The sequence below is a fragment of the Mesorhizobium sophorae genome (assembly GCF_002270415.1).
Classification (GTDB): Bacteria; Pseudomonadota; Alphaproteobacteria; order Rhizobiales; family Rhizobiaceae; genus Mesorhizobium; species Mesorhizobium sophorae.
In genome coordinates, this window is sequence record NZ_NNRI01000022.1 from 618,158 (window position 1) to 674,104 (window position 55,947).

At 62.3% G+C, this 55,947-nt stretch carries 53 protein-coding genes and 2 pseudogenes (1 of these 55 running past the window's edge); 15 read left to right on the forward strand and 40 right to left on the reverse strand.

What is annotated here, in order from left to right; genetic code table 11:
- Window positions 1–11 carry the 3' portion of an FAD/NAD(P)-dependent oxidoreductase gene (locus CGZ66_RS34055; protein WP_095091037.1) on the forward strand. It extends 1,360 nt beyond the left edge of the window, so 11 of the gene's 1,371 nt are visible here — the last part of the coding sequence; its start codon lies off the left edge, out of view; its stop codon occupies window positions 9–11.
- Window positions 12–52: 41 nt separating this feature from the next.
- Here the strand turns inward: CGZ66_RS34055 and CGZ66_RS34060 are convergent, their stop codons facing one another.
- Window positions 53–1,378 carry an NAD(P)/FAD-dependent oxidoreductase gene (locus tag CGZ66_RS34060; protein ID WP_095091038.1) on the reverse strand — a complete coding sequence of 442 codons (1,326 nt, stop codon included), beginning with the start codon at window positions 1,376–1,378 and terminating at the stop codon, window positions 53–55.
- Window positions 1,379–1,604: 226 nt separating this feature from the next.
- On the opposite strand from CGZ66_RS34060, the gene CGZ66_RS34065 reads away from it, so the two are divergent.
- Window positions 1,605–2,081: an Lrp/AsnC family transcriptional regulator gene (locus CGZ66_RS34065; RefSeq protein ID WP_095091725.1), complete on the forward strand. Its 477-nt coding sequence runs from the start codon at window positions 1,605–1,607 to the stop codon at window positions 2,079–2,081.
- Window positions 2,082–2,122: 41 nt separating this feature from the next.
- On the opposite strand, the gene CGZ66_RS34070 is transcribed toward CGZ66_RS34065, so the two are convergent.
- The 8 genes from CGZ66_RS34070 to CGZ66_RS40170 all read right to left on the reverse strand — a co-directional run bounded on the left by CGZ66_RS34070 (window position 2,123) and on the right by CGZ66_RS40170 (window position 10,843).
- On the reverse strand, window positions 2,123–3,778 hold the full coding sequence (locus CGZ66_RS34070) for an ABC transporter ATP-binding protein (protein ID WP_095091039.1): 1,656 nt from the start codon (window positions 3,776–3,778) through the stop codon (window positions 2,123–2,125).
- Window positions 3,775–4,626, reverse strand: coding sequence for an ABC transporter permease (locus CGZ66_RS34075; protein ID WP_095091040.1), 852 nt, complete (start codon window positions 4,624–4,626; stop codon window positions 3,775–3,777). Before CGZ66_RS34075 ends, CGZ66_RS34070 begins: the two co-directional genes overlap by 4 nt.
- Window positions 4,623–5,573: an ABC transporter permease gene (locus tag CGZ66_RS34080; protein WP_095091041.1), complete on the reverse strand. Its 951-nt coding sequence runs from the start codon at window positions 5,571–5,573 to the stop codon at window positions 4,623–4,625. Before CGZ66_RS34080 ends, CGZ66_RS34075 begins: the two co-directional genes overlap by 4 nt.
- An 86-nt stretch (window positions 5,574–5,659) precedes the next feature.
- The gene (locus CGZ66_RS34085) at window positions 5,660–7,270 is read right to left on the reverse strand and encodes an ABC transporter substrate-binding protein (protein ID WP_095091042.1); all 1,611 of its coding nucleotides are present in this window, start codon (window positions 7,268–7,270) and stop codon (window positions 5,660–5,662) included.
- A gap of 64 nt (window positions 7,271–7,334) precedes the next feature.
- Window positions 7,335–8,027, reverse strand: coding sequence for an HAD-IA family hydrolase (locus tag CGZ66_RS34090; protein WP_425352341.1), 693 nt, complete (start codon window positions 8,025–8,027; stop codon window positions 7,335–7,337).
- A 267-nt stretch (window positions 8,028–8,294) separates the two neighbouring features.
- On the reverse strand, window positions 8,295–9,668 hold the full coding sequence (locus tag CGZ66_RS34095; RefSeq protein WP_095091044.1) for an aspartate aminotransferase family protein: 1,374 nt from the start codon (window positions 9,666–9,668) through the stop codon (window positions 8,295–8,297).
- A gap of 14 nt (window positions 9,669–9,682) precedes the next feature.
- Entirely contained in the window at window positions 9,683–10,522 is an 840-nt protein-coding gene (locus CGZ66_RS34100; protein ID WP_095091045.1) for a GNAT family N-acetyltransferase, read from the reverse strand.
- A 180-nt stretch (window positions 10,523–10,702) separates the two neighbouring features.
- Window positions 10,703–10,843, reverse strand: a complete 141-nt coding sequence (locus CGZ66_RS40170; protein ID WP_167392327.1) for a hypothetical protein — start codon at window positions 10,841–10,843, stop codon at window positions 10,703–10,705.
- Here CGZ66_RS40170 and CGZ66_RS34105 point away from each other — a divergent pair.
- Together CGZ66_RS34105 and CGZ66_RS34110 are read left to right on the forward strand one after the other, a co-directional pair.
- Window positions 10,842–11,510, forward strand: a complete 669-nt coding sequence (locus CGZ66_RS34105) for a haloacid dehalogenase type II (RefSeq protein ID WP_095091726.1) — start codon at window positions 10,842–10,844, stop codon at window positions 11,508–11,510. The two genes, CGZ66_RS40170 and CGZ66_RS34105, sit on opposite strands and share 2 nt — an antisense overlap.
- Window positions 11,511–11,526: 16 nt before the next feature.
- Window positions 11,527–12,801, forward strand: a complete 1,275-nt coding sequence (locus tag CGZ66_RS34110; protein ID WP_095091046.1) for an NAD(P)/FAD-dependent oxidoreductase — start codon at window positions 11,527–11,529, stop codon at window positions 12,799–12,801.
- A gap of 25 nt (window positions 12,802–12,826) precedes the next feature.
- Here the strand turns inward: CGZ66_RS34110 and CGZ66_RS34115 are convergent, their stop codons facing one another.
- The 6 genes from CGZ66_RS34115 to argE all read right to left on the reverse strand — a co-directional run bounded on the left by CGZ66_RS34115 (window position 12,827) and on the right by argE (window position 19,405).
- A complete protein-coding gene (locus tag CGZ66_RS34115; protein WP_095091047.1) occupies window positions 12,827–14,284 on the reverse strand; it encodes an NAD-dependent succinate-semialdehyde dehydrogenase in 1,458 nt (485 codons plus the stop codon).
- Between the two features lie 17 nt (window positions 14,285–14,301).
- Window positions 14,302–15,345, reverse strand: a complete 1,044-nt coding sequence (locus CGZ66_RS34120; RefSeq protein WP_095091727.1) for a tartrate dehydrogenase — start codon at window positions 15,343–15,345, stop codon at window positions 14,302–14,304.
- A 10-nt stretch (window positions 15,346–15,355) separates the two neighbouring features.
- Window positions 15,356–16,819 carry an aldehyde dehydrogenase family protein gene (locus CGZ66_RS34125; RefSeq protein ID WP_095091048.1) on the reverse strand — a complete coding sequence of 488 codons (1,464 nt, stop codon included), beginning with the start codon at window positions 16,817–16,819 and terminating at the stop codon, window positions 15,356–15,358.
- Window positions 16,820–16,967: 148 nt separating this feature from the next.
- Entirely contained in the window at window positions 16,968–17,321 is a 354-nt protein-coding gene (locus CGZ66_RS34130) for a cupin domain-containing protein (RefSeq protein ID WP_095091728.1), read from the reverse strand.
- 23 nt (window positions 17,322–17,344) lie between these two features.
- On the reverse strand, window positions 17,345–18,268 hold the full coding sequence (locus CGZ66_RS34135) for a 2-hydroxyacid dehydrogenase (protein WP_095091049.1): 924 nt from the start codon (window positions 18,266–18,268) through the stop codon (window positions 17,345–17,347).
- A gap of 12 nt (window positions 18,269–18,280) precedes the next feature.
- The gene (argE, locus tag CGZ66_RS34140) at window positions 18,281–19,405 is read right to left on the reverse strand and encodes an acetylornithine deacetylase (protein ID WP_095091050.1); all 1,125 of its coding nucleotides are present in this window, start codon (window positions 19,403–19,405) and stop codon (window positions 18,281–18,283) included.
- A gap of 242 nt (window positions 19,406–19,647) precedes the next feature.
- Here argE and CGZ66_RS34145 point away from each other — a divergent pair, with 242 nt between their 5' ends.
- The gene (locus CGZ66_RS34145) at window positions 19,648–20,550 is read left to right on the forward strand and encodes a GNAT family N-acetyltransferase (RefSeq protein ID WP_095091051.1); all 903 of its coding nucleotides are present in this window, start codon (window positions 19,648–19,650) and stop codon (window positions 20,548–20,550) included.
- Between the two features lie 498 nt (window positions 20,551–21,048).
- Here the strand turns inward: CGZ66_RS34145 and CGZ66_RS34150 are convergent, their stop codons facing one another.
- From CGZ66_RS34150 to tauA, 7 genes and pseudogenes are all read right to left on the reverse strand, one after another.
- Entirely contained in the window at window positions 21,049–22,197 is a 1,149-nt protein-coding gene (locus CGZ66_RS34150; RefSeq protein ID WP_095091052.1) for a porin, read from the reverse strand.
- A 212-nt stretch (window positions 22,198–22,409) separates the two neighbouring features.
- Window positions 22,410–22,627 (reverse strand): annotated as a pseudogene (locus CGZ66_RS34155) (IS5/IS1182 family transposase); the annotation flags it as partial.
- Between the two features lie 948 nt (window positions 22,628–23,575).
- Window positions 23,576–24,598 (reverse strand): aminopeptidase, encoded by a 1,023-nt coding sequence (locus tag CGZ66_RS34165; RefSeq protein ID WP_167392408.1) that lies wholly within the window; start codon window positions 24,596–24,598, stop codon window positions 23,576–23,578.
- Between the two features lie 351 nt (window positions 24,599–24,949).
- Window positions 24,950–26,101: an FMNH2-dependent alkanesulfonate monooxygenase gene (ssuD, locus tag CGZ66_RS34170; RefSeq protein WP_095091053.1), complete on the reverse strand. Its 1,152-nt coding sequence runs from the start codon at window positions 26,099–26,101 to the stop codon at window positions 24,950–24,952.
- A gap of 44 nt (window positions 26,102–26,145) precedes the next feature.
- On the reverse strand, window positions 26,146–26,994 hold the full coding sequence (locus CGZ66_RS34175; protein WP_095091054.1) for an ABC transporter permease subunit: 849 nt from the start codon (window positions 26,992–26,994) through the stop codon (window positions 26,146–26,148).
- Window positions 26,991–27,786 (reverse strand): annotated as a pseudogene (locus CGZ66_RS34180) (taurine ABC transporter ATP-binding protein). Before CGZ66_RS34180 ends, CGZ66_RS34175 begins: the two are co-directional and overlap by 4 nt.
- Window positions 27,787–27,852: 66 nt before the next feature.
- The gene (tauA, locus tag CGZ66_RS34185) at window positions 27,853–28,860 is read right to left on the reverse strand and encodes a taurine ABC transporter substrate-binding protein (RefSeq protein ID WP_095091055.1); all 1,008 of its coding nucleotides are present in this window, start codon (window positions 28,858–28,860) and stop codon (window positions 27,853–27,855) included.
- A 347-nt stretch (window positions 28,861–29,207) separates the two neighbouring features.
- Here tauA and CGZ66_RS34190 point away from each other — a divergent pair, with 347 nt between their 5' ends.
- Complete coding sequence (locus CGZ66_RS34190) at window positions 29,208–31,253, forward strand: sensor histidine kinase (RefSeq protein WP_245331346.1); 2,046 nt, start codon at window positions 29,208–29,210, stop codon at window positions 31,251–31,253.
- Window positions 31,254–31,322: 69 nt separating this feature from the next.
- Here CGZ66_RS34190 and CGZ66_RS34195 read toward each other — a convergent pair whose 3' ends face one another.
- The 3 genes from CGZ66_RS34195 to CGZ66_RS34210 form a co-directional block, all read right to left on the reverse strand.
- Entirely contained in the window at window positions 31,323–32,471 is a 1,149-nt protein-coding gene (locus CGZ66_RS34195) for an IS30 family transposase (RefSeq protein WP_095081806.1), read from the reverse strand.
- A 164-nt stretch (window positions 32,472–32,635) separates the two neighbouring features.
- Window positions 32,636–33,706: a YihY/virulence factor BrkB family protein gene (locus CGZ66_RS34205; protein ID WP_095091731.1), complete on the reverse strand. Its 1,071-nt coding sequence runs from the start codon at window positions 33,704–33,706 to the stop codon at window positions 32,636–32,638.
- 247 nt (window positions 33,707–33,953) lie between these two features.
- Window positions 33,954–34,157: a CsbD family protein gene (locus CGZ66_RS34210; RefSeq protein WP_095091057.1), complete on the reverse strand. Its 204-nt coding sequence runs from the start codon at window positions 34,155–34,157 to the stop codon at window positions 33,954–33,956.
- Window positions 34,158–34,341: 184 nt separating this feature from the next.
- Between CGZ66_RS34210 and CGZ66_RS40175 the strand changes: the two genes are divergently transcribed.
- Window positions 34,342–34,512 (forward strand): hypothetical protein, encoded by a 171-nt coding sequence (locus tag CGZ66_RS40175; protein WP_167392357.1) that lies wholly within the window; start codon window positions 34,342–34,344, stop codon window positions 34,510–34,512.
- Window positions 34,513–34,619: 107 nt separating this feature from the next.
- On the opposite strand, the gene CGZ66_RS34220 is transcribed toward CGZ66_RS40175, so the two are convergent.
- A complete protein-coding gene (locus CGZ66_RS34220) occupies window positions 34,620–34,883 on the reverse strand; it encodes a YMGG-like glycine zipper-containing protein (RefSeq protein ID WP_095091059.1) in 264 nt (87 codons plus the stop codon).
- Window positions 34,884–35,294: 411 nt separating this feature from the next.
- Here CGZ66_RS34220 and CGZ66_RS34225 point away from each other — a divergent pair, with 411 nt between their 5' ends.
- Complete coding sequence (locus tag CGZ66_RS34225; protein WP_095091060.1) at window positions 35,295–35,516, forward strand: hypothetical protein; 222 nt, start codon at window positions 35,295–35,297, stop codon at window positions 35,514–35,516.
- 95 nt (window positions 35,517–35,611) lie between these two features.
- Window positions 35,612–37,012: a phospholipase D family protein gene (locus CGZ66_RS34230; protein WP_095091061.1), complete on the forward strand. Its 1,401-nt coding sequence runs from the start codon at window positions 35,612–35,614 to the stop codon at window positions 37,010–37,012.
- 149 nt (window positions 37,013–37,161) lie between these two features.
- On the opposite strand, the gene CGZ66_RS34235 is transcribed toward CGZ66_RS34230, so the two are convergent.
- The 4 genes from CGZ66_RS34235 to CGZ66_RS34250 form a co-directional block, all read right to left on the reverse strand.
- Entirely contained in the window at window positions 37,162–37,644 is a 483-nt protein-coding gene (locus CGZ66_RS34235) for a pyridoxamine 5'-phosphate oxidase family protein (RefSeq protein WP_095091062.1), read from the reverse strand.
- Window positions 37,645–38,025: 381 nt separating this feature from the next.
- A complete protein-coding gene (locus CGZ66_RS34240; protein ID WP_095091063.1) occupies window positions 38,026–40,011 on the reverse strand; it encodes an oxidoreductase in 1,986 nt (661 codons plus the stop codon).
- Window positions 40,012–40,059: 48 nt separating this feature from the next.
- The gene (locus CGZ66_RS34245) at window positions 40,060–40,854 is read right to left on the reverse strand and encodes a pyrroline-5-carboxylate reductase family protein (RefSeq protein WP_095091064.1); all 795 of its coding nucleotides are present in this window, start codon (window positions 40,852–40,854) and stop codon (window positions 40,060–40,062) included.
- 15 nt (window positions 40,855–40,869) lie between these two features.
- Entirely contained in the window at window positions 40,870–41,499 is a 630-nt protein-coding gene (locus tag CGZ66_RS34250; protein WP_095091065.1) for a TetR/AcrR family transcriptional regulator, read from the reverse strand.
- Window positions 41,500–41,647: 148 nt separating this feature from the next.
- Here CGZ66_RS34250 and CGZ66_RS34255 point away from each other — a divergent pair, with 148 nt between their 5' ends.
- The 3 genes from CGZ66_RS34255 (at window position 41,648) to CGZ66_RS34265 (ending at window position 44,759) form a co-directional block, all read left to right on the forward strand.
- Window positions 41,648–43,684, forward strand: a complete 2,037-nt coding sequence (locus CGZ66_RS34255; protein ID WP_095091066.1) for an NADH:flavin oxidoreductase — start codon at window positions 41,648–41,650, stop codon at window positions 43,682–43,684.
- Between the two features lie 181 nt (window positions 43,685–43,865).
- The gene (locus CGZ66_RS34260; RefSeq protein WP_095091067.1) at window positions 43,866–44,093 is read left to right on the forward strand and encodes a hypothetical protein; all 228 of its coding nucleotides are present in this window, start codon (window positions 43,866–43,868) and stop codon (window positions 44,091–44,093) included.
- Between the two features lie 234 nt (window positions 44,094–44,327).
- Complete coding sequence (locus CGZ66_RS34265; protein ID WP_095091068.1) at window positions 44,328–44,759, forward strand: hypothetical protein; 432 nt, start codon at window positions 44,328–44,330, stop codon at window positions 44,757–44,759.
- Here the strand turns inward: CGZ66_RS34265 and CGZ66_RS41195 are convergent.
- Entirely contained in the window at window positions 44,654–44,962 is a 309-nt protein-coding gene (locus tag CGZ66_RS41195) for a KTSC domain-containing protein (RefSeq protein WP_245331348.1), read from the reverse strand. The two genes, CGZ66_RS34265 and CGZ66_RS41195, sit on opposite strands and share 106 nt — an antisense overlap.
- 125 nt (window positions 44,963–45,087) lie before the next feature.
- On the opposite strand from CGZ66_RS41195, the gene gspD reads away from it, so the two are divergent.
- Genes gspD through gspG form a run of 3 tightly spaced genes read left to right on the forward strand, consistent with a single transcriptional unit; the run spans window position 45,088 to window position 48,220 of the window.
- Window positions 45,088–47,211 carry a type II secretion system secretin GspD gene (gene gspD / locus CGZ66_RS34275; protein WP_095091069.1) on the forward strand — a complete coding sequence of 708 codons (2,124 nt, stop codon included), beginning with the start codon at window positions 45,088–45,090 and terminating at the stop codon, window positions 47,209–47,211.
- 2 nt (window positions 47,212–47,213) lie between these two features.
- Window positions 47,214–47,708, forward strand: coding sequence for a prepilin peptidase (locus CGZ66_RS34280; protein WP_095091070.1), 495 nt, complete (start codon window positions 47,214–47,216; stop codon window positions 47,706–47,708).
- Complete coding sequence (gspG, locus tag CGZ66_RS34285) at window positions 47,708–48,220, forward strand: type II secretion system major pseudopilin GspG (protein WP_095091071.1); 513 nt, start codon at window positions 47,708–47,710, stop codon at window positions 48,218–48,220. Before CGZ66_RS34280 ends, gspG begins: the two co-directional genes overlap by 1 nt.
- A gap of 11 nt (window positions 48,221–48,231) precedes the next feature.
- Here the strand turns inward: gspG and CGZ66_RS34290 are convergent, their stop codons facing one another.
- Genes CGZ66_RS34290 through CGZ66_RS34330 form a run of 9 tightly spaced genes read right to left on the reverse strand, consistent with a single transcriptional unit; the run spans window position 48,232 to window position 55,810 of the window.
- Window positions 48,232–48,957, reverse strand: coding sequence for a PulJ/GspJ family protein (locus tag CGZ66_RS34290; RefSeq protein ID WP_095091072.1), 726 nt, complete (start codon window positions 48,955–48,957; stop codon window positions 48,232–48,234).
- Window positions 48,954–49,328, reverse strand: coding sequence for a PulJ/GspJ family protein (locus tag CGZ66_RS34295; RefSeq protein WP_167392358.1), 375 nt, complete (start codon window positions 49,326–49,328; stop codon window positions 48,954–48,956). The genes CGZ66_RS34290 and CGZ66_RS34295 overlap by 4 nt, the downstream gene beginning before the upstream one ends.
- Window positions 49,310–49,783, reverse strand: a complete 474-nt coding sequence (locus CGZ66_RS34300; protein ID WP_095091073.1) for a GspH/FimT family pseudopilin — start codon at window positions 49,781–49,783, stop codon at window positions 49,310–49,312. Before CGZ66_RS34300 ends, CGZ66_RS34295 begins: the two co-directional genes overlap by 19 nt.
- Complete coding sequence (locus CGZ66_RS34305) at window positions 49,780–50,997, reverse strand: type II secretion system F family protein (RefSeq protein ID WP_095091074.1); 1,218 nt, start codon at window positions 50,995–50,997, stop codon at window positions 49,780–49,782. Before CGZ66_RS34305 ends, CGZ66_RS34300 begins: the two co-directional genes overlap by 4 nt.
- Window positions 50,997–52,664 carry a GspE/PulE family protein gene (locus CGZ66_RS34310; RefSeq protein WP_095091733.1) on the reverse strand — a complete coding sequence of 556 codons (1,668 nt, stop codon included), beginning with the start codon at window positions 52,662–52,664 and terminating at the stop codon, window positions 50,997–50,999. Before CGZ66_RS34310 ends, CGZ66_RS34305 begins: the two co-directional genes overlap by 1 nt.
- Entirely contained in the window at window positions 52,661–53,572 is a 912-nt protein-coding gene (locus CGZ66_RS34315; protein WP_095091075.1) for a hypothetical protein, read from the reverse strand. Before CGZ66_RS34315 ends, CGZ66_RS34310 begins: the two co-directional genes overlap by 4 nt.
- Entirely contained in the window at window positions 53,569–54,162 is a 594-nt protein-coding gene (locus tag CGZ66_RS34320; protein ID WP_095091076.1) for a hypothetical protein, read from the reverse strand. The genes CGZ66_RS34315 and CGZ66_RS34320 overlap by 4 nt, the downstream gene beginning before the upstream one ends.
- Window positions 54,159–54,758, reverse strand: a complete 600-nt coding sequence (gspM, locus tag CGZ66_RS34325; RefSeq protein ID WP_095091077.1) for a type II secretion system protein GspM — start codon at window positions 54,756–54,758, stop codon at window positions 54,159–54,161. The genes CGZ66_RS34320 and gspM overlap by 4 nt, the downstream gene beginning before the upstream one ends.
- 2 nt (window positions 54,759–54,760) lie before the next feature.
- Window positions 54,761–55,810 (reverse strand): PilN domain-containing protein, encoded by a 1,050-nt coding sequence (locus CGZ66_RS34330; protein ID WP_095091734.1) that lies wholly within the window; start codon window positions 55,808–55,810, stop codon window positions 54,761–54,763.
- Window positions 55,811–55,947 lie beyond the last annotated feature (137 nt).

The window sequence follows — 55,947 nt, forward strand, 5'->3', positions numbered from 1 at the left end:
GGGACGGCTGATGCAATTCCGGAGTCCACACCAGGAAGACATGGATCACGTCTCAGAAATCGGCGACCTTCCCCCAGGCTGAAGCGTCGAAGCGCCGGGGATCATAGGAATTCGGATCGACGATCGGTTCCGACCCGGTCACCAGATCGGCGACGAGGTGACCGGCGCCCGGGCCGATGCCGAAGCCGTGTCCCGAAAATCCGGCAGCCAGGAAGAAGCCCGGCACCGTTTGGATCTCGCCGATGGCGGGCACGCCGTCCGGCGTGCTGTCGATGTAACCGGCCCAGGCCGCGCTGATCCTGGTCTTTCTGAGGTCGGGCAGGAGTTCGAGCGCCCGGGCATGGGTCAGGCGGATGGTCGCCTGATCCGGGGCCGGATCGAGGATGCGCATCCGCTCCATCGGTGTCGGTTGGTCGAGCCGCCAGCAACCGAGCGTTTCGTGGCCCGAGCGCATGCCCTGCAGACCGCCGGGTGCGAGGCTGCGCCAGCGCTTCAAGAACATGGGCAGGAACTGCGGCGAGAAGCGCAACTGCTGCGGCGTCACGTCCACCCGGCCGCGGCCGCTTATGGCGAGTGTGTAGCCGCCGTCGCCGCGACGCGTGGCCGAGATCCTTGCCGTGTGCAGCGCATCCGGCAGACCTTCAGCACCCGGCGAGACGGACAGTATGGAGGAACGGATCGACGCCTGCGGAAAGCGGAAGCCGAACTGCCGGCAAAAAGAGGAGGCCCAGGCACCGCCGGCCAGGACGGCCAGCTTCGTCCGGATCGCTCCGCTTTCGGTGACCACGCCGCTCAGGCGACCGCCCTCGGTCTCGATACCGCGCGCGGCGCAGCTCTGGTGCACGGAGCCCCCCAGTTTGAAAATGGCACGGGCGACCGAGGGCGCGGCGCGCGACGGGTCGGCTGTGCCGTCGGTCGGCGAGAAGACACCGCCCTTCCAGGTCCGGCCCGTGGCGCGGCCCCGCTCGCTGGCCTCGGCGCCGCCAAGCATGTGCGTGGTGACGCCGGCCGTCCTGGCGAAGTCACGCCAGCGCGCCCAGCCGGCCAGTTCCGCCTCGTCGTCGCTGAGATAGAGCAGGCCGCAGCGGCGAAAGCCGGTGTCCTCGCCGGTTTCCGCAGCGAAGCAGTCCCACAGATCGAGGCTTCGGGTTGCCATCGGCAGTTCGCGGGCGTCACGATTCTGCTGGCGGCACCAGCCCCAGTTCCTGGAGGACTGCTCGGCGCCGATGCGTCCCTTTTCGACAAGCACGACCTTCATGCCGCGCCTGGCCAGATAGTAGGCCGCGAAGACACCTACGAGGCCGCCGCCGATCACCACCGCGTCCGCGGACTTGGGCAGTTCGCCGGATGTCTCGATTTGCTGCAGCGGCGCGCGCATGGTCCCTCTACGTTTGAAGTGCCAATCCTAGCGCGTTGCGCAGGCAGCCGCTGCCGCAGTTGAGGCCCAAGCAGAATTTTATTCCGGCAGCCCGGTTGAAATCGGGAGTCGCTGCGTTTCAAAGCGGCATCGCTTGGATGGACAGGCCAGCGGGCTGTGGTAGTGTCAATGGCTACTAGCAAGGCAGCATTTTGTGCTGTGGCGCGTGCGTTCTGCGGAGACGGCCGTGAAACTGGATCGGATCGATATCAAGATCCTCTACGAGTTGCAGAAGAACGGCCGCATCACCAATGTGGAATTGGCCGATCTGGTGCATCTGTCGCCAAGCCCGTGCCTGATGCGGGTCAAGAAGCTCCAGTCGGAAGGCTACATCGAAGGCTATTCCGCGCAGGTCAACATCGGCAAGCTCGGCCAGACGCTGACCGTGTTCACCGAAATCACCTTGAAGAACCACCGCCAGGTCGACTTCGCCCGCTTTCTCGCCGTGGTGGAGAAGATCGACCAGGTCATCGAATGCCATCTTGTGTCTGGCGGCTACGACTATTTGATGAAATTCGTGACCGCCGGCATCGGTGAGTACCAGACGATCATGGAGCGGCTGACCGACATGGACATCGGCATCGACAAGTATTTCAGCTTCGTGGTGCTCAAGTCTCCCATCGTCAAGGCGCACATGCCGCTGCCCAGCCTGTTTCCCAGATGAGGCGGCTGCTTCCTGAAACGGGGGCCCTTTTTTCGATGTAGTCAGCGGTGGCCGTACTGGCTGACGAGCTCGGGGTCGCGGACGAGGCCGTCCAGCCAGGTCGGGTCAAGCTTCGGCACCGAGGAGAACAGAAGCTTGGAATAGGGGTGGGTGGGAGCCGTCAGCTTGTCTGGCGTGATCTGCTCCACCCGTTCCCCGTTGTACATGACCATGATCTCGTCGCAGATGGCCTCGACGACGGAGAGGTCGTGGCTGATGAAGATGTAGGAGAGTCCCAGCTCGCGCTGCAGCTCCTTGAGCAGCTCGATCACGGCAGACGCCACCACCGTGTCGAGGGCCGAGGTGATTTCGTCGCAGATGATCAGCTTGGGGTTGGCCGCCAGCGCGCGTGCGAAATTCACGCGCTGCTTCTGGCCGCCAGAGAGCTCCGATGGGTGACGGTAGCGCAAGCCCCTTGGCAAGCGCACCATGTCGAGCAGCTCGTCGACGCGCTTCGCGCGCGCCTGCCTGTCGAGCCGGTGATAGAAGGCCAGCGGACGAGAGATGATGTCTTCCACCGGCTTGGCCGGATTAAGCGCGGTATCGGCATACTGGAACACGATCTGCATCTCGCGCAGCTGGTCCTGACTGCGTTTCCTGGCGGCGCGCTGCAGGTCCTTGCCGTCGAAGACGATGTCGCCGGTCGCAGCAGGATGGATGCCTGCGATAACGCGCGCCAGGGTCGATTTTCCGCAGCCGGATTCGCCGATGACGCCGAGATTGCGCCCCTTCTCGACGACCAGGCTGACGGAATCGACCGCGCGGATGAGTGGCAGTCCGTCATCCCGAACCGGGCCGTAGCCGGCCGTCACATTGTCGATACGAAGCAGCTGCTTGGTCGCGGCATCTGCGTCCGCATGTGCTTGCCGCGGCTTCGGTTCGAAAGCGGCCAGCAGTTCGCGCGTATAGGGATGCTGGGCAGCCGAAAGGATTGCCGCGGTAGTGCCGGTCTCCTGCACTTCGCCGCCCTTCAGCACCACGATGCGGTCGGCGATCTGGGCGACGACCGCGAGGTCATGGGAAACATAGACACCCGCCACGCCGCCCGCCCGCATGACCGACTTGAATGCCTTCAGCACGTCGATCTGCGTCGTCACGTCGAGTGCCGTCGTCGGCTCGTCGAAGATGACCAGCTTGGGATCGCTGATGAGCGCCATGGCCGCCGACAGCCGCTGCAACTGCCCGCCCGAAACCTGGTGCGGATAACGGGTACCGATCCCTTCCGGGTCGGGCAGCGACAAGGCCCTGAACAGCTCGACCGCGCGCTGCCGCGCCTGTTCGGGCGGCATCAGCTTGTGGATCCGCGTGACCTCGATGACCTGCTCCATGATTGTGGAGGAGGGGTTGAACGAGGCGGCTGCGCTTTGCGGGACATAGGCGATGTCGGTGCCGCGCAGCCTGGCGCGTTCCTTTTCGGAAAGGGTAGCCATGTTCTTGCCGCCAACATTGATCTCGCCGCTGGTGATCCGGCAGCCGGGCCGCGCATAGCCCATCAGCGAGAGCGCCACCGTGGTCTTGCCGGAGCCGCTTTCTCCGATCAGGGCGACGATCTCGCCGTCGGCGATGTCGAGGCTGACGCCCTTGATGATTTCGACAAGTCGTCCGGAGTCGGTTTTCGCCTCGATCCGCAGGTTCCTGACCTCGACGAGATTGCTCATGCGTCCCGGTCCCTGATCTTCTGCGGCAGGTTGTCGATCAGCAGGTTGACGCTGATGGTGAGGCTGGCGATTGCCAACGACGGCACGATAACGGCGGGGGCCGCGAAAGGCAGGCCGCCGATGTTCTCGCGCACCAGCGCGCCCCAGTCGGCGAGCGGCGGCTGGAGACCGAGTCCCAGGAAGGACAGGCCGGAGAGTAAAAGCACGATGAAGACGAAGCGCAGGCCGAAGTCGGCCAGCACCGGGCGGATGATGTTGGGCAGGATTTCGGACCCGATAAGGTAGAGGGTGCTCTCGCCGCGGACACGGGCGACGGTGATGAAGTCCATGGTGTTGATGTTGACGGCGAGCGCGCGCGCAAAGCGGTAGGCGCCGGGGATATAGATGACGGCCAGCGTCAGAATCAGCACCGGGATCGACGAGCCGACCGCGGCGACGACCACAAGGCCGAACAGCTTGCTGGGGATGGAGTTCATGGCGTCCAGGAAGCGGCTGAGGCAGGTGTCGAGCCAGCCACCGGTGACGGCCGCAATCATCCCCAGCACGACGCCCGAAAAACAGGCGATGGAGACGGCGGCGAGCGATATGCCGACGGTGTAGCGGGCGCCCATCAGAACTCGTGAGAGCATATCGCGCCCAAGATAGTCCGAGCCGAGCCACAGTCCCTGGCGCATCGGGCCGAAATAGTCGTCGTCGACTATGTCGCCGATCGAATGGGGAATCACGTAGGGCGCAAGGATCGCGACGAGCGTCCAAGCCAGGATGACCAGCGCGGCCACGACGCCCACGAGGCTGTAGCTGTGGCCCAGGAAGGACCGCCGGGAGGTTGTCACGCGCCCTGTCGTCATCTGAGCCTCGGGTTGGACATGATGGCGACGACGTCAGCGGCGGTGATGAGAAAGAGATAGCCGAGGCAGAAGATCATCGCGCAGCTCTGGATCAGCGGCAGGTCGCGGGTGGCGACCGCATCGACCATCAGCTTGGCGATGCCGGGATAGTTGAAGATCGTCTCGACGATGATGACGCCGCCGACCAGATAGGAAAGCGAAAGCGCTACCGCGTTGACGATCGGCCCGAGCGCATTAGGGAGCGCGTGCCTCAGGACCATGCGGCTGCGCGAGGCGCCTTTCAGAAGCGCCATCTCGACATAAGGCGTGGAGAGCGTCTCGATCACCGCGGCGCGGGTCATGCGGATCATCTGGGCGGAGATGACGAAGGTGAGCGTGATCACCGGCATTGCATAGATGCGCACGAGATCGGTCAGCGAATGCGCCTCGTTGACCGAGGACAGCGCCGGCAGCCATTTGAGATAAACGGCGAAGAGCAGGACCGCGAGGGTCGCGACCATGAATTCCGGCACGGAGATGACGCCGATCGACAGGATGGTGACCGTGCGGTCGTAGACGGAGCCGCGCAACATGGCGGCGGTGATGCCGAGCGTCAGCGCCAGTGGCACCGAGAGCAGCGTGGTGATGCCGGCGAGCTTCATGGTGTTGACCAGGCGCCCGCCGATCAGCGCCGCAACAGGCATCTCGTTGGCATAGGAGGTGCCGAGGTCACCGTGGAGCAGGCCGAGAAGCCAGAGCAGGAAGCGCAGGATCGCCGGATCATTAAGATGCATAGCCTCACGCAGGCCGGCGACCGCTTCAGGAGTCGCCGCCTGGCCGAGCAGGATCGACGCGGTGTCGCCGGGTAGCATGCTGGTGGCGAAGAACACGGCGAACAGCACGATCAAAAGTGTGACGGCCGCGATCCCGAGCCGCTTCAGCACGAGGTTGAGAACCCCAGATGTCATGGAAGCGCTCCCTGCGGTTGTTCGGCCAAGCAATCTTGCGCAATGAACTGCCGGGGGCTGGCTGACCGGCCCCCGGCTGGCGTCTCTCAGGCTTCGAGCCAGAGATATTCCGCCATTGCGTAGCCCATCATGCCACCGAGCGGGTTCGCCTCCAAACCCTTCACCTTACTGGAGAGGGCATCCACGTTGGAAATGTAGGCCGGGATGATGGTGCCGGCCTCCTCGGAGACCATAGCCTGCATCTGGCCGTAGATCTCCTTGCGCTTGGCCTGGTCGAGCGAGCCGCGCGCCTCGATGAGCATCTTGTCGAACTTCTCGGACTTGTACTGGCTTTCGTTCCAGGGCGCGTTGGAAGCGTAGAGGAGCGAGAACAGGATGTCCGGCGTCGGGCGCGGATTGATGTTGCCGAAATGGATCGGCGCCTTGAGCCAGTAATTGTCCCAATAGCCGTCGGCCGGGACGCGCTGGACGTCGAGTTTCATGCCGATATCCGCGCCGGCGGCCTGGATGATCACCGCCATGTCGATCGACGAGGTCGCGGCGTCGGAAGCGATCACCGGGATGGACTGGCCGAGCAGGCCTGCCTTCTGGAAATGGAACTTCGCCTTGTCCGGGTCGAAAGCCTTCGGCTTGATGTCGGGATTGTGGAAGATGTTTGCCGGCGAGACAGGCTGGTCGTTGCCGATTTCGCCAAGGCCGCGCAATGCCGATTTGACGATCTGCTCGCGGTTGACGAGATACTTCATGCCGGCCACGAAATCGGCCTTGCTGCCCGGATCCATGTCGAGCCGGATGTTGAGGTCGGTATAGTTACCCGAGGTCGTCTTCGACAGCTCGAAGCCCTGCTGGCCGCCGATGAGCTTCATCGCGCGCGGATTGATCGAAGCCGCAAAATTGATGTCGCCGGAAAGCAGTGCGTTGACGCGGGCACTGTCGTCGCTGATGGCGATGAATTCGAAAGAGTCGAGATAGGGCTTGCCCGACTTCCAGTAGTTCTTGTTCTTGGTGACCACCGACCGCACGCCCGGTTCGAAAGCCTCGAGCACGAAGGCGCCGGTGCCATTGCCCTTGGAGAAGTCGGTGGTGCCGTCCTGGACGATCATGAAGTGATGCAGCGCCAGGATGGTCGGGAGGTCGGCATTCGGGTCGGCGAGCGTGATTTCGACGGTCGACTTGTCTACCGCCTTGAAGCCGGTCATCTGCGCGGCGATCTTGGCGACCTTGGAGCCGACCCCTTTGTCGAGATGGCGCTTCAGCGAGTAGACGACGTCGTCGGCGGTAAGGTCCTTGCCGTCGTGGAAGGTGACGCCCTTGCGCAGCTTCACCGTCCAGGTCTTGGCGTCCTTGCTGTCGAAGCTCTCGGCCAGTTCCATCTGGGTGACGCCATCCTTGTCGAGGAAAGTCAGGCGGTTGTAGAGCGAGCAGCAGCGGACATAGTCGGTGGAGAGCGACGCCTTTGCAGGATCAAGCGTGTCGGCGGTCGATGACGACCAGCCAGCGGCTTTGAAGTTTCCGCCGGAAACCGGCTCAGCGGCGACGGCATTGGTGGCGCGGCCGAGCACCAGGCTGCCCGCGGCAACCGCGGCGCCGCCGGCCAACAGCATCTTGAGAAGTTCGCGGCGGTTCGCGCCCCGCCGAATGGCGTTTTCGACCATGGCATCGTCTGCGCTGGTCCAGTTCGTGATCTTGTCGGTCATGTTATTCCCCTTTCTGTTTGTTTGGTCGGGATGCTCGTCTTGTTGCGGCTTTCCGGGCTTGGGCTCAGGTTCGTTCCTTCAGGCTTTCCCGCACGGCCGACGCCAATGCGGCCATTGAGGTGAAGTGGTAGTCCGGGGCGGTGAAGCGCTCCGGCTCGATCGTGCCGCCATAGCCCTTCTGGGCGTGCCGGCGTTCGATCCAGCAATTGGTCAGGCCAAGTGTCCTGGATATGCCGATGTCGTGATACTGGCTTTGCGCGACGTGCAGGATGTCGTCCTTGCTGTCACCCCGGGAGGCGACGAAATCAAAGACCTTCTGGAAGAACGCCGGATCCGGTTTCTCCGTTCTGATATCGTCGGCGGTAAAGGTGGCGAAGAAGGGCGATCCCAACTGCTTCTCGAAATGGTTGAGCGCCCAGCGCCGGGCATTGGTCATGGCAATCAGCTTGTGTGACTTCGCAAGCTCGGCCAATGCCGCCGCGCTGTCGGGAAAGCCTTGCCAGGTGCTGGCGGAGTTCCGCAGGCGGACGCCGTATTTCTCCTCGGCCGGCAGGCCGAGCGGCGGCGCGATGACCATGTAGACACGCACGAGATCGTCAGGGAACAGCCCTGCATCGGGCATGTAGCGGGCCTGCCGGTACAGGGCCAGCGCGGCTTCGCCATCGATGGAAATGCCAGCGTCACCGGCAATCCCGGCCAGGCAGGTGGTAATGCCGCCTTCGAAGTCGATCAGCGTGCCGACGACGTCGAAGGTCATGTATTTGAATTCGCTAAAGCCCCTGGCCAAGACTGGCTCTCCTCTGCGCGCGGCCGAATTGCATGGTGTTGAACAGAACAAAATTCCGTGCTGTCCGGGGCGTCGGCCTTTTCAAAAGCTCGGAAATTCGGGCCTTCTGGCCTTGTCTTAAGGACAGTCTGGCACTTCCCCCGCGCTGGATTCGCCGAAAAGGCGTGAGGGGGCGGCACAAAATTGCGAAATCGTCTGCCCCGGCGCTATTTCGAAACACGCGGTATTCGTCGCCCGTCATGCCAGGGCCTGGCGGACATCAGCATCGTCCAATGTTTGGTCGAGCGTCCGGCGCGTGCGCTCGATGATAGCATCGATGTCGTCGTCGGTGCAGCAGAGCGGGGGAGCGTAGCCGATAACCCCATTCGCAAAGGCACGGATGATGAGACCGTTGTCCCACGCCCTGTCGAAGACACGCCGCGCCGGCATGGCCGATGCGGGAAGCGGTGTCTTCCTCCTTTTGTCGACCACCAGTTCGATCGCGGCAAGCATGCCGCGACCACGCACGTCGCCCACCAGCGGGTGGTCTCTCAGGCCCTCCAGCCCCGCCATCAGGCGAGCGCCGGCCTTGATGCCGTTCTCCAGCAGGCCGTCTTCGTAGAGCTTCAACACCTCGAGCGCGACGGCGGCGCTGACGGGATGGGCGGAATAGGTATAGCCGTGGCCGACCGCAGAAGCGCCCGCGCCATCGGCGATGACGTTGTAGACATGATCGGCCATGAATACGGCGCCCATTGGAACATAGCCCGAGGTCAGCCCCTTCGCGGTCGTCATCAAGTCGGGAACGATGTCCTCGTCCGTGCAGGCGAAGAGAGGGCCCGTGCGGCCGAAGCCGGTGATCACCTCGTCGGCGATGAACAGGATGCCGTACTCCCGGCAGAGTTCGCGCATCGCCTTGATCCAGCCCTTCGGCGGGACGATCACACCACCCGATCCCTGGATCGGCTCGGCATAGAAGGCAGCGACCCGCTCCGGTCCGAGCTCCTCGATCTTGGCCTTCAGCGCAGCGAGCGATGCGGCGATGATCGCGTTCCCGTCCTCGCCTACGGGGTTGCGATAGGGGTAGGGCGAGGGGATCTTGTGTTGCCATTCGAAGGGAATGCCGAAACCGGCGTGAAAGGCGGGCAGGGCGGTCAGGCCCGCGCCGACCACCGACGATCCGTGATAGCCTTGTTCGATGGAAATAAACTGGTCGCGTTTCGGCTCGCCCCTGGCATTCCAATAGTAGCGAACGAAACGGATCGTGCTGTCGACCGCGTCAGACCCGCCGAGCGTGAAATAGACGTGATTGAGATCCCCGGGCGCGCGTTCGGCCAGTTCCGAGGCGAGCCGGATGGCCGGCTCCGAACCAAGGTCGAAATAGGCGGTGGCGTAGGGAAGCTCGCGCATCTGCCTAGCCGCCGCCTCGACGATGCTGTCGTGGCCGTAGCCGGCATTGACGCACCACAGCCCAGCGAAGCCGTCGACGAGTTGCTTGCCGGACGCATCGGTCACGGTCGCACCCTTCGCCGATTTCAAGACGCGCACGCCGAGCGCCTCATGGCCGCGGTATGAGGAGACCGGATGGATGAGATGGGCGCGGTCGAGTTCGATCAGGGAATTGGCGAGCATTGTTGTCCTCCGCGCTAGCCGAGCGCCTGGTTGGCGAGGGCGTAAACTTTTGGCCTGGTCTGTTCCGCGCCCGTCTTGGGCGGACGGTCCATGGCCACGCCGCCGCCGGCATGGGCGAGGCCGATGTCTTCGAGCCAGCCGGCAATGCCGGTCCGACTGTCGGTATCCACACGCAGAAAGGCGCCGGGGCGCGGCGCGGCGAAGAAGCTGATCAGGGCCTTGGCGTGCGCGGCACTTCCCGCGATGACCGGACCAATCACCTCGCCGCGTCCAAACGGGCGAATCGCGGCATAGGCTTCGATGGCGCCGTTGCGGCGGATAACCGCGAGTTGGCCGTGCTCGGCCAGCGCATCGATCAGGGCTTCGCGGTCGGCGCCATAGGCTTCGCGGTCCAGCGCTTTGATGTCCGACAGATCGTCGATGCGTGCGGCTTCCACGCCGTCGGGCGCGACGAGCTGTGCAACCGTGCCCTGATGCTGCAGGATCGTGCCGGAGGGCACAAAGCCCAGTTTCTGATAAAGAGGCATGCCGTCAGTCGTCGCGACGAGCCGCAGCGGACGGTCGCCGGCGAGGGCGAGAGCCTGATCCATAAGCCGGCGCCCGAGCCCCTTGCCCCGCTCGTTCCTGTCGACGATCACCATGTTGATCATGGCGCAATCCGCGCCGTAGGGCGTTACCAGGATGGTTCCGGTGACACGGCCCTCGTCGTCGAGCGCGACCGCGCCGCTTGAGAGCTGCAGCGCCATCTGCCAGTCCTGCGGGCGATGCGGCCACTTCTCCTGGCGAGAAAGCGCCACCGCTCCCTCGATATGGTCCGGCCCGAAGTCCTGGATTTCGATCTCGCCCTGCGGCATGGGGTGTCCCTATCGTCTGAGGTTAAGTCTCGGCCATCAGCGCGCCGCAGATCATCTGAAGGCTTCGGCTTCGACAGTATCTTTCGCCGTAGCGCGAGGCGTGCGCCGCATCTTGTGCTGGCACCCTCCACGGCGGACACGCTTCACATCTCGCGCGGCGCCGCTTCGGCACGGCAGATGCTACAGCGTGCCAAACCGGATGGTGGATACGGAACTTTCTGCTTTCGGGAGGGCGATTTCGGTCAGGTGGGCCGCCACCAGCCGTCCTATGATGAAATACATCCCAGCGCGGATGTGCTTCCACCGGAGATCGACGGACATGGCTTCCTTCAGGCCCAAATACATCACCTTCGACTGCTACGGCACGTTGACCCATTTCCAGATGGCGGAAGCGGCGCGAGACCTCTACGGCAGCCGGCTCGACGAACCGCGCATGCAGGAGTTCATCAAGAACTTCGCGGCGTATCGGCTCGACGAGATCATGGGCGACTGGAAGCCCTATGCCGACGTCGTTCACAACGCGCTCGAGCGCTCCTGCAAGCGCAATGGCGTCGCCTTCAGCGCCGACGACGCCAGGATGGTCTATGAGCGTGTCCCGACCTGGGGACCGCACGCGGACGTCCCGGCCGGCCTGGCGAAGGTGGCCAAGGAGATTCCGCTGGTCATCCTGTCCAACGCCATGAACGCGCAGATCATGTCCAATGTCGAAAAGCTAGGCGCGCCGTTCCATGCCGTCTACACGGCCGAGCAGGCGCAGGCCTACAAGCCTCGCTTCCAAGCCTTCGAATACATGCTCGACATGCTGGGCTGCGGTACGGAGGACATCCTTCACTGCTCGTCTTCGTTCCGCTACGACCTGATGTCGGCCCACGATCTCGGCATAAAGAACAAGGTCTGGGTCAACCGGGGCCACGAACCGGCCAACCCGTACTATGGCTATGTCGAGATATCAGACATTTCGGGTCTTCCAGGCGTGGTCGGTCTCTGAAACAGGCGGGTTGCCGATGAAGTTCGTCTCCTACTGGCACGACACGGCCCCTGTCTTTTCCGGCGGGGCGCAAACCCCAGTCGAGGGGCACTACGATGCCGCCATCATCGGCGGCGGCTTCACCGGTCTCGCCGCGGCGCGCCAACTGGCGAAGGCTGGCGCCAAGGTCGCCGTGCTGGAGGCGGAGCGGGTCGGCTGGGGCGCATCCGGTCGCAATGGCGGGCACTTGAACAACGGCCTCGCCCACAGCTATCTCTCGGCCAAGGCCGAGCTCGGCAAGGAACGCGCAATCGCGCTCTACCGGGCGCTCGACGACTCTGTCGATACCATTGAGGCGCTGGTCGCCGAAGAGGGCATCGACTGCAATTTCCGCCGCGCCGGCAAGCTGAAGCTCGCCTCCAAGCCGCTGCATTTCGAAGCGATCGTCCGCAACTTCGAAGCCCTCCATGCCGAAGTCGATCCGGATACGGAGCTGCTGTCGACGGCCGATCTCAAGTCCGAGATTGGCTCGCCCTTCCACGGCGCGATGCTGTCGAAGAAGAGCGCCATGATGCATATGGGCCGCTATGTGGCAGGCTTGGCCACGGCCGCCGCCCGCCACGGTGCGGTGATCCACGAGAACGCGGCGGTGACCGACCGCAAGCAGGCCGGCAACAGGCATGAGCTGACAACCTCCCGCGGGCGGATCAGCACCGACAATGTGCTGGTGGCGACCGGCGCTTACACGACGCCGAATTTCGGCTATTTCCGCCGCAGGATCATCTCCGTCGGCAGCTTCATCATCGCTACAAGGCCGTTGAGCGACGCCGAGATCGCTGCGACCATGCCCGGCAACCGGACATGCGTGACATCGATGAACATAGGCAACTACTTCCGGCTTTCGCCGGACAGGCGCCTGATCTTCGGCGGTCGCGCACGCTTCTCGGCGACATCGGACCAGCGCTCCGATGCCAGGAGCGGACAGATATTGCAGGCAGGCCTTGCGGCGATCTTCCCGCAACTGGGCAAGGTCGAGATCGACTATTGCTGGGGCGGGCTGGTCGACATGACCAAGGACCGTTTTCCGCGGGCCGGCTACCATGACGGTGTCTGGTACGCGATGGGCTATTCCGGCCACGGCGCGCAGCTTTCCACGCATCTCGGCATGATCCTGGCTGATGCCATGCTCGGCCGCGAGGACCGCAATCCGATCAAGGGGCTCGAGTGGCCTTCCATTCCCGGCTATTCCGGCAAGCCCTGGTTCCTGCCGATGGTCGGCCTCTACTACAAGGCGCTCGACCGGATCCAGTGATCGTCGAACCGGACCGTCCGGGCTGTCAGTCTAGCCCGCCGATGTGGAAGCTCTTCATCTCGAGATATTCCTCGATGCCGGCCTGCGCACCCTCACGGCCGAGGCCGGACTGCTTGACGCCGCCGAAGGGGGCGACTTCCATCGAGACCGAGCCGGTGTTGAGCCCCACCATACCGAACTCCAGCGCTTCGCCGACGCGCCAGGCGCGTTTCAGGTTCTCGGTGTAGAAGTAGGAAGCAAGCCCGTAGGGCGTGCCGTTGGCGATCGCGATCGCTTCCTCTTCCGTCTCGAACCGGAAAAGCGGCGCGACCGGGCCAAACGTTTCCTCGCCGGCGAGCTGCATGTCTCTCGTGGCGCCGGTCAGCACCAGCGGCGCGACATATTGAGGACCCTCCGGCAGCGCCGGCTTCTCGCTGATGATCACAGCACCCTTGGCGATCGCGTCGTCGACATGTCGGTTGATCTTCTCGACCGCCGCCATGTTGATCATCGGCCCGATGGTGACGCCAGGCTGCGTGCCGGGCCCCACCGTCATGGCGTTGACGCTCGCGGAAAGCTTCGCGGCGAAGGTTTCGTAGACAGTGGCCTGGACGAGAATGCGGTTGGCGCAGACGCAGGTCTGGCCGCCGTTGCGGAACTTCGAGACAAGCGCGCCCTCGACGGCGAGATCGAGATCGGCGTCGTCGAAGACGATGAGAGGCGCGTTGCCGCCGAGTTCGAGACTGAGCCGCTTAACGCTGTCCGCCGCTCCACGCATCAGCAGCGAACCCACCCGCGTCGAGCCGGTGAAGGAGATCTTGCGAACGGTTTCGTTCGCCATGATCTCGTTGCCGATTTCGGCCGGCATGCCGGTGACGATGTTGATGACGCCGGCGGGGATGCCCGCGCGCTCGGCAAGCACGCCGAGCGCCAGCGCCGAATAGGGGGTGAACTCGGATGGCTTGATGACCACCGTGCAGCCGGCAGCCAGCGCCGGCGCGACCTTGCGGGTGATCATCGCGTTGGGGAAGTTCCACGGCGTGATGATGCCGCACACACCGACCGGTTCCTTCAGCACGATGATGCGCCTGTCTGGCGTCGGCGAGGGGATGGTGTGGCCGTTGATGCGGCGGGCTTCCTCGGCGAACCATTTGACGAAGGACGCGCCGTAACGGATCTCGCCCCTGGCCTCGTCCAGCGGCTTACCCTGTTCCGTCGTCAGGATCAGCGCGAGATCGTCCAGATGCGCCAGCATCAGGCCATGCCAGGCCTCCAGGAGGCCGGCTCGCTCGGCGTTGGTCTTCTTCTTCCAATCCGCATTGGCGGAAGCGGCGGCCTCTATGGCCGCGCGGGTCTCCGGACCGGCCATGTCGGGCACAGTGCCGATCGCTCCCTGCGTTGCCGGGTCGACGACTTCGACCGTCCTCCCGGAGCCTGCAGCGACCCACTTACCGCCGACCAGGCCGGCATCACGGAAGAGACTTTTGTCTTTCAGGTTTTTCATCGAAAACGACCTTGCAATCAGGGGAATGCCGCGACGATGGCGGCCGTGATGGTTTCCGTGGTGTCCTTGCCGGCAGTTGTTCCAACGCCTCGCGCGGTCGTCGCCTCGATCGCCTTCATCACGCGGCTGGCCGCGGCCTTTTCGCCCAGATGGTCGAGCATCATTGCGCCGGACCAGATGGTGGCGATCGGATTGGCGATGCCGAGATGGGCGATGTCAGGCGCGGAGCCGTGCACCGGCTCGAACATGGATGGCGCCGAGCGATCGGGGTTGATGTTAGCGGAGGCCGCGTAGCCGAGCCCGCCCTGGATCGCTGCGCCGATATCGGTCAGGATGTCGCCGAACAGGTTGGAGGCGACGACCACGTCGAGGCTCTCCGGCGCCATGATCATGCGCGCGGCGAGCGCGTCTACATGATAGCTGGTCACTTCGACGTCGGAGTACTCGGCGGCCAGCTTGCGGGTAATCTCGTCCCAGAACACCATCGAATATTTCTGCGCGTTGGATTTGGTGACGGAGGCGAGCTTGCCGCGCCGCGCCCGCGCCTGCTCGAAGCCGAAGCGCAGGATGCGCTCGACGCCGGCACGAGTGAAGATCGAGGTCTCCACGGCGACCTCGTCCAGCGTGCCTTGATGCACGCGCCCGCCGGCGCCCGAATATTCGCCTTCGGTGTTCTCTCGGATGCACAATATGTCGAAGTTTTCCGCCCGCAGCGGCCCTGTCACGCCCGGCAGCAGGCGGTGCGGCCGGATGTTGGCGTACTGCACGAATGCCTTGCGGATCGGCAGCAGCAGGCCGTGCAGCGAAACGGAATCCGGCACCTCCGCCGGCCAGCCGACCGCGCCGAGAAGGATGGCGTCGAAGCCGCGCAAGGTCTCGATGCCGTCCTCGGGCATCATGCAGCCCGTCTGCTTGAATAAGCGGCAGGACCAGGGCAACTCGGTTCCCGCTACGGCAAAGCCAAAGTTTCTGGCCGCCGTTTCCAGCACTGTCCAAGCGGCGGCGGTCACATCGCGGCCGATGCCGTCACCAGGGATCAGGGCGATCGAGTAGGTCGTCATCGGCATCACTTCAAAGGCTGATCAGGACACTCTTGGTCCTGCGGTTGGCGAGATAGGCCTCACGGCCAAGATCCTTGCCGATGCCGGACCGCTTGTAGCCCCCGGTTGGCAGGATATGGTCGCGCGAGCGGCTGTAGCGGTTGACCCAGACGGTGCCCGCTTCGAGCTTGCGCGCGAAGCGGATGGTGCGGGACAGGTCGGAGGTGAAGAGGCCGGAAGCCAGTCCGTAGGTCGGGTGGCTGGATAGCGCCAGCGCCTCCGCCTCGGTCTCGAAGGTCTGGACGGTCAGGACGGGGCCAAAGATTTCCTCGACGATCGCCGGATTGGCCTGGTCGACGTCTGCGATCAGCGTCGGCTCGTAGAAATAGCCGAGGCTGTCCATCGCGGCGCCGCCGGTCAGGCATTGGCCGCCGGCTTCGACCGCGGCCCGCACGATGCCGTCGACACGCGCCCTTTGCCGTTCCGAGATGACAGGGGAATACTGCGTCGCCTCGTCCCAGGTCGGGCCGGGCCGCACCGCCTTCATCTTCTCCAGGATTGTGGCCGTCAGCCTGTCGGCCACGCTCTTCTCGACGATCAGGCGCGTGCCGGCGACACAGGCCTGGCCGGCATTGAAGGTGACGCTGCCGGCGATCGCCGTCGCTGCCTTCTCCAGATCGGCATCGGCAAAGACGATCTGCGGGCTCTTGCCGCCGAGTTCCAGCGTCATCGGTTTGACGCCGGTGCGAGCGACGTTTTCCATGATGGCCGAACCGGCGCGGGTCGAGCCGGTGAAGCTGACCTTGGCGATCTCGGGATGGCCGGTCAGCGCCGTTCCAGTCGTCGGGCCGTCTCCCAGGACTACGTTTATGAGCCCTGCCGGTAAGCCTGCCCTCACGGCGAGTTGTGCCATGTAGACTGCGGAAAAGGGCGTCATTTCCGACGGCTTCAGCACGACCGCATTGCCCGCGGCCAGTGCCGGACCAAGCTTCCAGCCAGCCATCGAGATGGGGAAGTTCCACGGCGTGATCGCGCCGACCACGCCATAGGGCTCGCTCATGATCATGCCGAGACTGGCGTCGTCGGTCGGCACCAGCTCGCTGCCTTCCTTGTCGGCGAATTCGGCAAAGAAGCGGATCTGCTCGGCGGTTATGGCAATGTCGCCGGCGACGAGCTGGCCGACGGGCCGCGTCGAGCACAGCGCCTCGATTTTTGCCAGCGTTTCGGCTTCCGCGTCGATCAGGTCGGCCCAGGCCTGGAGCGCCCTGGTGCGCTCGCGCGGCCGAACGCCGCCCCAGTTGCTGGTCTTCAGCGCCGCCTTGGCGCCCGCTACCGCCTGGTCGACCATTTCGACGCCGGCCACGGGGCTGACGGCGTATGCCTTGCCATCCGACGGGCGGCGCATCTCGATCGCACCCTCGGCCGCGATCAGCCCCCCGTCGATAAAATGGCCGACGGGAAGGGAGACGGTATCCGGGTCGAAGCTCAGGCCCATGGGCGCCCACTCTCAGCTGTTCTGGAGGAGCCTAGCCCGCGCAACAGCGCAGCATGCACCGTTCGAAGATCGGTCGCGGATGATTGTTGCGTGCTGGCGATGAGGGACGGCAAAATCTGTTGCGGCGGCGCCGGCTCGCGCAGACCCACTACCCTACCGTGACGTAGATCTTGCGCACCGTTTCGATGGTCTTCCAGACACCGGTGAAGCCGGGCTTCATCACGAAGCTGTCGCCGGCGCGGTAGGTCACCGCCTCGCCGGCGTCGGGCGTGATCTCGATCGCGCCGGAGAGGATGTGGCAGAACTCGAAGGTCTCGCCCTTGATCGAGCGCGTCTCGCCTGGCGTCGCTTCCCAGACGCCAGTGTGGACGAGATCGCCCTTGGCGACGTCCTGCGCCCAGGTCTTGAAGGCGGGGTCGCCGGCTATCAGCCGTTCGGGCAACGCCTTGGACTGGCGTGGCGGGAAAGATGGGGCGGTGTCGACGGTCTTGAGCAGGGACAAATGATGGCCTTTCAGGTTGGATTTCAATAGCCGCGCGACCGGTCGACGAGCCCGATGGGATCGACCCCGGCGCGGTGGCGTCGGATGTTTTCGATGACGGCGCGTGCGGCGCTCGCGGGCTGGGTGACGCTGGCGACATGCGGGGTCAGTATGATCTTCTGATGCGACCAGAAGGGATGGCCTGCGGGCAGCGGTTCGGGATCGGTGACGTCGATCATCGCCGCCGAGAGTTGGCCACTGTCGAGCGCAGAGACAAGCGCTTCATGATCGAGCTGTGGCCCGCGTCCCGTGTGGACGAGCGCCGCGCCTTTTGGCAGCCTCGCAAACAGGTCGGCATCGAGGAAACCGTGCGTGTCCTCGGTTAGCGGCAGCAGGCAAACCAGTATGTCGCTGGCCACCAGCGTCCGCTCCAACCCGAGCTCGCCGTGGTGACAGGTCACGCCGTCAATCTGCCGTGGCGAGCGGCTCCAGCCGGCGAGCGGGAAACCGAAGGGCTTCAGCCGGTCGAGGACGGCCTGGCCGAGTTGCCCGAGGCCAAGCACGCCGATCCGGCGCGACCCGGCCTGCAGCTGTGGGATGTCACGCCATTCGCCGGCGCGTTGCTGTGCCAGATAGGCGGGCAGGTTGCGATGCAGGGCGAGCACGGCCAGCGTCACATACTCCTGCATCATGCGCACGATGCCTTCCTCGACCGTGCGCACGATCTTCACCTGTTCCGGTAAGGTATCGAGGCGGAACTGGTCTACGCCGGCGCCAATGGAGAACAGGATCTCCAGGTTCCTGTAGCGCGCGAGGTCTTCTGGCGCGGTCCAGGTAATGAGATAGCGTACGGAGTCAGGATCGACTGTTGCGGCATCCATAGTGAAGGGGACGTCCGGTAGTTCCTCGGCGAAGGCATCGGCGAAGATCGCTCCGCGCCGCGCATCGGAATTGAACAGGAATGTCATTCCGGTTCCCCTTCAAGCCGCGCAGCGGGCGCCGAGCGCCTCGATCAATCGCTGGCAGGCGGCGAGTTCGCTGGTGAGAATGTACTCATCCGGCTTGTGGGCGCGATCGATGTCGCCGGGGCCGCAGATGATCGCATCGACCCCGGCAGCTTGGTAAAGTCCGGCCTCCGTGCCGTAGCTGACGGCGGCAAGCGGCGCTTCGCCGGTCAGATCGGCTAACAGTGCCGCCAGTGCCGCGTCCTGCGGCAGCGACAGCGCCGGATAGGCGCTCATCGGCGTCCACTCGACCCGAAAGCCTTCGACCGCAAGGGCCTCGGCTCGCGCCTTGACCGACGTGAGCAGGCTGGCCGGGTCGACGCCTGGAATGGCGCGCGCCTCCAGGTCCAGCGTGCAGGTGCCGGGAATGATGTTGACCGACTGTCCGCCCGCCACCACGCCCGCTTGCAGCGAGGAGTAGGGCGGCTCGAAGGCAGGGTCGAACGGACCGTTCGCTAGCCGCTCGGCTTCGCTCACGGCCGTGCTCAGCGCACCGGCCATGGCGTGGATGGCGTTGAGGCCGAGATCGGGCCGCGAGGAATGGCCTGAGCGCCCGTTGATCGTCACGCGGCCGGCCGCCTTGCCCTTGTGGCCGCGCACGGCGCGCATGCCGCTCGGCTCGCCGACGATGACACCGAGCGGCTTCGCGCAAAGCTCGGGGAGGCGAGCGATCAAATGCGGCACGCCGCGGCATCCGACCTCCTCGTCATAGGAGAAGGCAAGATGAATTGGCCTGGCAAGGCCCAGTCCCGTCAGCGCAGGCACCGCCGCGAGCGCCGCGGCCAGAAACCCCTTCATGTCAGTTGTGCCGCGTCCGTAGAGTCGCGTGCCCTCTCGGCGCAGCGCGAAAGGAGCCGAACTCCATTGCGGCTCGCCGGCAGGAACGACGTCCATGTGGCCGGACAGGATGTAGCCAGGGACATCGGCGGGGCCGATCGTCGCGAACAGATTGGAACGGTCGCCTTCTGGCCCCGGGAGCACCGTGACCTGCGCCCCGTGCTCTACGAGATGGGCCTCTATCCAGCCGGCGATATCACCGTTCGGCTTGCCGGCGACCGATGGAAAGGCGACGAGACGGTCGAGGATGTCGAAGACGTCCATTCCAGCCCTCAAAGCATTTCGGGTCCACCGGGATCGATACCGTCGACCATACGCTGCTAGATTTCCGGAGAGGATGTGCGCGTTCTTTCGCGATTGCGTGCCGAAAGCGGAAATGTTTCAGTTGAATCTAGCGTTGGTGCGCGGCTTTCGAGCAAATCGTACCGGTCTGCTTGTTTAGCGTTGGTAGGGGCAGAGGGTGGCCGTCGGTGCGTCGCCCTCTGGTACGATAATCTTGCAGGGGCATGGAATTGAAGCCGTCCGGAAGCTTGAAAATCGATACGTTCTCGATGCGCGTCGGCGACATCGAAAGCGTCGAACTGGATCGCTTGCACGCGCTCTCGCTCTCCGTGGGATGGCCGCATCGCGCCGAGGACTGGCAATTCCTGCGCGAGTCGGGAGAAGGGTTCGTGGCGCTCGATGAGATCGGCCGAGTTCTCGGTTCGGCCATGTGGTTCGCGCATGGTGCCGATTTCGCAACCGTGGGCATGGTCATCACCTCGCCGCGGCTCCAGACCCTGGGGGCGGGGCAATGGCTGATGAAGCGGGTCTTCGACAAGGTCGTCGGCCGTGATCTGCGCCTCAATGCAACGCGCGCGGCAAGGCGGCTCTATCTCTCGCTCGACTTCCAGCCGGAGAAGACCGTTTATCAATGCCAGGGCATCGCCCGCGTGCCGACGACGGGTTGGCCGGCAAATATTCGAGGCGATGTCCGGACTTTGGACGCAAGGGATATTCCCGCCGTGATCGCGCTCGACGCGGCAGCATTTGGCGTAAGGCGGACGGCGCTCGTCGAACAGCTTTTCGCCCTCTCGGCCGGCTATGGTCTTTTCAAGAATGGCAGGCTGAACGCATTCGCGCTCTGTCGGCCGTTCGGGCGGGGCCATGTCGTGGGGCCGGTTGTGGCGGAAAGCGACGCGGATGCCGTGGCGATCGTGCGGCCGCACGTGGCCGACCATTCGGGGGCCTTCCTGCGCATAGACACCGACATGGACAAAGGCGAGTTCGCCGCCTTTCTGTCGCACAGCGGAATGCCCGTTTTCGACACGGTGCTCACCATGTCGATGGGCAAACGCCTCGCCAATTTTGCCGTCGGTGGTGCATCTGCGCCGGTGACCTATGGCCTCGCCAGTCAAACTCTCGGGTAGTCTAGTCCAGGGCGCGGGCCGGCGCGGCGGTTCACGCCGGCACAATCGCGGCGCTAGCTGGGAGAACTGACATCGAGGCGAGACGGCTTTTTTGCAACCATGCTGGACCAACGCAGCAGACCAAACTGGAAGTGTTACAGCCTTCCAAATTGCTTAAGGGGGCGTGGATCAATAGGGGTCATAGAATTAGCCGAGTTTCGATGGTGAAGCGTCGCGGAACCATACGAAACGATGCGGGAAGATTTCTGATTTTGGCCCACGAAAAACTAAATAAAATCAACGTTCTTGATACGTCCTCCGGGCCCACCATAACCTTTGATTTTTGAGGCGGCAAATCACGGCTGCTTCATGCCACAATCATTCTCTGACGCAGCTGCGGAATAGAGAAGCAGAGAGAATGCTAAGCCTGGACGTCAAATCGCGCCGGGCAGACCCTGTTGTGGACAAGAAAACCCGGCGGCAACCCGCCGGGTTTCGGTTTCGCCGAAGCGAGACCTGTTAGAAGTCGCGCTGGAAGCGGAGCATACCACCGACGCTGTTCTCCTTGTCGGCAGGCGTAAACGCGGGGTTGACAAAGTCAACATCGCCAAACCGGCCTGCATGGAGATAGTCGACTTCGGCCGTGACCGTGAAGCCGGGAACAACGTTGTAAGCGACGTTCGCTGCAACGCCGAGGTTCTTCCAGTCGTCAGCAGACACCTGAAGGTTGAACGAGGTCTTCTCGTTGAACTTGTAGGTGCCACCGCCCCACACTGCCCAGTTGCCGCCCCACTGCTTGTAGAAGCCGCGACCGTTGGCCGGGAAAGCCAAGGTCGTGTCGCTGAGGTTGTCGTCGGTGCCGTAGCCGGCCATGACCCACAGTTGCAGAGCGTCAGACACGTTCACGTCCAAGCGGGCCTTGAAGGCGACTTCTTCGTAGTTGCTGTCATAAGCGACGACACCGGTGATGGCGCCCCAGCCCTGCGTCCACTTCACACCGCCGACGACATGCGGAACGTAGCTGTCGATCGTGTAGGCGCCATAGCCTTCTTCGAGCGAGACGACGGCTGAGAAGCCGTTGCCAGCGTCGAAGTAGTACTGGATGACGTTGGTATCGAAAACGCCGTAGGGAACCAGCGTATCCTGGAGGACGTTGCCGGCGTAGCCGATGAACGTATCGAAGGCCGATTCGTCCTTGCCGACGCGCAGACCACCGAGCTGGATCCAGGCGAAGTTCAGCTCGAGGTCCTTATTGTGAGCCTCGTTGCCGAACTCGTCACCGAAGCCGTTGGAATTACCGAATTTGAAGCGGGTCTCGGTGTAGGTCTTCAAGGTACCGAGTTCGGTTTCCTGGCCGGTCCAGGTCTTCAGCGTGAAGCGGGTGTTCTTGAAGTACGTGCTGTTGTGATCTCCATCCTGATGATCCGCGGATTTCGCACCATCGAACGAGCCGGTGTCACCGATGCCGATGTCGTAGCGGACATAGCCGCCAATGCGCAGGCAGGTTTCGGTGCCGGGGATGTAGAAGTAGCCAACGCCGTACACGTCGCAAATCTTGACGTATTCAGCGGGTTCCGGCTCGGCGACGACGACGGCGTCGGCGGCGCGCGCACCGGAAACAGCGATTAGAGCCGCAGCGGAGCTGAGAAGAAGGCTCTTGATGTTCATTTTCAAACTCCAGCTTCAAAGTGGGTGCCGTGGATCTACCGGCCTCCGAAAAAGATGAGTGACACCTTTCCAAGTGTGAGATTTACGCTCGCGCTGAGTCACCACAATCGAAATCGGCCGCAACGAAATCAGTCGAGACGACATTGCCCAAACGATGTGACAAAAAAGGTACTATTTCGTTTCAACCCTAGGCCGCAGTAACGATTTAACCGTCTGAGCCAGATAGCGATAGCGGCGCGTTTAACGAAGAAGCCCATGAAGTTGGCCAGCAGCTTGTCGTAGCGGGTTGCGACACGGCGGACCTGCTTGAGCTTGGTTGAAGAAGCGCTCGATGATGTTGCTCTTTGTAGAGAGTGTCGTAGGGACGTTGGACCTTGCGGTTGCGCTTCGGTGGGATGACAATTTCGGCCCCTGTTTCAGCGATCTTTTCCTAACGGAACGTTGTCATGGCGAACTCCCTGGTTGGAGCCGGCTGATACACCCTTTTCGCCCAATTCTTACATTTTGCGCATTAAGAGGCACGAATACGAGGACCAGGCATTCAGCCAGCCGTAGCCGGTGTCCCAGCTGAGATAATAGTCAACGAATAAGACAGCATTCCTCAAAAATCAGTGCTGCAAGTCATATGCTTGCCCCGTCGATCGTAGTTGCTCAAGTGTTTTTCCTGCGCAACTTCCCGACCCGTCTGCGCCCACCGGATCGGCCTTGCCTCTTACAGTTATGGTGCCGGCCAGCCTGTCCGGCGAAATATAGACGGCAACCCCGTCTTGGCTAATTGTGGACAAATAGAAAGCACGATGCAGACCGCTAACCTCGCAATGCACCAAGAAGGGAAAGTCATCAAATGATCCCTCGCTGGAATGCGCGATGGCCGCAAACTGCGATAACGCAATGGCAGCCAAAGCTGCTCTTACGCGAGGATTTCGCCAAGACGCGACATATGCCATTGATTGGAACCCCGCTTGCTCGCCGTTATCCTTGATCGCCCGGTTGTGACGGTGGTGGTGCGGACAACCACGCCATTCCCACATCCGCACTATGAGCCGCTCTTCGAAAACCAAGTTCCGCACATAACAAGTTTCGCGCATATAGTGTCATTTGGCAAGTTCAGGACCAGCGAGTGCAATCGAAAAATAGCGCTTCATGGTATGTGTCCTCCCAAAAATCCCCACCTCAGCTCGGGCGCCTTCGGCTGCCTAGTGTCTCGCTCTTACTCTAAAAGTTTGAACCCTTGTTCCACGGGCGCCGTGCTGGGGATGTCGCCAGAACGCTTCACCGTATCTGCCTTATCTAGTAGTGCCGCGAACAATGCCTGGATCGGCTTGCTCTGCATCGCGGATTGTGCGGGCATCGTGGATGTCCTTGATGGGCGATCAAGTCAATCACACGTGGCCGCAGCCTCAAGCGCTTCGGCACGGGAAGGTTTGTGCAAATCCGCGATCCGCCGAACAGAAGCGTAGAACCTTGGATAGTCGCCGGAACACAGATCGAACAAGCGAAGAAACGCCGGAACCTGTTCGCCATAGACAGCGGTCGCGGCGAGCTTTGCATTGTTGATCGGGGCATCGAACCACGCGTCGTACCCCCGGTATCCGGCCCAGCGCTTGTCGCGCATTTGCCGGTAACGCGTCAGCAGCTTGTCGATCGTGGCTGCCTTGGCAGCCGCCATCTGCTCCGGGGTACGGGGACTTGCATAGACCTGCCCTAACTCGTCCCGCGTTTTCGACACCAGTCCAAGAAAATCGGCACGGCGCTTGCGATCGGCTTCGTAGCGGCGCAATCCGGCGTGATCGCCAGCGGCGCGCAGCCATTTCCTTACGCCGGTGGTTTCGACGGCGACCGCGAAAGCCTCATTGAATGCGGAGTCGTCATTCACATAGATGCGCTGATGCGCCAGTTCATGAAAGACAAGGCTTGCGAGATACGTGTCGTCCTGACGAAGCATGGTGCTTAGCAGCGGGTCACTGGACCAGCCCAAGGTGGAATAGGCGGTGATGCCTGTGACATAGACGTCCAGCCCCTGCCGATGAAGTTCGACAGCGCTTTCAGTCGCGGATTTCCGAGCAAAGTAACCCCGGTACGGAACGCAGCCGAAAACCGGAAAGCACCAGGTAAGTGGCGTCAGGGAGAATTGCGGCGCCGCAAAAACGGCCCAGGTCACAGCGTCCCGACCGATGTCAACATAGCTGCGGTAGCTGCTGTTGTCGGGCAGTGCCAGTTCATCTGTGGCAAACCGACGTATGGCGCTCGCCGACGTCAACTTGGCGCGCAATGCCTCGGGCGTGGAAGGATCATGGATCAGTTTTCCAACATTTTCGCGCGCCGCCATGATCTGCACATGACCCTCCAGGGACTGCGCGTAGTAGGAAATGCTTGTGCAGCCGGTCACCCCGGACGCCATGATCACCGCGGCAAGCAATCGAAAAACGCGCTTCACCAGCTTGCCCACCGCTTGCTCTTCTCCCCATGGAGCAAATATCCCCATTGCCCCGGGTCTCAAACAGGCGCACCAATTTTCGTCAAGGTCTGGAAGGGGTCGCGGGGTCGAAATTTCGACTTTGGCAGGTTTGGCAAATGCGGGCCTTTCGCCTACGAGTTGACGGATGTCCCATCGCGAGACGGAGTCCGCAAGATGCGGGCTGTCCACTGGGGTGCCAAATTCCCCCAAGCTGCCGGTCTGCTGCCGGCCCTATCTCAGCCCTTCGATGTTACCAGTAGGTGTGGCTGTTCTGAGCGCGGAGCAGACAGGACGTCACGATGCGGATGCCGCGACCTTGGAAGGCACGCCGCGTCCGAACTCGACGTCCCAGCTTCGCTCCACCGGTGCGGCTTCGCCACTTAACCCGAGTTTGGGGAAAAGCAGTTCGGCGACGTTGAACGCCTCTTCCAGGTGCGGGTAGCCGGACGCTATGATCGTTTCGATGCCGATGTCCTGATACTCACGTATGCGCGCTGCAACATTGTCGGGATTGCCGACCAGCGCCGTTCCCGCGCCGCCACGCACCAGCCCAGGTCCAGCCCACAGATTCGGGCCGACAACCAGCCGGTCGCGCCGGCGCTGATGAAGTGCCGACATGCGCTTCTGCCCAACGGATTCCGAGATGTGGACAAATCCGTTCTGGGCTTCGGCGATCAGGTCGTCGGTGACGTGGCTGATCAGCCGGTCAGCGGCAGCCCAGGCCTCATCCTCCGTTTCGCGTACGATCAGATGAATGCGAAGGCCGAAACGGATCGTGCGGCCTTGTGCAGCCGTTGCTTTCCTCACGCGATCGATCTTCTCGGCAAGCTGGTCCACCGGTTCGCCCCAGCTCAGATAGGCGTCCACATGCTTGGCGGCGATCGCAATGCCGGCATCGGAAGAGCCTCCGAACCAGAGTGGCGGATGGGGTTGCTGAACCGGCGGGAAGGAAATGTCGGTGCCGTGAGCAGAAAGGTACTTGCCCTCGAAATCCGCTGGCTCACCCGAGAGGATCCGCCGCCAAATGGTCAGGAACTCGTCGGTTTGCGCATAGCGCTCGTCATGGCTGAGCTTGTTGCCGTCGCCGGCGAGGTCGGCTGGATCCGCACCGGTGACGACATTGAGCAGGACGCGGCCGCCGGAGATGCGGTCCAGGGTGGCGGCATGACGCGCAAACAGGGCCGGTGTTCCGCTGCCCGGCCGAAGCGCGACGAGGAACTTCAGCCGTTCGGTGAGCGGGATCAGCCCGGCCGCCACGATCCAGGCGTCCTCACACCGCGTCCCGGTGGGCAGCAGCACGCCCTTGAAGCCAAGCCGGTCGGCGGCCTGGGCGATCTCCTTGAGATAGCCGAAGGTTGCCGGCCGGTGCCGCTCGTCGGTGCCGAGGTACGGTCCATCGCCATGCGTCGGCAGGTACCAGTAGAGGTCGAGCGGCTTGCTGGGCATCGGATTGTTCCTTCAGCGATGTGGAATGTGTGGGCAGGCAAGCGTCAGAGCTTGCCCTTCCAGGGGATGAGACGGTGCTCCAGCCAGCGCATGCCGCTGGTGAAGGCAAAGGCAAGGATGGCGATGACGATGAGGCCGACGAAGACGACGTCGGTGGCGAGGAAATTGGCGGCCGACATGATCATGTAGCCAAGGCCTGACTGGGCCGCGATAAGCTCGGCCGCGACCAACGTCGACAATCCGGCACCGATGGCAATCTTCAAGCCGGTCATGATTTCCGGCAATGCGGACGGCAGGATGATGCTGGTGAACAGTTGCAGTCGGCTGGCGCCGAGCGACAGCGCGGCATTGATGCGCTCAGCCGGCACTGACCGGACACCGGCCTGTGCGGCAAAGCAGATTGGGGCAAAGGTTGACAGCGACAGGAGCACGATCTTGGAAGTCTCGCCGATGCCCAGCCAGATGATCAGCAGCGGCAGGTAGGCCAGCGGCGGCAAGCCCCAGTAGAGATCGATCGGCACGCTGAAGATGCCCTTGACCCAACGATTGAGGCCCATCAGCAGGCCGAGCGGAATGCCAAGGAAAATGCCGACGCCGAGCGCCGCGGCGATACGGCCCAGGCTTGCCAGTGTGTGGTCGAGAAGCGTGCCGTTGGCATAGCCGTCGGCCCAGACGGCGCTGAATTGCGTCAGCACCTCGGCCGGTGACGGCAGGAACAGCGGCGACGCCCAGCCAAAGCGCGCGGCGATGAACCACAACGCGATCAGTGCAGCCAGCGTGACCAGGCTTATGCCGAGCGTGCCTGTCGACGCGGATCGGCGTGGCCGGAGGGACGGCCTGCGCTGGGTCGTCGAAGGCGAGAACGAAGTCGGGGAATTGGCGGCAAGCGTCATTGCAAGGTTCCTGTGCGGGCGCCTTCCGGCTGGTGGATCAGCGAGCGGATTTCCTGACGCAGTTCAATGAAGCGCGGGTTGGACTGGATCGGCCCGATGTCGCCGCTCCTGGCAAACTCGCGGACGAAATCGGCCTCGAACCGGGCCAACGATACGGCCAGGCCTAGGCGACATCACAACGATTGTCGTGCCGAGCGTGAGGGCTTCCTCGATGGAATGGGTGATGAACAGGATCTGCTTGCCGGTCTTGGCCCAGACCGAGGCCAGAAGCTGCTGCATTGTCTCCCGCGTCAGGCTGTCGAGGGCGCCGAACGGCTCGTCCATCAGCAGGATCTTCGGATCGGTGGCCAGGGCTCGCGCGATGCCGACGCGCTGGCGCATGCCGCCGGACAGTTCATAGGGCGGCTTTTCGGCGAAATCGGCGAGCCCGACCAGTTCCAGCAGACGCCTTGATCGCTCATGGCGTTCGCTGCGCCGCACGCCCCGGTATTTCAGGCCGAGAGCAACATTGTCCAGCACATTGGCCCAGGGCAACAAGGTATCCTTCTGGAAGACGACACCACGATCGCCGCCGGGCGCGACAATCTCTTTTCCATCCAGTGTGATCGTGCCCTCGGTGAGCGGCAGGAAGCCGGCGATCGCGTTGAGCAATGTCGACTTGCCGCATCCGGAAGCACCGACGGCGACGACAATGGAATCAGGTGCAATGTCGAGCGAGACGTGATCGAGCGCGTGAACGTCCTGGCCGTCGGAAGCTGGAAAGGTGACGCTGGCGTCGCGAATTCGAAGCATGGTGGCCTCCAGGCAGTCTGGCTGGCGATATTGCCGCCAGCCAGAGCCGAATGTCGTTCAAGGATTTTAGTTGGAGGCCTTGGCGGCCTGCGCATATTGCGGATCGGCGGCTGAGGCGTAGCTGTCCTTGATGGCGGTGATCTTCTTCTGGTCCTTCAGGAAGCCCGCAGTGTCCTTGAGGATTTTCGCGACGGCGCTCTTGTCGCCACCGCCCAGCCATTTGTCGGAAGCCTGTTCGTCGAGCGGCGGAACCACCGTCGTCTTCAGCTGCTCCGAATTTTCGGCCGCCGTACCGCCCTGCAATTTGGCGATCGCCTTGGCGCTCTCGGAGTCCGGTCCCCAGGCGGCCGGATTGCTCAGATAGGCGGTGTTGTAGCCGTCGATCAGCCGCACATACTGGCCGAGGAAGTCGGGATTGGCCTTGGCGAAATCACCGGTCACGACAAGCGCGCTGAAGGTCGGAGCGCCACGATCGGCGACCTGGCCGGCTGTGAGCAGGACCTTGCCGTTCTTCTTGAGTTCGGAGAGTGCCGGATCCCAGACGAAGGCGCCATCGATGTCACCGCGCTTCCAAGCCGCGACGATCTCGGGCTGCGGAATGGCGATGACCTGGGTTTCCTTCTCCGTGATACCTTCCTGCTTGAGTACGGCGAGAAGCTGGTAATGGTCAGTCGAGACGGGTGCTGCGGCGAGCTTCTTGCCCCGCAAGTCGGCCGGCGACTTGATCTCGGGCCGCACCACCAGGGCTTCCCCGTCACGAGAGACCGAGGAGATGTAGAACGCCTTCACGTCGATGCCCCTGCTGACGGCGGCGGCGAAAGGGCTTGATCCGACATCACCGATCTGGACGTCGCCGGATGCAATGGCGGCGAAGATGTCGGCGCCTGAATTGAAGCGGCGGAATTCGATGTCCCAGCCGGTCTTCTTGGCAAGATCGCCATTGGCAATGCCGAGATTGTACGGATTGGCACCCGTCTGGTAGGCGATGACGACTTTCTTGTCGGCGGCAAGCGCTGCGGCGGAGCTGGCCGCCAGGGCAAGCCCGACTAGGGCAGCGGAAATCAGTTTTCGCATGGTATCTTATTCCTTTGAAACAGAGGGCACAGCTTCGATTGCCGGCCCTGAGCGAGGGGCCGAGGATTAAAGTCCACTAATATTATAGACTTAGACAGGAATGAAATTCCGAAAGGCTGGCCCTCGGTAAAAAATTGCGGCTTCGACGCGAACCGGCCCCAACGGATCATTCTCACGCAAACCCGAGGGGCCGGTCCGACGCATTATTTGTGGGGATCAGTTCGTTTATCGGCGGGTCGAATTTCTCTCGACTGCCGCGGCCGCCCTAGCTTGAACTAATGCTTGCTGTTCACCGGCTTGCGATTATGGTTGGCCAGGTTTTCTGAGGCGGCAGGGGAAACAGCATTTTGCCTCGTCGATCAGCTCGATCGCACCTGCTTGGTCTGATCGCGGCCGCGGTGATACCGGTCTGGCTCTTCGCGGCCTATCTGCTGGTCCAATATGCTGTGCATGAGCGGTCCCGCTTCGACCAGGACGCCCGCCAAACCGCCCGGCAGGTTTCGCTCGTTGTCGAGGGCGAACTAGCCAATCTTCAAACGACTCTCAACGGTTTGTCGAAATCGCCTGCTCTGGCCAATGGCGATCTGGAAACCTTTCGCGGCGAGGCACTCAGCCTGGTCGAAGGGACGGACCGGATCATCGTCCTGCGCGATTTAGGTCGCAATCAGTTGTTGAATACAGGGATCGGGCACGGTGAAGTTCTGCCGCCGGTCGAACCGATGCCGGCAGGGGATCTGGAGAAACTCAGAGCGTCCGGCATTTTCGTCAGCGACGTCTTTGCCAGCAAGGATTCCAAAAACTACCGCATAGCCGTTGCCATACGGGTGCCGGCGCCGACGGGCGAAGATCTGGTCCTTTCGATTTCCATCCCGACCGCGCGCATCCGGGATGTGTTGATGCCTGCTGTTCTCGAGGGGTGGACGGTTGGTGTTGGAGATCGCCACGGAAGTTACGTGGCACGTTCCAGGTCGCATCAGGAGATGAGCGGCAAGCCTGGATTGCCGGAATATCTGGAAAAAATCGTTGGCCGCTCCGGCAGCTTCACTTCCCGCAACTTCGAGGGCACCACGCTGCTGGCGGGCTACTACCGATCCTCCTATTCCGATTGGTTCTATACCGCCAACGTGCCGCTTTCGGAGGTGCAGGCGCCGCTATGGCGCTCGCTCGCGGCAATTTGCGGGATCGGCCTGCTGGCGCTTCTTGTGTCGATCGCTCTCGGCTACGTCGTGGGAAAGCGCTTCACGGGAGCGACCACCGACCTAGCTGCCCGCGCTGAGGCGCTTGGTCAGGGCCGCGCAGTTGAGCCTATGTCCACCACGGTTGCCGAGTTCGGCGCCATTGCGCAGGCGCTGGTAGACGCCGAGCGTGCCATCGCCGAGCGCCGATATGAATTGGAGACAGTACTGGAGACGGTGCCGGCAGCAGTCTGGTTCACCTATGACCCCCAAGCCCTTCAGGTCATTCGCAATCGCTTCGCGGCGGAACTCATGGGTCTGCCGACCGACGCCCGCAAATCGTTTGGCGCGCCCGACCTCGTGATCAACACCGTGGCGGTCAAGGACGGCCATACCGTGAGCCGGCAGGACCGGCCTCTAAGTCGGGCCATGCGTGGAGAGCTGACAGACAACGAAGAATTCGCCTATACGCTTCCGTCTGGCGTGGAGCGCTTTCTGCTCTCGAGCGCGCGTCCGATCCGCAGCCCGGGCGGCAGCATAATTGGTGCCGTGCAGATCAGCCTTGATATAACCGACCGCAGACGCGGCGAAGAGCATCGCAAATTGCTGGTCAACGAACTCAACCACCGCGTCAAGAACACGCTTTCGGTGGTCCAGGCAATCGCAAGCCAGACGATCCGCAACGCAACCACTTTGCCCGAGGCAGGACGGGTCCTGTCTGACCGGCTCATCTCGCTGGCGAAGGCGCACGATATCCTGACGCAGAAGAACTGGAGCGGCGCCGATCTCCATGATCTGGTCACAGCCTCGATCAAGCCGCATGCTCCGATCGAACGATTTCAAATCAGCGGAGGGAAGGTTTGGCTTCCGCCCAACGTCGCCCTTTCATGTGCTCTAGCACTTCATGAACTTACGACAAATGCGATCAAATATGGGGCGCTGTCGAATGCAAACGGCAGGGTTTCGCTATGCTGGAAGCTTGTTGGTCAAAAACAGCAACGCCAACTTGAACTCGAATGGCGAGAGACTGGTGGCCCGACCGTCGGCCCCGTCGAGCGCAAGGGGTTTGGCACCCAGCTCCTGGAGCGCATATTCGACTCCGATTCCGCGGGACGCGTGGTGCTGACTTTCGAAAGGTCGGGACTGGTCTGCCTTTTCCAGGTGAACCTGTCTGAGCCGAATGAGGCCGAAGCACATTTTCCAGGCAGCGAAACTTAGACCTCGCTGTTCAGTCCGAACTATTTTCGGGTGCGCCAATGGCGCATGGCGGACGGTGAGTTCAACTGGTCACCGCAACACCTTCTGTAGCCTATCGGCCGGCGTTTCGAAGTCCAGGATTTTTCGGGGGCGCTGATTGAGCCGCAGAGCGACGGCGTTGAGTTGGGCCTGGGAGACACGGGAGAGGTTGGTTGCTCTCGGGAAGTACTGCCTGAGCAGACCGTTGGTATTTTCGTTGGTGCCGCGCTGCCAGGGACTGCGCGGATCGCAGAAGTAGACCTGTAGATCGGTTGCAACGGTGAAGCTCCTGTGACGAGCCATCTCCTTGCCCTGGTCCCATGTCAACGAGCGCCGCAGCTCTTCGGGCAATGTGCCGATCTGCTTGGCGAGGGCCGCCACGACGGTGGCCGAGTCCCTTCTCGTCAACTTCACAAGCATCGTGAACCGGCTGTGTCGTTCGACGAGGGTGGCGATGTTCGTGTCGTTCGCACCGGTGAGCAGATCACCCTCCCAATGGCCTGGGATAGCTCGATCCTCAGCCTCAGCGGGACGCTCGCGGATGGAGACCATATCGAGTATCTGCCCTTGCCCCGTCCGGCGCTGTGCACCTTTGGCGAGGCGCATCTGCCGTTTGGTGCGCAGATGTGCCGTCAGTTCCTTCTTGAGTACCCCTCGCGACTGGATGAATAGACTGCGATAGATTGCTTCATGAGATATCCGCATGCTTGGATCGCCCGGGTACTCTCGCCTCAACCAGCCCGCTATTTGCTCCGGCGACCACTGTAGCGCCAGCTTTTGCGCGACCCGCCATCGTAGCCGTCCAGAGCATGCAAGGCGACACTGCTTCGGGCGTAGCGCGCGCTCCCAAGCCTGCTTGTCAGCCCGAGTTGCACGGTAAGTTCGCGTACCTCCATTGCGCGTGATCTCCCGACATATTGTCGATGGCGCGCGCCCAAGACTTCTGGCAATGGCGCGTATCGCAAGACCCGCCGCGATCCCCCGAGAGATCTCTTCTCGCTCCGCCAGTCCAAGCGCCCAAGCCGCTCTACGCCTTGCTGACGGAGCAATGCCGCCATGTAGGGATACGATCCGCTGCACGCCGGTTTTGTTCCTGCGGTCCAATGCCCGCGAGATCGACGAAATGCTTTGGCCTTGCTTCCATCGCTCCCAAAGCTCGGCCTTCTGCGCTGATGTAAACCAGACCCGTGACGTCACCATGCGACACCTCCTCATCCTCTCAGACTAAAGGTGTTGCCACGATCGGTTGAACCCACCGACCCTTTGAAGTCATTCGCTTGAGTTGATTGCCGGCGTGTCGCTTCTGGCACCGTGTGATTTCAGGCTGCGTCGCAAGAACGGCGACAGATGGGATCGTCAGACCATCAATCCGCAGTCTTGCCCAATGTGTCGGCGACGACCGCACCGCGCTTGCCCATGGGCAGAGCAGGGCCCGTGGTCGAGTCGACGGCCGTCTGATGTTCCATTTCCGCGTTGATGGCGGCGCCGGCAATAAGGATGATGACTGAAATCCAAGTCCACATCATCAAGCCGACCACCGCGCCAAGCGATCCGTACGTGGCGTTGTAGTTGGCGAAATGCTGCAGATAGAACGAGAAGAGCCACGATGCCCCGATCCAGATAGTGGTCGCGATCAAGGCTCCCCAACTCAGCCATCGCCACTTGGCATACTCTCGACTCGGCCCGAAGCGATAGAGCAGGGAAATGCCGGTCAGCGTGGTGCAAACCAGGATCGGCCATCGGGACGCCGCAACAAGCGTTTCGGTCCAGGCATCAAGGTAGAAATAGCGCAACAATGCCGGAACGACGCCCACGGTTAGCAACAGCACGATGCCAATCAGCAAGGCTCCGACCGTAAACAGTATCGACATCAGGTTGAGGGTGATGAAGCTGCGTTTCTCGCGCTCTTCATAAGCTATGTTCATGGCGTCGAAGAGCGCCTTCATGCCGCTGTTGGCGCTCCATAGCGCGACGCCAAGGCCGATGAAGAAGCCGGTTCCGAGAGCACCCGGTTTCTGCTTGGCCAGGGCCTGCAATTGGTCGCGAATAAGATCGAGCCCGCCCGATGGCAGCAAACCGCCCAGATAGGCGACATGATCCGCGACCGTGACAGGATCCGCGACGAAACCATAGATCGAAATGAAGGCCGCCAGCGCCGGAAACAGGGCGAGCAATAGATAGAAGGTCGCGCCTGCCGCGACCAGCAGGACCCGGTCCTTGTTGAATTCTTCCCACAGCCGCCAGAAGATATCCTTCCAGCCCAGTGCCGGGATCTGTGATGGCCAGGCAGCATCGCGTCCGCGGCCTCTAGGCTCCGACCGCAGGGTGGCTTTGCTGCCTTCTGTGGTTGATGCAGCTCGACTGGCCGCTTCCCCATCGATGAGTGAGGGTTTCGTTCCGGTCGGCTGCTGTTTCCCTTCCGCCTTCGAAGCCACTGTGCGCGCCTCAATCAATCCCGCGTTCAACAGATGTCGTTGGGCGCCGCCAGCGCGGCAAATTACCTCTCGCCTGATCCGGCTTTGCTTAGCCGTCCAACACCGCCTTTCAGATCGGTGTATCTACGTCCCTTTCTGCGCGCTCCATTAGGCGACAAGCTATCCCCTAAGGACGGCCCGTCGCTGCCGTGAATGGAGCGACGGGCGTTATGATCAGTCGCGCTTCCGCGGGTCGGAGAATTCGAACCTACCACCCCTGCCGGCCATACCAGTCATCGATATCGCGACGGGCTCGATCCTTCTCGATGCCGTAACGCTCCTGGATCTTGCCTTCGAGCTGATCGCGTTTACCGGCGATTCGATCAAGATCATCGTCAGTGAGTTTGCCCCATTGTTCCTTGATCTTACCCTTAACCTGCTTCCAGTTTCCTTCGACGCGGTTCCAGTCCATGACACAGGGTCTCCTTCGTTTCACACAAGGCCAAACGTCGTCCGAAGAGGGAGGTTCCACGATGTCCTCGCCGTTCGGACTTTCTCAAAACGCTGTGCAGATGGCCGGAGCCTGTTGGGCTGGGCGGGCGGCAGGAACCATCCACCTCGCGGGCCGTTGGGTCACAGGAAGGGACATCCGACAGATGGTTGACGAGCAAGGAAGGCCACCGGCTGCGACGGACGGCATGGCTCGTCATCTGGCTAGCGAGACCGGCATCACCGAAGCACAGGCCCGTGAGTTGATCGACTTCCTCGGGCTCAATTGGGCATCGCTCTTGCGGGAAGCGCGGATGCTGAAAAACAGGAAGCCTTAGACCGCAAGTTTCTGACTGGGATCATGTGGAGCCTGTCGGCAGCCAAGACAAACGGCCGAGCTTTGAGCCGTGTGATCCCGCTGACGGGATCACACGGCTCGATAGTATCAATATCCGTCGGGACACCGTGCGATGTAGACACGCCCATTGCGATCTCTGTAGCGGCACTGACCGGCTTCACTGGCATGCCCGATCACCGCGCCCGCGATGGCTCCAGCGGCACCGCCAACGATCGCGCCTTTCACGGGATCACCGGCTACGGCGGCACCAATTGCCGCACCGCCTAGACCACCGACTGCAGCGCCCTGCTCGGTGCGCGAGCATGCTGCGAGCGGAATGATAAGGCTCAATATGAGCAATGTCTTTTTCATGAGTTGTCCTCCAGCGGCCCGACATTGAGCCCGGTGATAAATGCGCGATTTGTTTTTTCGATCCATCGATTTGCTAAATTGGCTTTTGATTGCGCGAGCCATCTTCAGCGAGGGCAGAAACGGAAGACCACGTACTGGCTCAAGCACGGGCTACTCGGCGCATCTGTCCGGCGAGGAAAACCTTCGCATCTGGAAAAGGCGGCATGGGCATTGGAACATTAGACAGTTCCAAGTGTTCACTCGGTGCGAGGGTTGCCACCAAATCCTCAAAGACCGGGCAAGAGAGCTTGGTCTGCCAAATCATTTTGAGGAGATCGAACCGTGCACAGCATTATCTATCTCGTCGGGCTCGTCGTCGTCGTCCTTGCCGTTCTGAGCTTTTTTGGCCTCAGGAGGTAGCGCAAAGCCGACATGACCCAGACTGTTGAACCGCCAATATTGCCAGAGGGCAGCCCGGATCGGGAGATCAATTGTGAAGTCGCACTGGAGACCGCATTTGCTGCTTTGGTAACTGCCTCACAGGCGCAGGGATGGACACCCCACGAAACGGCCGTGACCCTGTTGAAGATTGCCACACAACATGGCCAGCAGGTCCAGGCTCTCGTTGCTGCAATCAAGAGCGAGCCGAAATGAGTCAATGGGTTGGCAACGCGGTAGTGGAACAGTTTGAACTCTGAAGCGCTGGCTATTTCTAGCGGCTTCGACCGCCGTCAAAAGGTCGCCAATTTATGGATGTCTGCATCGCCAGAACACGGGACGACAATATCAAAACCGGCAAGAGCGGCTTGCTGCTCATCTCGGACAACTATGATGCCTTCGCCGCGCGTGTGTTGGCGGCAAGAAGCGCGGTTCGCACTCTCGATCTCATGTACTACCTGTGGCATGACGACCACACCGGCCGCTTGCTTCTGCAGGAAGTTTTCCGGGCCGCTCAGCGGGGCGTGCGCGTGCGAATGCTGCTTGATGACGTCAACCCGCGCAAAAGTGATTCTGCATATCTGGCGTTGAGCAGCCATCCAAACATCGAGCTGAAGCTGTTCAATCCGAGCGGCGTCAGAGCACGCGGCATTGTACGCAGCATGGAAGTTCTCCTGCGGCTTTTTGCATTGACGCGCAGGATGCACAACAAGGCGTGGATAGCCGACGACGACATCGCCATTGTCGGGGGGCGCAATGTCGGCGATGCCTACTTTGATGCAGCAGAAACAAATTTCCGCGACCTCGACGTTCTCCTCCTCGGCCCCGCCGTGCAGCAAACCGCCGAAATTTTCAAGGCTTTCTGGACGTGCCAGGACGCAAAACCAATTGGCGCGCTCGGTCCAGCCGCTGCGACCACGCAGGCCGAATTGTTTGGAGGAAGCGATGCTGAAACCGAGTCAAAACTTTTGAACGGGATCGGCGACCATGGGACCGTCGCTGAGTTCATTGCGGCCGGCAACGATGTGCACTGGGTGGAACGTGTTCGAGTGATTTCCGACCCTCCAGAGAAAGTGCGCGGCTGGAGACGTCGCAGTTGGCTGTTGAAGGAATTGCTTCCGATCATTCAGTCAGCGCGCAATTGCCTGGAAATTGTGTCTCCCTATTTCATTCCTGGCAAAAGGGGGTCCGCAATCTTGTCGGACCTCGTCAGCAACGGCGTTGAAGTTGCGGTTCTGACCAATTCATTGGCAGCCACTGATGTCGCAGCGGTCCACGGCGCCTATGCAAATTATCGCAAGCGATTGCTCAGGAACGGCGTCAAGATTTTTGAGCTTCAGCCCTTCAGCCGGCGGCAGGCGATCTCGGTATTTGGGTCCAAGGGAGCCAGCCTGCACACGAAGGCTTTCAGCGTCGATGACAAGACCGGTTTCGTCGGCTCCTTCAATTTTGATCCGCGGTCGGTGTCGTTGAACTCGGAAATGGGAGTGCTTTTTGAGGATGAGGAATTGGTCGCTGAACTGCGGCGCAGGTTCCAGGCAGAGATATCACCGGAAGCGAGTTATCGGCTCGAACTGAAAAACAACGCGCTCCACTGGCATGGATGCGACGGAGGCAGGTCCCAAAATTATTCTCACGAACCTGAAGCGGGGATTTTCCGCCGCATCCTGGCGATCCTGGTCCGCCATCTCCCGATCGAGTCCCAACTTTAGGCAGCAAAGCGACCATCGAGTGTCGAGCCCAAGCGCGTAGATCCCTGCGTTAACGCGTCTTCGTGCCGAGGGCAGCGGCCGGGTTGCCTACACGGAGTACACAACGATCGAACTAGACCAGAGCCCACAGCGCGGTCGGCGCGTCAGAGTCAAAGCTCGACTTTGGCGACGTTGTCTTTGTATTCGTCTTTGGGATCGAACCCGAGCAACATCTTGATCCCCGCCATTACGCTCGATCCATCCAGCCAAATCTCTGCCTCCCGCGGATCGAACCGTAGCAACGCCAGCCTCGGATCATCTTTCCCGCCCTCAAACCATGCGGCCACAAAGCGATTCCAAAGCCGATCGATCGTTGCACGGTCGTTGTCGAGCCAAAGATTCCCCTGCACTGTGGCGAACAGATCGTGGCCTTTGGACGTGAAGGTCGCGGTCGCTTTGCTGCCATCCGTCAGACCCTGAACGAGTTCGGTGTCTTTCGCCGTAAAGAACCAGACTGGACCATTTCCGTCAGTCTCCATTTGTGCAGTCATCGGACGAGGAATGACCTTGGAGTTATCGAGTCCGATCATCATCGTCATATCGGACTTCAAGGATGCCCAGAACCTGGATTTGAGTTCCGCGGGGGCTGGCATAGGCGTTTCCTTTCGAATTGGCGAAAGGGGACAAACGACTGTTGGGCATGTTCGGTTCCGACGGGGCCGGCGATTGGTGAAAACGTTCCTTGCTGGAGTGGTAAAACTGTTCGGTCTCGCGTGAGATTCGTACCAGGGAGATGGAATGATGCCATCTCGCTTTTCGGTCGACGACCCTTCGACCGATGCCGCTCGGATCTAGGTGCGGGCAGGGTGCCTGCTTCGCGCGGCCATCTCGGCGACTAGCGCAGTTCACCGTTTCACGGAAACGGCGAACCGCTCTATCTCTTTGTTTTGACGAAATTCCCTGAGGGAAAGCGCTACGCGCTTTTCCCGGGAAAACCGTTTCACACTTTTTCTGGAATTGCTCTAGTGCGCCTATCACAGCCGCAGGGCGACCTTCCTTCCTTCGTGGAATGCGTAGGGCGCCTGGCGTGGAGCGGCGGCATCGCCGACCTCCATGAAAGGTTGCGATGTGCCTTTCAACTCTTTCGCCAGCCAATCCGCCGCCACGTTGGTGGTTGCGAGAACAAGGCAATCGCCCGGTACGAAACTTTCTTCACGGGTGTTGTGGTCGACGACGGTCACGCCGTCCCCGTGCCATTCCAGAACGCTGACGTCCACGAACCATTTGATGCCAAGCTGGCGCAATGTCCGTCGCAGCGGGAAATCGGCAGCTGTCCGCTGCAGTTCCTTGCCGACCAGCGGATCGGGCGTGAGAATGGTCACTTGATGGCCATCCTCGGCAAGTTTCCAGGCTGTGCCACCGCCGCGCCAGCCTCCGCCCTCGTCGAGCAAAAGCACGCGCTTGCCGGGTCGCGCATGGCGGGCCATCACGGATTCGATCGAGAAGACATTGCCCTTTTCGATGCCGGGCAAGCTCGGCATTGCCGGCAGCGCCTTCTGAAATCCGGTTTCGGGAGACACCGACCCCGTGGCCAGGATGACGGTGTCGGCTTGGAATGAGGGGATTTCCGATGCCTCGACATAGGTGTTCAGCCGCACGTCGACGTTCAGCTTGCTGAGCTGGCGCTCATACCAGCCAAGGAGGTCGAGGATTTGCCCCCGGCGCGGCTGCAATCCGGCAAGAAGAAAGTTCCCGCCCAGTCTGCTGGAGGCTTCGGCCAGCACCACGTCGTGGCCCCGTTCGGCGGCAACGCGTGCCGTCTCGAGGCCAGCGGGCCCGCCGCCGACGACAAGCACCCGTTTTTTGATGGTGGCGGCCGTGAACCGGTCACCGCCCCATTCAAACTCGCGTCCTGCCGAGGGATTGATAAGGCAGCTGATCCAGTAGTCGCGTGAACGGCGGCCCCAGCACATCTGGTTGCAGGATATGCAGCCGCGCACATCGTCCGGCCGGTCTGCCGCGGCCTTGCGTGCCAGGTGCGGGTCGGCGATCTGGCCCCGCACGATCGAGACAAGGTCCGCAGCCTTCTCGCCGAGCACGGTTTCGGCGTTTTCAGGTGTCCTGATATGGCTCTCGGCCACCACGAGGGCCGTCTTGACCACGCCCTTGAGGGTCGCCGCAAGATCGGCGCCAAGTTTCTCCGGGTAGAGAAAGGTCGGCATTATCTTGTAGAAATCGAGGTAGCTGCCGGTTCCGCAGGTCACGTAGTCGATCAGCCCCTGCTCATCATGCAACCGAATGATCTCCGCCAGTTCCTGGCGACTGAGTGCGACTGTGTAGTCTGGCTCATCGCTGACCGAGAGCCCAACGATAAAATCTCGGCCGCATGTTTCCCGGATGCGGGTCAGGATCTCGCGGGAGATCCGCGTGCGGTTTTCGAGCGAGCCTCCCCATTGGTCTTCGCGTTGGTTTGTCCAGGGTGTCCAGAATTGATCGATCAGTCCGACATAGGCAGCCCAGACTTCGACACCATCGAAACCGGCGTCCCGGCAGCGGCGCGCGGCCTGAACGAAGCCGTCGATGGTCTCCCAGATCTCATCCTGCGACATAGCGTGGGAACCGTCGCTGTCGTGATAGCTTGGTAGGCCCGAGGGCGACCAATGCGCATGAAATGAGTTGTCCGAATCGCCATGCGCACCGACGTGGTAGAGCTGCTGGATGGCGATCGCCCCGTGGTCCTTGATCGCCCGCGTGACATGCTGGAAATGAGGAATGACGCTATCGTCGCCAGGCCGGAAATTGCCGCGTGTCAGCACGGCGGCCTGATGGACGGGCATGGGTTCGACAACAATCATGCCGGCCCCGCCAATCGCTCGTTCGGCATAGTAGGCAACGTGTCGTTCGGTCGGCACGCCATTTTCGGCCATGTTGGCGGTATGAGCCCCGAACACGATCCGGTTTCGCAGGGTGCGACTGCCCAGCTTTACGGGTGAAAACAGATGCGGATAGAGTTTTGACATTGTATCTCACCTGCGGGTCGGAGGACGGCAACCCGCCTCGTGTGGCAATCAGGAGGCTTGTCCCATACTCACGGATTTCTGAAGCGCTGCAGCAAGCCCGTCTGCCACGGCCGCTTCAAACCCAGCTGCGCGCATGGCCTCGATTGCTGCCGCGGTGGTGCCGCGGTAGTCGAGGAAGGTCTGGACGATGTCTTTGGGATTGTCTGCGCGAGCCTCGAGGAGTTTTCCCGTTCCAATCAGCACCGCGCTGACGCTCCTTCGGGCAATGTCCGGGCTTATTCCTCGACCGACGGCATCGTCCATCATCGCTGCGGCCAGGAGGGCCGGAAAGGCCGGGCCGGATCCGGTGAGGCCCGTCAGATAGTCGATATCTGCTTCACTTTTGACTTCATCGGCGGCACCACAGGCCTCCAGAATCCGACGGGCGACATCGCGGTCATCCGCAGTGACACCCCGAGAGCCTATCCAGGGAGTATAGGAATTGCGCACCGCTGCCGCAGCATTCGGAAGCGTGCGCACGACGCGTTCGGTCTTGAGACGTCGAGCCAGTTGGTCGAGAGGCACTCCGGCCATGACCGACATGGCGAGCTTGCCATACGCAGAAATGTCGATGGCAGGCCAGTCCTGGGGGCGGACCGATACGATGATGACATCGGATCGATCGGCCAGTTCCTGATTGTCCCTGGTCCATGCAGCGTTCGGCAGAAAGCCGGGTTGCCCACTTCTGTAGGAAAGCGTGAGGTGCTCGGCGGCGACTATCTGTGCATCGATGATGGCCTCGGCGATGGCCCGTCCAAGCCAGCCACCTCCGCCAATTATTCCGATGCTCAAGGGTTCGCTCATTGTCGAAACTCTTCCTCAACCCGCCGAATGGCCATGTCTGGCGAAGAACCGATCCAGCTCCCGCTTCTTTGGGGCCTCGCCCGTAAAAATCTCAACGTACCCGGGAATGCGCTTCATGCGGACCGCGAGATCTTCCCTGGTCTGCATTGAGATGTAGCCGATCTGCACGAGGTAGATGGTGCGCGCTCGAACGTCGGCTGAGCCTTCCTCGTAACCGAAGCGGACGAACATCTGGCTCATCGCGTCGAGGCGCGTCTGGTCGGCTGTCTGTACCTCCGCCAGGATCTCAGGAGATTGGAGCGCCCAGCTTCTGACTGCGAACTCGAACTGGGAGTCGAACAAGGTCTTGTCGAGCCAGCAGTCGAAAACGTTCAGCATCGCTTCGGCCACAGTCTCGGCATAGGCCTCAGCCTGCTTGACGAGGTTGCCGGTGTTCTTGTCCCGCCAACGCGTCAAGAGGGCAGCCAGCAACTCCTCTCGATCCTTGAAGAACCAATAGAAGCTGGTGCGGGACAGGCCCAGCTTCTTGGCCAAGGGCGAAATTCTCACCGTGTCGACGCCGGATTCGAGAAGCAAGTCGTAGGCGGCTTCAAGCCACCCCTCCGGCGATCCGCGCCATCCGCTGTCGTTCGAAATTTGCTCCATGAGCGATCAACCTAACAAAACGCAAAAGTGAAAACCAGCAAAATGTACAGATATGTCGATTTGATCGACCTATGAGAACTCAAACTTGACATATCTGTACATTTTCAAATAGCGTTTGCGCCTGCCACGCCAGCCCGGAGTCCGTCAGATGTCGAACGATCCCCTTTTGCAGCCCTATAAACTCAAGCATTTGACCCTTCGCAACCGCATCATCGTGACGTCCCACGAGCCGGCCTATCCGGAGGATGGGATGCCGAAGGAGCGCTATCTTGCCTACACGGTGGAGCGGGCGAAAGGCGGCGTGGCGATGACGATGACGGCCGGGTCGGCGGCGGTCTCGAAGGACAGCCCCCCGGTCTTCAACAACCTGCTCGCCTACAAGGATGAGATCGTACCGTGGATCAAGCAAATGACCGATGCGGTGCACGAAGAGGGCGCCGCCATCATGATCCAGCTGACCCATCTTGGACGGCGTACCCGCTGGGACAAAGGCGATTGGCTGCCCGTTGTGGCTCCATCCCATCATCGCGAAGCCTCACACCGAGCGTTTCCCAAGAAAATTGAAGACTGGGATATCGAGCGCATCATCAAGGACTTCGCGGACGCCGCCGAGCGGATGAAGGCAGGCGGGATGGATGGCGTCGAGCTCGAGGCCTACGGTCATCTGCTCGAACAGTTCACGTCTCCTCTCACGAACGAACTTGACGGTCCTTATGGCGGTTCGCTCGATAATCGCATGCGCTTCTGCATGGATGTCTTGAAGGCGATCCGGTCACGGGTGGGCGAGGACTTCATCCTGGGCGTGCGATATACCGCGGACGAATGCCTCCCCGGCGGCACTGGCAAGTCGGAAGGCCTTGAAATCTCCAAACGCCTCAAGGAAAGCGGACTTATCGATTACCTCAACGTGATCCGCGGCCACATCGACACCGACGCGGGCCTGACGGACGTCATTCCGATCCAGGGAATGGCGAACGCCCCACACCTTGATTTTGCGGGAGAGATCCGTGCCGCGACCAACTTCCCGACCTTCCATGCGGCGAAAATTCCGGATGTGGCGACTGCGCGCCACGCGATTGCGTCGGGCAAGGTCGACATGATCGGGATGACGCGCGCTCACATGACCGACCCACACATCGTGCGGAAGATCATCGAAAAGCGCGAAGACGAAATCAGGCCCTGTGTCGGCGCCAACTATTGCCTTGACCGCATCTATCAGGGCGGGGCGGCATACTGCATTCACAACCCCGCCACTGGTCGCGAACTGACCATGCCGCACATTGTCGCCAAGGCCGAGACCCGTAAGAAGATCGTCGTCGTCGGTGCAGGTCCGGCCGGCCTCGAGGCCGCCCGCGTGGCGGGTGAGCGGGGGCACGAGGTCGTGGTGTTCGAAGCCGCGAGCGGACCGGGAGGGCAAATCCGCCTGACAGCACTGAGCCCACGCCGCAAGGAGATGATGAGCATCATCGATTGGCGCATGGCGCAGTGCGAAAAACACGGAGTGAACATCCAGTTCAATAGCTGGGCGGAAGCCGAAACCATCGAGGCTCAAAACCCGGACGTCGTCATTATTGCCACGGGCGGGGTGGCGCACACCGACGTCCTTTCGAAGGGCAACGAGCTGGTGGTGTCTTCATGGGACATCATCTCCGGAGACGTGAAGCCGGGAACCAATGTCCTCATCTACGACGACGCGGGTGACCACGCGGCACTCCAGGCCGCGGAATTTCTCGCGGGCGCCGGAGCGAAGGTTGAAATCATGACGCCGGACCGGTCCTTCTCACCCGAGGTCATGGCAATGAACCTCGTGCCGTACATGAGGTCGCTTCAAAAACTCGATGTGACCTTCACGGTCACGTATCGGCTGGAGTCTGTTGAAAAGAACGGCAACCAGCTCATTGCCCATGTCGGCAGTGACTATGGCGGCGTGTCCAAACAGCGCATCGTGGATCAGGTTGTCGTCAATCACGGCACCATTCCGCTCGACGACATCTATTTCGAACTGAAACCGAAATCGACCAACCACGGCGAGATTTCGCACGATGAACTCATCACCGGACAACCGCAGTCGGTGGTTCGCAATGCGCAGGGCCAGTTCCAACTCTTCCGCATCGGCGACGCCGTTTCAGCTCGCAACACCCACGCTGCGATTTACGACGCACTTCGCTTGGCGAAAGATATCTGATTGGCGAGGCGGACAAACTCGTCCGCTCAATCACGACAAGGGTTGGCCCAGCATCACCCGGCCACTCCAGCGACGCCGCAACTGTCGTCAACCGGCAATTGGTACGGAATCGCACTATCGATTGATCTGCATCTTGGACGAGATCAAAATGAGCCGGAGGTGACCATGGGGAAGGAGCCGCATGAGCATCGCCAGACGGACAACAGGACCTGTCGGCACTGCCAGGGACTTTCTGGCGGTAGAGCTGGCAAGTTCGCGATACGGCGATATCGTCTCTGTCAAAGCGGCAATCAAGACAACTCGCAGGGACGCGCCTTATCTGCAGGATACAGATGACGAGTTGACCGAGGAGATCGTCGACTTGGCTAGGGAACTGGGACTGGCCGTCCTTTTTGACGCTCGCGATTGATCGATTGCCACGGGCTCCGCCAGCCGCCGGTGCCGGTCGGTGCGAAATCGGCAATTGGCTCATGGCCAACCCGGAAGGTGGAACACCGAGTAGACTCTCATGGTCTCGACCGGCCCGGCCTGGCGGTACCAAAGATTGATTCCTTCCCAGCGGTTTCCGGCTCTTGTCGAAGCATCCCAGCGCGATAATTCCCTTGAAGGCGTGGGCGCTTCTCCCTCTCGACAGGAGACTGCCATGAAACATCAGACACTCGATCAACTGCATGCGGTCGCCAAGATTGAAACTTCGGCCGCATATTCGGAAATGACACGCAACCAGCGCATCGAACGCTGGGCGGAACTTCTGGAGCAACATCCCGAGCGATGCCTTGCCGCGTTTACAGGTACCGAATATCTGCACCTGGAGGAACGTGCCAGCGTGCGGGGGGACGGATCAGCACTTGCCGTTGCCTTCGACGATCCGGTGTTGCGCGCATGCGGCCTGAAGGATGACACGTATGGCGAGGCCAGGCGGTTCTTCAAATTGAGCGACTGGCAACTGCACGAAATCGTCTGCGATTGTCATGTCGGCGCAACCATGAAGGCGCATTGGGCTGCGGCGCGGGTTCGCACAACGCTTGGAGGAAACGGATTCTTTGCATGGCTGAGGCAAAGGATCATGTACTGAGTTGGCCGGTTTGAGGTGAGGATCGTCACCTGTCCGGACCTCGATACGATCCCCACCTGACCGGTTTGGGTCAAGCTGAAGACGGCGTAGGTTGCCGGGGCAACATCTTCGTAGTCATAGCTGTCGCCGCTTGGGACAAACCAGACGGAGAGCGTTCTGGTTGCCGGATCGTATTTGGTGTTTCGGGTCACAGTCGACGGCATTTTGGGCACCCGTTGCACGCGTTGCTCTGCACCACCTACCCTGTGGATAGACCCCAAATACGCCCATCATTCCAAACATCCGCTTGCAAGAAGCCCTAGACTGGGAATCTAGGGGAATCGGGTGGATGTCGAGCAAGCCGAGTAGTCGCGTCGTGTTGTGCACGCTGCTGGCGATTGCCGGCTGCACTTCCGCGCCGGGCAAGGACTTCTTCACCGAGACCATCGACAGCCTGCATGCCAAGAACTCGCCCTTGCGGTCGGGATATACCGGGACTGGCGCCGTCACGTCGGCCGCCGGCCAGGCACAGCGCTTCAACGGCGCGCAATATCAGGGCTCGGGCCAGTTCGTCTCCTCCGGAGCCCCCGTCACCAAGGTGACGACCGATGGCTCGGGCCAGTTCGAGCTCAATCTGGTCAACGCGCCGATTGCCGAGGCGGCCAAGGCCGTGCTCGGCGATGCGCTTCACCTCAACTACATCGTCGACCCGCGCGTGCAAGGCACGGTGACGCTGCAGACATCGCAGCCGGTGTCGAAGGATGCGCTGGTCGACATCCTGCAATCGGCGCTTGCGGTGAATGGCGCCGGCATCACCAACCGCGCCGGCACCTACCAGGTTGTGCCGCTTTCCGAAATCATGTCCAGCACGCCGCCAGTCAGCGTGCCGTCGACGTCACCGTCCGGCCCCGGCGTCAAGGTGCAGGTGCTGCAGCTGCAATTCATCGCGGCCGACGAGATGAAGACCATTCTCGAACCGATCACCCGCCAGGGCTCGGTGCTGCGGGTCGATTCCACCCGCAACCTGATCACCGTCGCTGGCAACGACAGCGACCTCAATGCCATTCGCGAAGCGGTTTCGGTGTTCGACGTCGACTGGATGCGCGGCATGTCGGTCGCGCTGCATCCGCTGAAGACCTCCAAACCGGAAGCGGTTGCCGCCGAACTCGATTCGATTTTCGGCACCAAGGATGGGCCAGGCGCCAAGCTCATCCAGTTCATCCCCAACGACAGGCTGAATTCGGTGCTGGTGATCACCTCGCGCCCGGCCTATCTCGCCCGTGCGGCGAGCTGGATCAACAAGCTCGACAGGCTGGCCGAGACCAACGAAAGCCAGCTTTTCGTCTACCAGATCCAGAACCGCCCGGCCAAGGAACTGGCCGCGGTGCTGAGCTCCGTTCTCGGCACCACCGTCAAGACCGAAGGCGACTCGGGCGGCTCTAACGTGTCGCCCGACCAGACCCCGATCGCCATGCAATCGGATGGCGTCACGCCGGTGCCGTTGACCGGGCCGTCGCCTTCGCTGCCCCCGCAGGACGGACAGCCGCCCGCCCACGCCACGGTCGTCGCCGATATCGAAAACAATGCGCTGCTGATCCAGACCACGGCGCGCGATTACGAACGCATCGAGCAGATCCTGGCCAAGGTCGACGTGCTGCCGACGCAAGTCATGCTGGAAGCCGTCATCGCCGAAGTCACGCTCAACGACGAGCTGAAATACGGCCTGCGCTGGTTCTTCGAGAATGGCGGCATGAAGATCTCGCTGTCCGACGTGGCGAAGGGCGCCGCCGCGGCGGCACTGCCTGGCTTCAACTGGAGTTACGCAACCGACAACATCCAGGTGACGCTGAACGCACTCTCCAGCATCACCGACGTCAATGTCATCTCGGCGCCAACCATCATGGCCCTGAACAACCAGAAAGCGATCTTGCAGGTCGGCGACCAGGTACCGATCGCCACAAGACAGGTGGTGGACCAGTCGTTCGGCAGCGCGCCGGTCGTCTCGGTCGAGATGAAGGACACCGGCGTCATCCTGACGGTGACGCCTCGCATCAACAATGCCGGCAGGGTCATGCTCGACATCGAGCAGGAGGTCAGCAATGTGACGAAGACGACGAGCTCCGGCATCGATTCACCGACCATCCAGCAGCGCAAGATCCAGACCCGCGTTCTGGTCAATGACGGCGAGAGCCTGGCGCTGGGCGGCCTCATCCAGTCGCGCAACAATGTCGACCGCACGCAGGTGCCGATCCTCGGCGATATCCCGATTATCGGCAACGCATTCAAGCAAAAGACGGATAGTATCGGACGCACCGAACTGATCATCTTCATCCGGCCGCATGTTGTCCGCGACATCAACGAAGCCCGCGAAGTGACGGACGAATTCCGCGGCAAGATCAGTCTGCAGACGCCGATCCAGAAGCGGCGCGGCGGCACCAAGCTGCAACAGGATCTGAAGAGGCTGGCGTATTGACGATGGCTGCGCACCCATCTCTCGTGCTGGCTGCCACGGTCGCCCTGGCGGCGGTTCTGGCCGCGATTTCGATCGCCGATTACCGCAGGCAGATCATCCCGGACGGGCTCAACCTGGCTCTGGCGGCGCTCGGCCTTGGCTATCAGATGGCGGCGGACGCGGACGGCCTGCCGCTGCGGCTCCTGTTTGCAGCCATGACTTTTGCCGCTGCCTGGCTGATCCGGCGCGGTCATTTCCTGATGACCGGCAGGATCGGGCTCGGCCTTGGCGACGTCAAGATGCTGGCCGCCGCCGCATGCTGGATCAGCCCGCTGCTGTTGCCGGTGCTGCTGTTCATCGCCAGCGCCAGCGCCCTGCTGTTCGTCGGCGGGCACGTGCTTGCGACAGGGCCCGCAGCGGCGCGGGCTCGTGTTGCCTTCGGTCCGTTTATCGCCATCGGCCTCGGCTGCAGCTGGGCGCTGGAGCAATTTGCAGGTTTGAACATGGGACTGCTCTGATGATCACTCAGCGCTTCACTCGACTTTCCGAAAAATCCGGCTGCGCCAAAAAATCTGTCGGCGTCAGAAAATCTGTCGGCGCCAGAAAATCTGTCGGTGAAAGCGACGATCGCGAAGGCGGCTTCACCCTGGTCGAGCTCCTGGTCGTGCTCGCCATCATCGCGTTGATCGCGACGCTGGCCGCGCCGCAGGTCCTGCGCTATCTCGGCTCGGCCAGGACCAACGCCGCCAAGGCGCAAATCCGCAACATTGAAAGCGCGCTCGAGCTCTACTATGTCGACAACGCGAAATACCCGACCGCGGAGGAGGGGCTCTCGGCCCTGGTCGCCGCGCCTACCGGCGAAGCGCGCTGGAACGGACCCTATCTCAAGGGAACAACCGGCCTGAAGGATCCGTGGGGGAGGCCTTATTCCTACGAAGTGAAGGCCGATGCGAGCGGCGTGGTCATCCGCAGCCTGGGCAAGGACGGCAAGCCGGACGGAACTGGCGAAGACCAGGACGTCAGCAACTGAGGGCCTGGGAGTCACTTCGTGCGCGGCAGCACCTGGGCATTTGCCAGGTCGAGGCGTGCAAAACCTCTCGCTGAATAGGCCGCACCATCCCGCAAAACCGAGATGGTGAAGCGCACGGCGGCGGGCAGGCGCCGTGGTACGGTCCAGCTCGGCGACCACGACGAGGCCGCCGCCGCACCGTCGAGATATTCGAACTTCATGGCGCTCACGCCGCCGATCAGCCGCACCGGTTCGCCCGGTGTCGACGTGCCGGGTTCGCTCCCGCGCCGTGTTTTCTGGACGATGGCCAGCGCGCCTCCGACCTGGCCAAGCGAAACAGCAATTTCGCGCAGCGCGGAGGATTTGAAACCGATCGCCTGAACGGCGCTGAATTCGATCCGGGCACCGTTGCCGTTGAGATAAAGCACCATGTCCGGCGACGACTTGGACAAGGGCAACGGCTCGGCATGGCTGATCGCCGTTTCCAGAAACCGCGATGCTGCGTCGACCTCCATCTGGAATTCGGTTGCCTTTTCGATGCGCATCATCGTTCGGGCCTGGCTGAGGAAGACCATCATCAGCGACGTAATCACGCCGATCAGGGCCAGCCCGACCAGCACGTCGATGAGCGCAAACCCCTCGACCGATGCCGATGGTCCCGGCGGCGATTTGCGGCCAGGCCGACGGGCGCCTGGAAGACGTTCCCGCAGCCTGCCGGCTCGGACCCTGGAACGAGCGCACAAGAACAGGCCACTCATGGGACAGCCGGGTCCCGCACGGGCACGAAGGTCAGGAATGGCCCGCCCGGAAACGCTCCACCGCTGTTCTCGATGACAACAGCGGTTACCTTTGCCTTCGACACGTCTATCGTGCGGGTCTTCAGGGTCCAGCCGGATTGCGCCGTGGTTCGGATTTGGGCTTCGTAGCCGGCCAGCATCACACGCACGGTCCTGGCCGCTTCGGCCTGGCGCTTGGCCACGGCGATGCTGCGGCTCGCCAGCACGATCGACTGGCTGGCAATGCCAAGCACAAGCGCCAGGATGGTCATGGCGACGATCATCTCGAGGATCGAGAATCCGTCTTCGGGGGAGGCTAGCGACGTCGACCCGGTCATGGCAGCGCGCGCCATGTCGGAAGTCCGGTCAGCCAGTTGACCGCGATGCGCGCGGTCCGGCCTTTTTGCTGCAGCGAGATATCCATGCCGGAAGCGCTGCCGTCGGGAAGGAAGGTGAGGACCGTCTGCCGGTCGGCGACGACGGTCTCCTGGCCGGTGACCACGGTCATTTTGACATCGTCCGGCAGGGCGACGATGTCTCGTTCGCCAAAACGGATGATGCGGGTGCCGAGATCGACAACGACCTGCTTCGGCCTGGCGGTGGCGATTGCCGATGTGCGCGACAGGCGCAACCGCATGGTGATCTCGCCGGCCAGCGTCTCCAGGTTCTTGGTGCGGTAATTGCTGACGAGCCCCGGCGCGGCGATCGCCGCGACGAGGGCCATGATCGCCAGCACGACCAGCATTTCGACCAGGGTAAATCCGGCCGTTGCTTCCGTCGATGCGCTGGCTTCCGGCGCGGCCGTCATTGCAGCGCCAGATCGTTGATGCTGAGGATCGTGGTCATCACCGAAATGACCAGGCTGCCGACGAGAAAACCGAGCGAAATCGTCAAGGCCGGCGTCAACAGCTTCAGCACCGTGTCGATCCGCCGCGTCAGCGTCAGCTGAAGCATTTTCGCGGCGCGATCCAGCACCACCGGAAGCGCATTCGCCTCTTCGCCGAGCGAGACCAGCGACATCGTCGCGTTGTCGAAAATCCCTGCCTTGACGATCGCGCCATGCAGGCGGGCGCCATTGGCGACGGTTTCTTCGATCGAGGCAAAGCTTGCCGCCAGTGAACTCTGCCTGGAAACGTTGGCGGCCAGCCCAAGCGCCTCGGTCATCGCCACGCCATTGCCGAGCAGCAGCGCAAGCGTTTCCAGGTAGCGCGCGACCACGGCATCCCTGACCAGCGCGCCGATCAACGGGACCTTCAACAGCCAATGTGAAAACTGTTTTCTGGCGCCTGTGGACCGGGACAGGAAAAGATAGGAAAGCAGGGCCAGCACCGCCGCCAGCGGGAAGACGAAGGGATAGTCCCTGAACACCGTGCCGAGCGCCGAAAGCACGGTCATGGTGAACGGCTTGGGGGCGGATGAGCCTTCGAAGATCGGTTCCAGCGCCGGCACCAGCACCGTCGCCAGAATGACCAGCGCCCCGCTCATGACCAGTAGCAGGAAAGCCGGATACGCAAGCGCCTCGACGATTGCCGCGCGGCGCTTGGCTGTTGCCTCGAACGTATCCGCCAGTCGCTGGCATATATAGGCCATCTTGCCGCTGCGCTCGCCGCTGGCGAGCAAGGCGGCAACCTCGGAGGTGATGCCCGGCAGGCCGGCAAATGCTTCGGCGATCGGCCGGCCGCCTGTCGTGAGATCGAGCACCGATTGCAGCTGTTGCCGCCGCTGGCGGTTGGCCTCGCCCGAGATAACCGCGTTCAAGGCACGGTCGACCGTGAAGCCGGCGTTCAGAAGCACTGAAAGCTCGGAAAACAGCCGGCTGAGATCGACCCTGCGGGTGAACGTCAGCGCGCTGCGCCCCGGCAGGCGAAGCTGCTGCCTTTCGCCGTTCACCGGGGCAAGATGGTAGGAGCGGCGGCCCTGCTGCGCCAGTTTGCGGGCGGCATCCTGCTTGGTCGACGCATCGAGGACGCCGGTCTCGGTGCTGCCGTCGACGAGATAGGCGCGATAGGCAAAGGCCGGCATCAGTCACCTCCTGCGAGATCGATGACGCGCCGGACTTCATCCATCGTGGTGACCTGCGATCGGGCAAGTGCGGTTGCGTGAACCGACATCGGCACGAGATCGTCTTCGGCCGCAATCTTCCCGATCTCCATTTCGCCGGCACCCTGGTCGATAAGTTCGGCGATGCGCGGCGACACCTGCAGCATTTCGTAGGTCACCGTGCGCCCGCTGTAGCCGGAGCCGTTGCAGGTGCGGCAGGCCGGAACTGTTTGGTCGGCGCCATGGCAGGTCGGGCAGACACGTCGCAACAGCCTCTGTGCGATGACGCCTCTGATCGTCGCGCCGAGCAGATAGCCGTCGATGCCCATATCGCGAAGGCGCGTGAGTGCGCCCGCAGCACTGTTGGTGTGGAGCGTCGAAAACACCAGATGGCCGGTCAGGGCTGCCTGGACCGCGACTTGCGCCGTTTCGCGATCGCGAATTTCACCGAGCAGGATTATATCGGGGTCCTGCCGCAGGATCGAACGCAGGGCAGCGGCAAAGTCGAGGTCGATCGCCGGATTGACCTGCAACTGGGTGATGCCGGCCATCCGGTATTCGACCGGGTCCTCGACGGTGAAAATCTTGACGTCCGGCCGCGAACGTTCTGCGAGGATGGAATAGAGCGTCGTCGTCTTGCCGCTGCCGGTCGGCCCGGTGATCAGCACGATGCCGTTGGCGGCTTGCGACATGTTGCGGATTTTCGCTTGCGCGGCGCCGTCGAACCCCAGCTTCTCCAACTTCAATTCGACGCCCGCGCGGTCGAGGATTCGAAGCACGATGGCTTCGCCGTGGATGGACGGAATGACCGAGACGCGCAGGTCGACGTCGCGGCCGCGCACGGCGATGCGCATGCGTCCGTCCTGCGGCAGGCGCCGTTCGGCAATGTTGAGCCGCGACAGGATCTTGATGCGGGTGGAGATGCCGGACAGCATCGCAATGGACGCAGTGTCGACGGTGGACAGCATGCCGTCATGCCTGAAGCGGATGCGGACGTGATCCTCGAGCGGCTCGATGTGGATGTCGGTGGCTCTCGCATCGACCGCCTTGTGGATGGTCTCGGCGACGAAGCGAACGATCGGCGCCTCGCGCGCAAAATCCTTCAACCGTTCGAGGTCGTCGGGGCCGAAATCCAGGGTTTCGCCACCGTTGCCGCCATTTGAAACGGCCGCGATTGCCGATTGCTCGATGCGGTCGATGCATTCGGCGATCATGCGCCTTGGCAATATGCGCAGCGCCAGCGTCCGCTCATAGTGAAAGGCGAGCGCGTCGATGGTTGCCGACGAGAACGGATCGGCCACGGCGACGACCAGCCGCTCGGCGTCCATCTGCAACGGCAGGATCGCATTTTCACGCAGATAGGCCAGCGGCACGCCTGCCAGCATTTCGGGGCTGACCTGTTCGGGAATCTCGACCGGCGTCGGTGCGTTCAGGTAGCGGCTGAGGCTGTTGGCAAGGTCCTGCTCGCCGATCAGGCCGAGTTCGGTCATCACCGTATCGAACGGGTGTCCAGATGTTCGCGATGCCCCCAATGCGCGCTGGGCGGCGTGCGCGGTCAGCACTTTCTCGCCCTCGAGAAAGGCAAGGAACGCCTCGATCCCCTGGGTCTGGCCCTGGGTCTGGCCAATGGGCTGCGAAGACGCGTTCATGAGCTCCACCCGCGCAGGATCCGCGCCGCCTCGGCGCCGAAAAGCACCTCGCAGCCGGCTGCGCCGACGACTGGCGGCAGTGCGGAGGCTGCAGGGACCGGGCTTCGGGCAACGCGCTGGAATGCCGTCGGGCTGAGCGGGGACCTCTCGATGATGAACCCGGCTTCGGCCGTGATCCCGGATCCGTCCCGCCTCACGACCACGTCGACCGTGTAAGCCGATGCGTCGGCCGGCGCTTCAGTGACCGATGCACTGCTGGCGCCGGCAAGAGCAGCGCGAAGACGGTTCGGCGCGCGATCGGCGCTGATCGTGCCACGCTTCGAGTTGACCGTGAAAACAGCGTGGAGGGTCTGCAAGGGCAACGACGCAAGTGCCGAAAACTCCTGCAGTTCGGACACCGATTCGAACGGCGCCTGCTTGTCTTGGGGCGGCCCGACAGGGCTTCTGGGCTGGCCAGCGAACAGCGTGGCATTGTCACGAAACCGGATCGCGGCCTTGGCCAAGGCTTGCGCCATCTCCCGCTGGAAGCCGAGCGATGCGAAACCAAGCGCCAGCAATTGGTCGTCCGCGGCATTGAGATCGATCAGCCCGTCATGATCCTGGACGCGGACATCGAAGCTGAAGCTTCCCTCCCGGCACGCTGCGGGTGTGGAATCCAGCGGCAATGTTTTCGCCCCCGAGCCGCCGACCAATTCGCTTGCAACCACATTGCCCAGGCCTTCGGCAAGCAGCGACAGGCGCTCCTGCTCGACCTCGTTGTTGGCGATCATCAGCCGCGACTTTGCCGTCACGGCAAAGGGGACGACGATGGCCGAGACAATCAGCATGAACACCAGCACGGCGACCAGCGAAAAGCCGCTGCTCGCGCTTTCGCCCCCTGAGTTCGGGCTTTCGTGGCGGTCGCTCATAGTTGCGGTTCATTTGGGGCTGGCAGCGGGACATCCGGGGCCGCTGGCGGGGCATTTGGGGGTGGTTGCGGGGCGTTCTTCCATGGCGGATAGAGCGGGACCCGCGCCACCTTGCCATTGCGCTCCAGCACGGCCTGATCCTTGTCGATCGCCGACACCGTCCAGCCGTCGACGGTCTCGCCGCTGCCGTACCAGATCGCGGTTTCGCTGCCGGCGACGCGCATCAGGGCCTTCGCCGCCCCACCGTGAATGCTGATGCCCAGAAGCGCAGGCGCGGCGGCGGGCGCGGCCTCGGGCGGTGGCGGCGTCTGTTCGACGGCGGCCGCGACGACCGCAACCGGCGGCGGCCCGGCCGGCGGGGCGACGAATTTCCGGCGCATCGGCGTGAACAGCGGCCGCTCGAACGTCTCGCTGAAATTGCCGGCCTCGGGAAACTGCAGCGCTCCCGCCGCCGAGGCCAGGCCGCCGTCATGCCCCTTGCCGGAGGCGACCGGCGAGATGTCGACCGGCGTGTCGTAAAGGGCGACATTGACCAGGACGAGCCCCGCGATCATGGCCGCAATCGCCAGCCCGGCGAATTTCCGGGTCATGGCTTGACCCCGCCGGGCGCCGGCGCCACCGGTGTTTGCAGCGGGCCGTAAAACAGGATTTCGGCAAAGATCTCCGGGTCGCCGGTGCGCCCGGCGACCGGCCCGACGTCGGTCGTGCGCAGAGTGGCCTCGCGAATGAAAAGCACCGGAAGCGACGTTTCGATGGCGAGAACGGCGTTGTGGATGCCCTCCAGCGGTCCCGAAAGGTTGGCCCGCAGCCCGATGAAATCGACGCCCGCTTCGCTCAGCACCGGCGCATTGCCGGCCGACAGCACGTTGACCCCGTTGGCCGTGGCAATCGCGTTCAGCCGGGTCTGCAGCCCGCCGCGAATGATCGCCTCGCTTTCGCCGGTGAGAAACTCGGGATTTGCCGCGGCCACGGGGCTGGCGGCGCTGTCGAGGCGCTTGGCCAGCGCCGCCACGCTCTGCAACTGGCCGAGAAGCTCGCGCTTTTCCTCGATCCCGGCTTGCGCCGCGGCGACGCTGTCGAGCCCCGCGAACACCGCCCAGGCCAGGACACAGGCCGTCACCGCCGCAAGGGCGAGCGCAATCAGGCGGCGGACCAGCGGGCTGGTGTTGAGGATCGCGGAGAGCATGGTCAGAGCGCTCCGATCTTTGCCGAAATGGTGAAGTGTTCGCCGTCCTGGCCAGGAACCCTGACCACCGGCGAGGCGAATTCGGGCGCCGAAAACAGCGGCGAATCGTCGATCGGTTTGATCAGTTCGGCGGCGGAAGCGGAAAAGCCAGTGATGGTCAGGTCGTCGCCCTTGGCCGACAGATCGGTCAGCCAGGCCGAGTCGGGAAGCAGGTGCGTCAGTTCGGCCCAGACGCGCACCAGCGACGCGGTCGTCTTCTTTTCCGTGCGGATTTTTTCAATTTGCTCGATGCCGGTCTGGCGCTTCTGCAGCGCGGTGCGTGCCGCCTTGGCCAGCACCTGTGCGTCGGCGATCTCTGTGTCCAGTTCAGCGCCGGCCTGCCAGGTGCGCCAATGCGCATGAGCGAGCGTGACCAGCGCTGCCGCGGCCAGCATCGAACAGGCCGTCACCCAGACGGTCCTGGCGCGACGGTCGCGCGCGGTCAGCGGCCAGATGGCGGCGAGGCTGAGTGGATCGGCCCGCAGCGTGCCCTCCGGTTGCGACAGCGACAGGCAGCGGATCGACCCGCCGGCCCGGCGGACCGTGTCAAGGACCGCGGCAAGCGTCTTCGCCTTGACGACATGGTAGACGCAGTCCTGCCCTACCTGACTGGCGAAGACCACATGCACTTGCGCCGGGTCGATCGGCGTCGAGGCCAGAAGGTCGAGCTCGGCCATGTCCCGCGCCTGCCGAAGCGGCAGCCGCCGCGCCGCCAGTTGCCGGGTCAGGAACAGCCCGGGCTGGATGCGGATATCGAAGCTCGGCCGCTTGCGCCGGGGCCCGCCCTGGAGAAGTGCCAAGATCTCATCCGAGGACGCGGTAAGCGCCAACGGGATCGATTGGAACTCCGGCGCATTGGCCTCGCGGGCGCGGATGCCGTCATCCGCCAGGCTGATGATCCAGTCGCTTGTGGAAGATTGCTTTTGTCCGCGCGCGACCCGCGACCAGACGCCTCGCAGCTCATCGAGCCACCAGTCGAAAAAATCCAGAACCTGCGCGTTGAGTGTCGCCACGACCAGCCGCCCGCCACCCGGCTGATTCTCAGCCGGGATTTTCAGGCCGAGACTACTACAATTGCTGGCGTGATGCGGATATTCGCGAAGGCGCGGAAGGTCGGTTGGCCACAGGTTTGTTGGATAGCGGTGCCCAA

Bases quoted from the DNA above. Each gene is read 5' to 3' on its own strand.
- CGZ66_RS34060 (WP_095091038.1), bottom strand. From the start codon at position 1,378: ATGCGCGCGCCGCTGCAGCAAATCGAGACATCCGGCGAACTGCCCAAG.
- CGZ66_RS34070 (WP_095091039.1), bottom strand. From the start codon at position 3,778: ATGAGCAATCTCGTCGAGGTCAGGAACCTGCGGATCGAGGCGAAAACC.
- CGZ66_RS34075 (WP_095091040.1), bottom strand. From the start codon at position 4,626: ATGACGACAGGGCGCGTGACAACCTCCCGGCGGTCCTTCCTGGGCCAC.
- CGZ66_RS34080 (WP_095091041.1), bottom strand. From the start codon at position 5,573: ATGACATCTGGGGTTCTCAACCTCGTGCTGAAGCGGCTCGGGATCGCG.
- CGZ66_RS34085 (WP_095091042.1), bottom strand. From the start codon at position 7,270: ATGACCGACAAGATCACGAACTGGACCAGCGCAGACGATGCCATGGTC.
- CGZ66_RS34090 (WP_425352341.1), bottom strand. From the start codon at position 8,027: ATGACCTTCGACGTCGTCGGCACGCTGATCGACTTCGAAGGCGGCATT.
- CGZ66_RS34095 (WP_095091044.1), bottom strand. From the start codon at position 9,668: ATGCTCGCCAATTCCCTGATCGAACTCGACCGCGCCCATCTCATCCAT.
- CGZ66_RS34100 (WP_095091045.1), bottom strand. From the start codon at position 10,522: ATGCCGCAGGGCGAGATCGAAATCCAGGACTTCGGGCCGGACCATATC.
- CGZ66_RS34105 (WP_095091726.1), top strand. From the start codon at position 10,842: ATGGCTTCCTTCAGGCCCAAATACATCACCTTCGACTGCTACGGCACG.
- CGZ66_RS40170 (WP_167392327.1), bottom strand. From the start codon at position 10,843: ATGTCCGTCGATCTCCGGTGGAAGCACATCCGCGCTGGGATGTATTTC.
- CGZ66_RS34110 (WP_095091046.1), top strand. From the start codon at position 11,527: ATGAAGTTCGTCTCCTACTGGCACGACACGGCCCCTGTCTTTTCCGGC.
- CGZ66_RS34115 (WP_095091047.1), bottom strand. From the start codon at position 14,284: ATGAAAAACCTGAAAGACAAAAGTCTCTTCCGTGATGCCGGCCTGGTC.
- CGZ66_RS34120 (WP_095091727.1), bottom strand. From the start codon at position 15,345: ATGACGACCTACTCGATCGCCCTGATCCCTGGTGACGGCATCGGCCGC.
- CGZ66_RS34125 (WP_095091048.1), bottom strand. From the start codon at position 16,819: ATGGGCCTGAGCTTCGACCCGGATACCGTCTCCCTTCCCGTCGGCCAT.
- CGZ66_RS34135 (WP_095091049.1), bottom strand. From the start codon at position 18,268: ATGACATTCCTGTTCAATTCCGATGCGCGGCGCGGAGCGATCTTCGCC.
- argE (WP_095091050.1), bottom strand. From the start codon at position 19,405: ATGGACGTCTTCGACATCCTCGACCGTCTCGTCGCCTTTCCATCGGTC.
- CGZ66_RS34145 (WP_095091051.1), top strand. From the start codon at position 19,648: ATGGAATTGAAGCCGTCCGGAAGCTTGAAAATCGATACGTTCTCGATG.
- CGZ66_RS34150 (WP_095091052.1), bottom strand. From the start codon at position 22,197: ATGAACATCAAGAGCCTTCTTCTCAGCTCCGCTGCGGCTCTAATCGCT.
- CGZ66_RS34165 (WP_167392408.1), bottom strand. From the start codon at position 24,598: ATGGCGTCCGGGGTGACCGGCTGCACAAGCATTTCCTACTACGCGCAG.
- ssuD (WP_095091053.1), bottom strand. From the start codon at position 26,101: ATGCCCAGCAAGCCGCTCGACCTCTACTGGTACCTGCCGACGCATGGC.
- CGZ66_RS34175 (WP_095091054.1), bottom strand. From the start codon at position 26,994: ATGACGCTTGCCGCCAATTCCCCGACTTCGTTCTCGCCTTCGACGACC.
- tauA (WP_095091055.1), bottom strand. From the start codon at position 28,860: ATGCGAAAACTGATTTCCGCTGCCCTAGTCGGGCTTGCCCTGGCGGCC.
- CGZ66_RS34195 (WP_095081806.1), bottom strand. From the start codon at position 32,471: ATGGTGACGTCACGGGTCTGGTTTACATCAGCGCAGAAGGCCGAGCTT.
- CGZ66_RS34210 (WP_095091057.1), bottom strand. From the start codon at position 34,157: ATGGACTGGAACCGCGTCGAAGGAAACTGGAAGCAGGTTAAGGGTAAG.
- CGZ66_RS40175 (WP_167392357.1), top strand. From the start codon at position 34,342: ATGGTTGACGAGCAAGGAAGGCCACCGGCTGCGACGGACGGCATGGCT.
- CGZ66_RS34220 (WP_095091059.1), bottom strand. From the start codon at position 34,883: ATGAAAAAGACATTGCTCATATTGAGCCTTATCATTCCGCTCGCAGCA.
- CGZ66_RS34225 (WP_095091060.1), top strand. From the start codon at position 35,295: ATGACCCAGACTGTTGAACCGCCAATATTGCCAGAGGGCAGCCCGGAT.
- CGZ66_RS34230 (WP_095091061.1), top strand. From the start codon at position 35,612: ATGGATGTCTGCATCGCCAGAACACGGGACGACAATATCAAAACCGGC.
- CGZ66_RS34235 (WP_095091062.1), bottom strand. From the start codon at position 37,644: ATGCCAGCCCCCGCGGAACTCAAATCCAGGTTCTGGGCATCCTTGAAG.
- CGZ66_RS34240 (WP_095091063.1), bottom strand. From the start codon at position 40,011: ATGTCAAAACTCTATCCGCATCTGTTTTCACCCGTAAAGCTGGGCAGT.
- CGZ66_RS34245 (WP_095091064.1), bottom strand. From the start codon at position 40,854: ATGAGCGAACCCTTGAGCATCGGAATAATTGGCGGAGGTGGCTGGCTT.
- CGZ66_RS34250 (WP_095091065.1), bottom strand. From the start codon at position 41,499: ATGGAGCAAATTTCGAACGACAGCGGATGGCGCGGATCGCCGGAGGGG.
- CGZ66_RS34255 (WP_095091066.1), top strand. From the start codon at position 41,648: ATGTCGAACGATCCCCTTTTGCAGCCCTATAAACTCAAGCATTTGACC.
- CGZ66_RS34260 (WP_095091067.1), top strand. From the start codon at position 43,866: ATGAGCATCGCCAGACGGACAACAGGACCTGTCGGCACTGCCAGGGAC.
- CGZ66_RS34265 (WP_095091068.1), top strand. From the start codon at position 44,328: ATGAAACATCAGACACTCGATCAACTGCATGCGGTCGCCAAGATTGAA.
- CGZ66_RS41195 (WP_245331348.1), bottom strand. From the start codon at position 44,962: ATGCCGTCGACTGTGACCCGAAACACCAAATACGATCCGGCAACCAGA.
- gspD (WP_095091069.1), top strand. From the start codon at position 45,088: ATGTCGAGCAAGCCGAGTAGTCGCGTCGTGTTGTGCACGCTGCTGGCG.
- CGZ66_RS34280 (WP_095091070.1), top strand. From the start codon at position 47,214: ATGGCTGCGCACCCATCTCTCGTGCTGGCTGCCACGGTCGCCCTGGCG.
- gspG (WP_095091071.1), top strand. From the start codon at position 47,708: ATGATCACTCAGCGCTTCACTCGACTTTCCGAAAAATCCGGCTGCGCC.
- CGZ66_RS34290 (WP_095091072.1), bottom strand. From the start codon at position 48,957: ATGAGTGGCCTGTTCTTGTGCGCTCGTTCCAGGGTCCGAGCCGGCAGG.
- CGZ66_RS34295 (WP_167392358.1), bottom strand. From the start codon at position 49,328: ATGGCGCGCGCTGCCATGACCGGGTCGACGTCGCTAGCCTCCCCCGAA.
- CGZ66_RS34300 (WP_095091073.1), bottom strand. From the start codon at position 49,783: ATGACGGCCGCGCCGGAAGCCAGCGCATCGACGGAAGCAACGGCCGGA.
- CGZ66_RS34305 (WP_095091074.1), bottom strand. From the start codon at position 50,997: ATGCCGGCCTTTGCCTATCGCGCCTATCTCGTCGACGGCAGCACCGAG.
- CGZ66_RS34310 (WP_095091733.1), bottom strand. From the start codon at position 52,664: ATGAACGCGTCTTCGCAGCCCATTGGCCAGACCCAGGGCCAGACCCAG.
- CGZ66_RS34315 (WP_095091075.1), bottom strand. From the start codon at position 53,572: ATGAGCGACCGCCACGAAAGCCCGAACTCAGGGGGCGAAAGCGCGAGC.
- CGZ66_RS34320 (WP_095091076.1), bottom strand. From the start codon at position 54,162: ATGACCCGGAAATTCGCCGGGCTGGCGATTGCGGCCATGATCGCGGGG.
- gspM (WP_095091077.1), bottom strand. From the start codon at position 54,758: ATGCTCTCCGCGATCCTCAACACCAGCCCGCTGGTCCGCCGCCTGATT.